The following is a 48,569-nucleotide window of genomic DNA, read 5'->3' as shown; positions in this document are numbered from 1 at the left end:
GCACTCGACACGAGTGTCTCGATACACCGCCTGTGGCGGCACTCGACACGAGTGTCTCGATACACCGCCTGTGGCGGCACTCGACACGAGTGTCTCGATACACCGCCTGTGGCGGCACTCGACACGAGTGTCTGGAGACACCGCCCGCGGCGCCACCCGAAAACCGGTTTCGAGGGGACCGCTCAGCCTGTGAAACCGCGCCAGCCGAGGTCACGGCGCAGCGGGGTGCGGAGGCCGCGCTGGGTGAGAGACCACGCACTCCGGGTCGTGTCGTCCGCGGCGACCGCCTCGGCGGCTTCACCGCTGTACGCCTCGGTGACGACGGCGATCAGCGCCGCGAGCTCGTCCTCGGTCGGCGCGCCGCGACGGACGTCGATCCTGACGCCCTCGGCCTCGTCTCCGGCGGTGCTCACAGCGGGATGTTCCCGTGCTTCTTCGGCGGGAGGCTCGCGCGCTTGCCGCGCAATGCGCGCAGCGCCTTCGCGATCGACACGCGGGTCTGCGCGGGCTCGATGATGCCGTCGAGCTCGCCGCGCTCGGCGGCCAGGAACGGCGACGCGACGTTGTAGGTGTACTCGTTCGCCAGTCGTGTGCGCACCGCCGCCACGTCCTCGCCGGCCTCCTCGGCGCGCTTGATCTCGCCGCGGTACAGGATGTTGACGGCGCCCTGCCCGCCCATGACCGCGATCTCGGCCGTCGGCCAGGCCAGGTTGATGTCCGCGCCCAGCTGCTTGGAGCCCATCACGATGTAGGCCCCGCCGTAGGCCTTGCGAAGGATGACCGTCACCAGCGGGACCGTCGCCTCGGCGTAGGCGTACAGCAGCTTCGCGCCGCGCCGGATGACTCCCGTCCACTCCTGGTCGGTGCCGGGGAGGTAGCCGGGCACGTCGACGAGCGTCACGATGGGGATCGAGAACGCGTCGCAGAATCGCACGAACCGGCTCGCCTTCTCACCCGCCTCGATGTTGAGGGTGCCCGCCATCTGCGAGGGCTGGTTGGCGATGATCCCCACCGATCGGCCCTCGATCCGGCCGAAGCCGATGACGATGTTGGGCGCGAAGAGCGGCTGCACCTCGAGGAAGTCCTCGGCGTCGACGATCCCGCGGATCACCTGATGGATGTCGTACGGCTGGTTCGGAGAGTCGGGCACGATCGTGTTGAGCGTGCGGTCGGCGTCGGTCGTCTCGAACTCGAATCCGCTCTCGTACACGGGGAGCTCGGCGAGGTTGTTGTCGGGCAGGAAGCCCAGCATCGTGCGCACGTAGTCGATCGCGTCCTCCTCGTCTTCGGCGAGGTAGTGCGCGACGCCCGAGCGCGTGTTGTGCGTGTGCGCGCCGCCGAGCTCTTCCATGCCGACGTCCTCGCCGGTGACCGTCTTGATGACGTCCGGACCGGTGACGAACATCTGGCTGGTCTTGTCGACCATCACGACGAAATCGGTGAGGGCGGGGGAGTAGACGGCGCCGCCCGCGGCCGGGCCCATGATGATCGAGATCTGCGGGATGACGCCCGAGGCCTGCGTGTTGAGGCGGAAGATCTCGCCGTACTTGCCGAGTGCGACCACGCCCTCCTGGATGCGCGCTCCGCCCGAGTCGAGCATCCCGACGATCGGAATGCCGTTGCGCAGCGCGAACTCCATGACCTTGATGATCTTGTCGCCGGCCACTTCGCCGAGGGACCCGCCGAAGGTCGAGAAGTCCTGCGCGTACACGGCGACCGTGCGGCCGTGGATCGTCCCGACCCCCGTGACGACGGAGTCGCCATAGGGTCGCGACTTGTCCATTCCGAAAGCCGTGGTGCGGTGGCGGACGTATTCGTCGAGCTCGACGAAACTGCCGGGGTCGACGAGCATCTCGATGCGCTCCCGCGCGGTGCCCTTGCCCTTCGCGTGCTGCTTCTGCTGTGCGACGGCCTCGGCATCGAGGACCGCCTCCTGGTAGCGCGCACGGAGGTCGGCGATCTTTCCGGCGGTCGTGAAGAGGTCGGGCTGGTCGGTCACGCGTTCCACCCTATCGGCGGGCCCTCCGCAGCGGTTGGAGGGTTGGCACAAGGGCTCGCGGCATCCGCTGTCGCCCGTGCCGCCCTCGCTCGTCGCGGACTCCGGCCCTCGTGAACTTCTCATGTCAATCTCATGGCTCCTGCTCTCCGCCGATATACAGTCAGGGGACTGTGACGCGTGGTAAAGAAGTTCGATTCGGTTCGATGTCGGTGAAGGCTGCGGGACTCCTCGTTTCGCTGGCCCTGATGGTCCCCTTCGCGTTCGCCGATCCGGCTGTCGCGTCGTCGACGGCGCAGGCCGAGACGGATGCCGCGCCCGAAGCCGCGCCCACCCCCTCGGTCACGCAGCCGCCGGTCTCCGAAGGCACTCCCGAACCGACCCCGTCGCCGTCGGAATCCGTCGTACCCGTTCCGACGCCGACGCCGACGGCGACGCCGACGAGTCCCAAGGGCGGCGACGAGGCTCCGGACGAGCAGACCGACGAGTCCGCCGATGCGGTGGCTCCCCTCGCGGCGACCACCGCGACCGTGCCCTCGGTCGGGCGCGCGGGCGGATCGAGCCAGTACGAGGTGTCGGTGAACGCGTCGCGCGCCGCCTTCCCGGGTGGCGCATCGACGGTCATCGTCGCGTCGGCCCTCGCCCCGGCGAGCGGCGTCGTCGGCGCGTGGTCGGCGGGCCACGTCGGCGCGCCGCTCCTTTACGTGCAGCAGTCCGCGGTCCCGTCGGCCGTCTCGGCCGAGATCCGCCGACTCGCGCCGGAGACGATCCTCGTGTACGGCGGCGACTCCGTGAGCGAGAGCGTCGTGTCGCAGCTGCGGACGCTGGCCGGTGACGTCCGGCGTGTCGGCGGCGCGAGCCGGTTCGCGCTCTCGCAGACAGTGCTGCAGTCAGCGGGTTCGTTCGACACCGTCTACCTCGCCGAAGGCGTCGACCTGGTCGCCGCGCCGCTCGCCGCGGTCGCCGCGGCCGCCAACGATCGCGGCTTCCTGCTGGTCCAGAAGGGGAAGTCCGCACCGGATGCCGCGACCCTCGCGGCACTGCGAGCAGTGGGTGCCGGCACTGTCGTCATCGTCGGCGGCACGAGTGGCATTCCGGCGGCGTACGAGAGCGCGCTGCGCGGCGCCGGCTTCTCGGTCGAGCGTCGCGTCGCGAAGGACCGGTATCTCTCGTCGGTCCAGATGGCGCAGGATCGCACCCGAGCGGTCCAGCGGGCTATCGTGTCGAACCCGGCGAGCCCCGCCGGCAGCGCTCTCGCGGCGTCGCTCGCCGCGGCGTCGGGCCAGCCGCTCGTGTACACGGTGCAGCTGTGCATGATCGACGGCGTCGCGAGCTATGTGCGCTCCAAGAACGTCGGCGTGACCGCGGTCGGTGGACTGGTGTGGCTGAGTACCCCCGTGGTCCACAACAGCTCCTGCACGGCGGAGCGGGAGCGCAGCCAGTCGGCTCTCAACGCGGCCATCCGCTCCACTCTCTCGGGCTACGCCGGGACGTACTCGGTGACGGTCCGCCAGGACGGCGGCCTGAACGCGGTGACCAGCGTGAACGGCGCCACACTCCGCGAGCCGGCGAGCATGATGAAGATCTACGCCGCGTGGGCGGCGCTGACGCGCATCCAGGCGGGGCGGGCGTCGTTCGGCACCGTGCTCCCGTCGGGCGTCGACCTGGGGTCGTGCATCCACGTGATGATCCACGCGTCCGACAACTACTGCCACACCGACATCGTGCACTGGATCGGCATCGCCGAGATCAACCGGATGATCCGCGCGGCGGGCTTCTCGAACACCGCCTACGGCTCCGTCCCGCCGGGAACGAGCGTTCTCTACGCCGGCAACCGCACCACCACGAACGATCTGGTCGAGATGATGGACGGGCTCGACGCCGGCCGCGTCCTCTCCCGGCGCTACGCCGACCACCTGATCGGAGAGATGCGGTCCCAGATCTGGCGTTCGCGGATCGCGTCGGGCATCCCGCCCGGCGTCGCGCAGGCGAGCAAGCCGGGGGCGCTGTGGATCGCGTCCGGCCTGCTCCAGGCCGACACGGCGATCGTGTACGGCAAGAACACCAAGTACTACCTGTCGATCGTCGGCGACAACGGGCCGCCGCAGGCCGCCCTGCGCGCCGTGTCGCGCACGGTCTACCAGCACTTCCACGGCGCGTTCGGCACCGCCGCGTCGTACCCGGTGCAGCAGATGGCGACGGTGCGTGCGACGGCTCTGCGCACCTCCCCCGGGGGCAGCATGGCGGTCGTAGTGGGCGCGGGAACGCCGCTTCAGGTGCACGACGCGAACCGCGTCTGGTACCAGGTGCAGTACGGCTCTCGGAAGCTGTGGGCGCTCGTGGGCGACCTGCGCAATCGGTGACCTCCTCGCTAGCGTGAGCACATGCCGATTCCCGCCGACGGATACCCGCTGACCGCTGCCGTCTCGCCTCGCGTGCAGGTGATCGAGACCACCGACTCCACGAACGCCGATGTCGTCGCCCACGTGACCGCCGCGCCCGACGAGTGGCCGCACCTCTCGCTGCTGCTGACGACCGACCAGCGGGCGGGGCGCGGGCGGCTGGACCGGTCGTGGACGACCCCGCCCGGCACCGCGCTGGCCGTGTCGGTGGTGGTGCGCGTCGGCGGCATCCCGATGGCATCGCGCGGATGGATCCCGCTCGTGGCGGGGGCCGCCATGGTGCGTGCGATCGCCGCACAGGTGCGGGGGACCGGACACAGCGCGACCCTCAAGTGGCCCAACGACGTGCTCCTGGACGGCGGAAAGGTGTGCGGGATCCTCGCCGAGGCCGTGCCGGGGCATCCGGATGCCGTCGTCATCGGCTCGGGCGTCAACACCCGCATGTCTCGCAGCGACCTCCCGGTCGAGACCGCCACGTCGTTCGAAGCGCTCGGCCTCGTCGCGGAGGAGGACAGACTGCTCGCCGACTACCTCTCGGCCCTCGCGGAGCACCTCGACGCGCTGACCGCCGCCCGCGGGAGCGCTGCCGCCGCGGGCGTGCTCGCGGAGGTCGAGGCGCTGTGCTCGACGCTCGGCAGCGACGTGGCCGTCAGCCTTCCCGACGGAGAGGTGCTGCGGGGGCGCGCGCAGCGGATCGACGACGACGGCCGGCTCGTCGTGCTGCAGGACTCCGAGTACGAGAGCGTGGTCTCGGCCGGCGACGTGGTGCACGTGCGCTGAAGTGTCGGGATCGCGCCGCGCAGATGACGCCGCGCGGCGATCCGCGCCCGCGACGTCGGCGCCCCCGGTCAGAATGAGAGCATGACGCAGCCGACCAGCTACGGTGGGCGCCCGTACACGCCGGCCCCGGGCGCGCCCACGCCCGAGCTGCGCGTGGCCCGCTTCCGCGGGCACGCCCGGCGCCTGACCTGGTCGGCGGCCGTGCTCATCGCCACCGCCGGAGCGTGCGGCTACTTCTACGGCAACCTTCCCGCCCCGCTCGAGAACTGGATGCTGCTCGCCGCCGCGGGTCTCGTCGTGCTGCTGCTGGTCGTCCTCCCGTTCGCGTCGTGGTGGGCGCACGTGTACACGATCACGACGCGACGGGTCATCGAGCGGTCCGGGGTGCTCGTGTCACGGCATCGTGAGCTCGCCCACGTGCGCGGCTACACGATCCAGGTGCGCCGCGGCATCCTCCAGCGGTTGTGGGGCGCGGGCACCCTGACGCTGTCGAACGGCGTCGATCCGCCGCTGCGCCTGGCGAACATTCCGAGCATCGCGCTCGTGCACGAGGCCCTGGCCGATCAGGTGGAGGTCAACCAGATCCTCGCTCATCGAGACGCCCAGCCCCCGTTTCCGCCCCCACCACCGCTGCCGTCGCCGGCCTGACCTCGAGCGCCGTCGCCGGTGCGCGAAGATGGTATCGGCAGAAAGGTGGCGGGATGACGCTGAGAGTCGGAGTCGTGGGCGGCGGACAGCTGGCCCGAATGATGATCGCCCCTGCGGTCGAGCTCGGCGTGGAGATCCGCGTCCTGGCGGAGGACGACGGTATGGCGGCGGCGCTCGCCGCCACCTCCGTCGGCGACTACCGCGACGCGCAGACCGTGCTCGTGTTCGCACGCGAGGTCGACGTGATCACCTTCGACCACGAGCACGTTCCGCAGGACGTCCTCGCCGCGCTGATCGACGAAGGGGTCGCGGTGCACCCGGGTCCCGCTCCGCTCCGCTTCGCGCAAGACAAGCTCTCGATGCGCGCGCGACTGGACGAGCTCGGCATGCCCCAGCCCGACTGGGCGGCGGTGACGGGTCCCGAGCAGCTGCAGGCGTTCCTCGACGCGCACGGCGGTCGAGCGGTGGTGAAGACGCCGCGCGGCGGCTATGACGGCAAGGGCGTGCGGGTCGTGGGCGCCGCCGCCGAGGCCGAGGACTGGTTCGCGGCGCTCGCCGAGGATGCACGCGGCGGCGCGCTCCTCGTGGAAGAGCTGGTCGACTTCTCGCGCGAGCTGGCGCAGCAGGTCGCCCGCCGGCCGTCGGGAGAGATCGCGGTCTTCCCGGTCGTCGAGACCGTGCAGCGGGGCGGCGTCTGCGCCGAGGTGCTCGCCCCCGCGCCGCGCGCCGGCGAGCGGCTCACCGAGGTCGCCGCGCAGATCGGCGTGGGCATCGCGGATGGCCTGGGGGTGACGGGGATGCTGGCGGTCGAGCTGTTCGAGACGACCGATGAGCGACTCCTGGTCAACGAACTCGCGATGCGTCCGCACAACAGCGGTCACTGGACCCAGGACGGCGCCGTCACCAGCCAGTTCGAACAGCACCTGCGGGCGGTGCTCGATCTGCCGCTGGGGGAGACGTCGCCGACGGCGGACTGGACGGTCATGGTCAACATCCTCGGCGGGCCGTCCGAGGGGGGCCTCGCCGACCGCTTCGCGGCGGCGATGGCGGAGTACCCCGACGCGAAGATCCACACCTACGGCAAGGCGCCCCGTCCGGGGCGCAAGGTCGGGCACGTGAACGTGGCGGGCGACGACCTGGACGACGTCGCCTACCGGGCGCGGGCCGCGGCATCCGTCTTCCTCGACTGATCCGCGCCAAGCCGGCGTGTCAGATCGTGCCGCGCCGTTGCGGGGTTCTTCCAGCCTCGCGCCCTAGCCTTGACGGGTGACCCGCCCGCTTCACTCCTCTGACGCGCCGCTGGTCGGCGTCGTCATGGGCTCCGACTCGGATTGGCGCGTCATGAGCGACGCCTCGCAGGTGCTCACCGACTTCGGGGTGCCGCACGAGGTCGAGGTGGTGTCGGCCCACCGCACGCCCGACAAGCTGATGCGGTACGGGCGCGAGGCCCGCGCCCGCGGGCTCAGCGCCGTGATCGCGGGTGCCGGCGGGGCGGCTCATCTGCCCGGCATGCTGGCGTCCGTCACAGCCGTGCCCGTCATCGGCGTACCCGTGCAGCTGTCCACGCTCGACGGGCTCGACTCGCTCCTCAGCATCGTGCAGATGCCCGCGGGCATCCCCGTCGCGACCGTGTCGATCAACGGTGCGAAGAACGCCGGCCTGCTCGCGGTGCGCATCCTCGGCGCATCGGACGCCGCGCTCGCGGACCGCCTCGAGCAGTACTCGCGAGAGCTGGAGGCGCAGGTGGAGGAGAAGAACCGGCGGCTCAAGGAGTCGCTGTGAGCGTCCTCAGCCCGCCGCGTGCGGGCGCGTCGTCGTCGCGGCCGCGTGTCGTCGAAGACCGGCCGCTGCGGCGTCCCGACACCTCATCGCCGGCGGTCATGAGCCGCCGGGGGTGGTGGCTCGTCGTCCTCAACTTCCTGCTGCCCGGGTCGGCGCAGGCCGTCGCGGGCAACCGCCGCCTCGGACGGGTGGGTCTGGCCTCGACGCTCGTCCTCTGGACGCTGCTGGTCGTCGCGCTCCTCTTCGCCCTGCTGGCGCCGCTCGCGGGCTTCAGCATCGTCACCGGTGCGTGGCTGCCGTCGTGGCTGGCGCTCCTGCGGCCCGTCCCGCTGCTCCTCATCCAGGGGCTGCTCCTCGCCTACGCCGTGCTGTGGATCGTCCTGACCATCGACACCCTCCGCCTCGTGCGCCTGGTGAAGACGGGGCCGGCGGCGCGCTTCGGCATCGCCGCGCTCGCGGTCGCCCTCCTCGTCGTCGCGAGCGGCTCGGCCGTGTTCGCGTCGAACGCCGTGGGAACGGTTCGCGAGACCCTGGGCGACATCTTCCAGGCGACCGGCCCGGCGGTCCCGCCGTCCGACGGGTACTACAACATCCTCCTGCTGGGCGCCGACAGCGGGGCGGGCCGCGACTCCATGCGCTTCGACAGCATCTCGGTGGTGTCGGTGAACGCCGAGACGGGCGCGACGACGATCACCGGCATCCCGCGCGACATGCCTCACTTCCCGTTCGCCGAGGGCCCCATGCAGGAGCGCTACCCGAACGGTCACGAGGGTCATGCCGATCCGACGTGCGGGTGGGGCAGCGGCATCAATCAGCTGCGCACCGAAGTCGAGGTGTGCCAGGACGGCAGCGCCCTCTACCCGGATGCGGCGGCGAACGCGTCGGCGCCCGGGATCGAGGCGACCAAGGATGCCGCGGAGGGCATCCTCGGCATCGAGATCCCGTACTACGTCTTCATCGACATGCACGGATTCGCGTCGCTGGTCGACGCACTGGGCGGAGTCGACATCACCGTCGAGGAGCGCCTGCCCAAGGGCGGCGGCCCGTCCTACGACGGGCAGCCCGCGGAGGAGTGGGCCATCGGCTGGATCGAGGCGGGTCCCCAGCACATGGACGGCGACACCGCGCAGTGGTACGCCCGCTCGCGGTACACCACGAGCGACTTCGACCGGATGGAGCGTCAGCGGATGCTGCAGCAGGCGATCCTCGCGCAGTTCACCCCGCAGACCGTGCTCACGCGATTCCAGGACGTCGCCGCCGCGGGCGCCGACATCGTGCAGACCGACCTGCCGCAGTCGCTCCTGCCGTTCCTGGCCGACCTGGCGCTGAAAGCCAAGGAGCAGCCGGTGACGACCATCGAGCTGACGCCCGAGGGCGGGATCGACGAGTACGAGCCCGACTACGCCTACATCCAGGAGCTGGTCCGCACCACGCTGCACCCGCCGACCCCGACTCCGACTCCGGAGGGCTGAGCCATGGTGGCGACCCTTCGCGTCGTGCTGGACCAGCTCGTCGCCCCGACCGATCCCGCTCTCGCGGAGGCATCCCGCGATCTCACCCGCGCCCTGATCGCCGGTGCGCCCGCGGGATGCGAAGTCGAGGGGATCGCGCCCGCCGGGGGAACGGGCGACCCCGGCGTGATCGGACTCGCTGGCGTGCGTCGCACGGCGCTCGCCCGCCGGGAGCTCGCCACAGCGCTGCAGCTGGGCGTGGGCACCGGCATCGCCGGCGGGATGATCCACTCCCCGACGCTGCTGGCCCCCCTCATCAAGCACGACCGGGTGCACGATCACGACCAGACCGTCGTGACGCTGTGGGATCTGCGCCCGTGGGACTCGCCCGGCGAGCTGCCGCGCTCGGTCGTCGCCTGGCATCGCGCGATGCTCAAGCGCGCCGTCAAGCACGCCGATGCCGTGGTCGTGCCCTCGCACTCCATCGCCCGGCAGCTCGGGGAGATATCGCGCATCGGCGACCGGGTGCGGGTCATCTCGGGGGCCGCCCCCCTCGATCTCGCGGTGCCGAACGACGAGGTGGGGCGCCGCCGGGCGCTCGACCTTCCGGAGGGCTTCGTGCTGCTCGCCGGCGGTCCGCTTCCGTCCGACGGCCTCGGGACCGGTTTCCAGGCGATCGCGGCCTCGGGCGCCGACCTCCCGGTGGTGGTGATCGATGTCGAGGACGGCGCCGAGCCCGCCGTCGCCGATCTCGCGCAGGCGGCGGGCATCCCCGAGCGGCGCCTCCACGTCCGTGGCCCGCTCGACGTGGCCGACCGAGCCTCGGTGTTCGGCGCCGCGGTGGCCTTCCTCGCGCCCAGCCTCCGCACCGGATTCCCGTGGCGGGTGGTCGACGCCCTCACCCTCGGGGTGCCCGTGATCGCGGCATCCTCCGACGTGCACCGCGAGGTCATCGTCGACGGCGGCGAGCTCATCGCGGAGACGGATGCCTCGGCCCTCGCCGAGGGGATGGGATCGGCTTTGAGCGGCGGATTGGCGACGACCGCAGCCGCCGAGAGACTGGCGGTGCTCGCGGGCGACCGAGGCCGCGCCTTCTCATGGCGCGAAGCAGCCGACAAGGTGTGGATGCTGCATGCCGAGCTCTGACCCGGCGTGCGCGGGGAAGAGACCGAGAACGGCGTGTCGCTGGCGAGGTTCGGCAAACTATTTGTCATCATGCGCCACTTGCGTCACACTGTTCACATGGCGGGGGCAGGGTTGACGAACGTGCGCGCAAAGACGCGGTGGTCGGGTGCGGCAGTGGTCGCCGTGATGGCGCTGATCGGCAGCCTGCTCCTCGCGCCCGCGGCCTCGGCGTCGACGACGGCGGTGGAGACGGCAGCGCAGCCGGCGGCGGCGCCGGCCGCGAACGACCCCGCGACGGCCGGCATCGTGCAGACGGCCGACCTCTCGACCTTCCAGCCGGGCAACATCGTGTCGGATGCGGTCTTCTTCAACCGGTCTTCGATGACCGAAGCCCAGATCCAGAGCTTCCTCAACTCGAAGGTCACCACCTGCCGGGCCGGGTACACATGCCTGAAGGACTACTACGACACGTCGCGGTCGACGACCGCCGACGCCATGTGCGGCGCGTACTCGGGCGGCGTGCGCGAACGCGCCTCGCGGATCATCTACAAGGTCGCGCAGGCGTGCGGCATCAACCCCCAGGTCATCCTCGTGATGCTCCAGAAGGAGCAGGGCCTCGTCCAGTCGACCGCGCCGTCGGCGTACGCATATCGCGCCGCCATGGGCCAGGGGTGCCCCGACACGGCCGCGTGCGACACCCGGTACTACGGCTTCTTCAACCAGGTGTACGGCGGCGCCTGGCAGCTCAAGCGCTACGCGAACCCTCCCGGCACCTCGCAGTTCTTCACCTGGTATGCCCCGGGAAAGACGTGGAACGTGCTCTTCCACCCCAACCGCGCGTGCGGCACGTCACCGGTCTACATCCAGAACCAGGCGACCGCCAACCTCTACTACTACACGCCCTATCAGCCGAACGCGGCGGCGCTGCGCGCGGGCTACGGCACGGGCGACGGATGCTCCTCCTACGGCAACCGCAACTTCTTCAACTACTTCACCGACTGGTTCGGATCCACCCAGGTGCCCACCAACGCGTGCGGCGTCCCCGCGGGCACGCGTGTCGCCACCAAGGCGTACGTCGTCAACGCCGCCACGCTGAACGCGCGCTCGGCCCCGAGCACGTCGTGCACCAAGAACGTGCAGCAGCTGTCGCAGGGCACGGTGCTGCGCGCGGTCGCGGTCAACGGCGACTGGCTCAAGGTCTCGCTCGAGACGCGCGAGGCCTGGGTGCACCGCGACTACGTGCGATACGCGACCGAGAGCGAGGCGGCGTGCGCGCTGCCGGGCGGCGTGACGTCGGCGGTGCGCGCCTACGTGGTGGCCGCCGGCTCGACGACGACGCGGATCGTCCCGAACGCCGGGTGTGCGACCTCCACCGGCCAGCTCGCACAGGGCACCATCGTGCGGGCGGTCCAGGTCAACGCCGACCGGACGTGGCTCAGGGTCGGCACGGGCGTCGGCGCCCGGTGGGTTCCGCGCAACGAGCTGCGTTACGCGACCACCGCTGAGTCGGCGTGCGCGATCCCCGGCGCGGTCGCCGCGGCTCACCTGCAATACGTGGTGAAGTCCGCCGGCACGACGGCGCGGATCGTCCCCAATGCCGCGTGCGCGACCGGTCGGGTGTCGATCTCGGGCGACACCGTCGTGCAGGCGCTTGAGGTGAACGCGACCAAGGACTGGATCAAGGTGCAGACCGGTCGCGGCGACCTCTGGGTGCCTCGGGCCGACGTGGTGCGGGCGACCGCCGACCAGGCGTGCTCCCTCACCCCGGCGTCGCGCCCCGCCACCCGCGGGTATGTCGTCCTCGATGCCGGCGCGACGGCGTACGCGAAGCCCTCGACGGCGTGCACGACCGGTTCGGCGGCCGTTCCCGGGGGAACCGTCTTCACGCCACTGAGCGGCACGGCCGCCGGCGATTGGCTGCAGGTGCGCTTCGGCAACGCCGACGTATGGCTGCCGCGCTCCGCGGTGCGCTACGCGACCGACGCGGAGGTGTGCAGCCCGCCGAGCGAGAGCCGGGCCGCGATGTACACGTACCGCGTGGTCGGGGCATCCGTCACTGCCCGGATGGCGCCGCGCACCGGCTGCGTCGCGGGGGCGACGGCCGTCGCGGCCGACACCATCGCGACCGCGACGGAGGTCACCGGCGACGGGGAGTGGCTCAAGCTGACGCTGCCGGTCGGGTCCCGGTGGGTGCCGCGCTCCGACGTGGTGCGCTACATCGCGCCGTGAGGCTCCCGCGCGTTCGGCGATTCACCAGGGTGGAGCCGACTAGGATCTCTACGGGCTGAAATCGTCGCGCTCGCGCCGGCCCGCCTCCCGAAAGCTTTGCTGACGTGACAACTCTCGACATCGCACAGTACGACGTGCCCGGCCGCGGCCGCGGCATCCTGGACGTCTTCCGCTGGCGGTACCTCCTGCGGCTCCTCGTGCGCAAGGGCACGGCGACGCGCTATCGCAACTCGGTGCTCGGCTGGACCTGGTCCTACGTGAAGCCCGCGGCGCAGTTCGCGGTCTACTACTTCGTGATGGGGTTCATCCTCGGCGGTCACGGCATCGACAACTTCGCGATCTATCTCTTCAGCGGCATCGTGATCATCAACCTCTTCAACGAGGCGTTCGGCAACGCGACCACGGCGATCGTCGACAACGGGTCCCTCGTCCGCAAGATCTACCTGCCACGCGAGCTCTTCCCCATCGCGGCGATCATCGTCGCCTTCGTGCACTTCCTGCCGCAGGTGCTCATCCTCTTCGTGGTGTGTCTGCTGGTGGGCTGGACCCCGTCCCTCTTCGGGATCGGCGCCGTCCTGCTCGGCACGTTCATCGTGGTGGCCCTCGCGCTCGGGCTGGGGCTGTTCTTCGCCGGTCTCAACGTGCGGTTCCGCGACGCCCAGAACTTCGTCGAGATCATCCGGATGTTCTCGGTCTGGACCTCTCCGGTGCTGTACCTCTGGGTGCTCGTCGCCGAGAAGCTGCCGTCGTGGGCGTTCTCGATCTACATGGCCAACCCGCTGGCGGTCGCCGTCGAGCTGTACCACACCGGGTTCTGGAGCGCGACGGTGTCCGAGACCCATGGCCTTCCCCCGGGGTTCGGCACGAGCACCGCCGTGGCACTGGCGATCTGCGTCTTCTTCCTGGTTCTGGGGCAGTTCGTCTTCCGCCGGTTCGAACGCACGTTTGCGCAGGACCTGTGATGCAGGCACCGATCATCGCCGAGACCGTCACTCCGCCGTCGATCATCGTCGACCGGGTCTCGAAGGACTTCCTCAAGCGCAACTCGCATTCGTTCAAAGAGGCCTTCATCGGGTGGATCCGTCGCCGCAAGGTGCGCGCCGACGTCTTCCGGGCGCTCGACGAGGTCAGCTTCCAGGTCGGCGAGGGCGAAGCCGTGGCCGTGCTCGGGCTCAACGGCTCCGGCAAGTCCACCACCCTCAAGCTCGTCTCGGGTGTGCTCGAGCCCGACGCGGGCCGGGTGTTCACGCGCGGGCGCGTGGCGGGGCTCATCGAAGTGGGCGCCGGGTTCCACCCCGACCTCTCAGGCCGCGAGAACGTGTACCTCAACGCGGCGATCCTCGGCATGCAGAAGACCGAGATCGACGAGCGCTTCGACGACATCGTGGCGTTCTCCGAGATCGGCGAGTTCATCGACCAGGAGGTCAAGCACTACTCCTCGGGCATGTTCATGCGCCTGGCGTTCTCGGTCGCCATCCACGTCGAGCTCGACGTGCTGCTGGTCGACGAGGTCCTGTCCGTCGGAGACGCCCCGTTCCGGGCCAAGTGCGCCGAGAAGATCAAGGAGCTCACCGCTCGCGGCGTGACCATGCTCGTCGTCAGTCACGACATGAACATGGTCAAGGAGCTCTGCGAGCGCGGCATCGTCATCGCGAAGGGCAAGAAGATCTTCGACGGCCCCGTGGACGAGGCCATCGCGGTGCTCAAGGGCTGACCGCTCGCACCGATCGCCTCAGTGCGCGGACCGGCGCAGCCCCGCGCGCACTCGCCGCGCGGTACGTCGCCACAGCGAACTCGCGAGCACTTCTCCCCGCAGCCCGGACTCGACCTCGAACAGACGCTTGTCGATGAACTTCGTGAGGTAGAGCACGAGCCCCATCCCGTGCGCATCCACGTACTCGCGCAGCGCCGCTTCACGGATCCGCGCATCCCAGAGCTCGTGGGCGCCGCGGGCTTCGATCACGCTGTTGCCGCCGCTCCCCGCCACGCCGACCCGCTGATGCCAGTACGCCAGCGGCTCGTCGCCGAGGAAGTCGAGGGGGCCGCGCGAAAGCACCTTGAGGTTGAACGCCCAGTCCCCGACGACGGGCAGCTGGTCGTCGTAGAGACCGAGCTCCTCGTGGAGCGCCCGCCGGTAGAGGAACCCGATGGGCACGAAGCGGTTGAAGAGGAGCGTGTCGTTCAGGGTCGGCGCCGGCAGGTCCGCTTGGAAGATCTCGCGATCGACCGGCACGAAGCCCTCCGGCGACGACTTCTCCCACACGATCTCGATGCGTGAGACGACGCCGGCGCGGTCGGGATGCGCCTCGAGGTACTCGGTCGCCCGTCGGAGGAAGTCCGGATGCCACGTGTCGTCGTCGTCGTGCAGCACCAGCAGTGGCGCCGTGGTGGCCAGCACGCCGGCGTTGGCGCTCACCCACCGCCCGCGCGCGGCGGGCGAGTGGATCACCGAGAACCGCGCCCTGATCTCGGGCGAGAGGGCGGCGAGCTGGGCGTCGACCGGCGCGGGCGCACCCCCGTCGTTGACGATGACGCACTGCCAGTCGGTGGTCGTCTGGCCGACGATGCTGCGGATGGCCCGGGCGAGGAACTCGGGGCGGTCCTTGGTGCGGACGACGACGGCGACGGCGGCATCGGGCATGGCGTCTCCTAGGGGCGGCCGAGGCCGATGTAGGTCCACCCGGCGGCGCGCCAGGCGACGGGGTCGAGGCAGTTGCGCCCGTCCACCAGGAGCGGCCGGGCGACGGCGCCCGCGACCGCGACGGGGTCCAGGTCGCGGTACTCCCGCCACTCGGTCACGAGCACCACGGCTTCCGCGCCCTCCAGGGCTCGGTCGAGGTCGCGCTCGTAGGTGAGCTGAGGATGCTGCCGCCGCGCGTTGTCGATCGCCTCGGGGTCGGTGCACACGACGTCGGCGCCGAGCCCGTGCAGGCGGACGGCGACGTCGAGGGCGGGGGAGTCGCGGGTGTCGTCGGAGTCGGGCTTGAAGGCGAGCCCGAGGACGGCGACGCGACGGCCGACGACCGAACCGCCGAACGAGTCCACGAGCAGATCGACCACGCGCTGGCGGCGCCGCAGGTTGATCTCGTCGACGTGCTTCAGGAACTGCACCGACTCGCCGCGGCCGATCTCCTCGGCGCGCGCGGCGAACGCGCGGATGTCCTTCGGGAGGCATCCGCCGCCGAAGCCGACGCCGGCGTTGAGGAACCGCCGCCCGATGCGGGCGTCGTGCCCGATCGCGTCGGCGAGCATCGTGACGTCGGCTCCGGTGGCCTCGGCGATCTCGGCCATGGCGTTGATGAACGAGATCTTCGTCGCCAGGAACGCGTTCGCCGACACCTTGACGAGCTCCGCGGTGGCGAAGTCGGTGACCAGCCGCGGCGTGCCCGCGGCGATCGCCGGCGCGTACACCTCGTCGAGCGTCGCCACGTCCTCGCTGTCGGAGCCGCCCGTGACCCCGTAGACCAGGCGGTCGGGGGTGAGCGTGTCGGCGACGGCGAACCCCTCGCGCAGGAACTCCGGGTTCCAGGCGATGCGGGCGCCGGTTCGCTCGACGATCGGCCGCAGGCGCTCAGCGGTTCCGACGGGGACCGTGGACTTGCCGACGACGAGCTCTCCCGCGCCGAGGTGGGGCGCGAGGGCGTCGACGGCGGCGTTCACGAAGGTCAGATCGGCGCCGGCGCCGTCGTGGCGCTGGGGAGTGCCGACCGCGACGAAGTGGACGCGCGAGCCCGCGGCATCCGCCATGTCGGTGCTGAAGGTGAGCCGGCCGGACTCGACGCCCGCGGCCAGGATCTCGTTGAGGCCGGGCTCGAAGAAGGGGGCTTCCCCGGCGGACAGGCGACGCACCTTCTCGGCGTCCACGTCGATGCCCACCACCTCGTGACCGATGGATGCCATCGCCGCGGCATGCACGGCTCCGAGGTAGCCGCATCCGATCACGCTGAGCTTCATCGTCCGTCCTCCTGCGCTGCGCGCGCGATGTATTCGGTGAGGGACGCGTCCGCGTCCCGAGGGCTGAACCCGGTGGCCTCGATCTTGGCCAGATCGAGCACGCTGCGGCGCGGGCGCGGCGCGACCGGAGTCTGCGCGTTCGCGAAGTACTCCTCGGTCGTCACGCGCGAGACCCGTGCCGGGTCGTGCCCCGTGAGCCTGAAGACCCTGGCGGCCACGTCGGCCCAGCTCGACGGCTCTCCCGCCCCGGTCAGGTTGTAGACGCCGTAGGGCGCGCGGGTGTCGAGCAGATGGCGGATGCCTCGCGCCAGCTCGTCGGTGAAGGTGAGGCGCCCGACCTGGTCGGCGACCACGCCGGGATCGACGCCGCGCTCGGCGAGCGAGGCCATCGTCCGCACGAAGTTCTTGCCCTCGCCGATCACCCACGAGGTGCGCACCACGTAGTGGCGCGGCGCGGTCTGGGCGGCGATATCGCCGGCCGCCTTGGACTGGCCGTACACGCCCAGCGGGCTGAGCGCGTCGTCCTCGCGGTAGGGACGCTCGGACGAGCCGTCGAAGACGTAGTCGCTGGAGACGTGGACGAGCGTGAGATCGTTCTCGCGCGCGATCGTGGCGAGCGTGCCGACCGCCGTCGCGTTCGCGGCCCACGCCGCGGCCCGGCCGTCTTCGGTCTCGGCGGCGTCGACGGCGGTGTAGGCCCCGGCGTTGATGATCGCCCCGTAGTCCCGCCAGCGGCGTGCGCCGGGCAGCGCGGGGTCGGTGACGTCGAGCTCGGTGCGCGTGACGTACTCGACGTCGTCTTCGCCCAGGAGCGCCCGGAGGGCCGTGCCGAGCTGACCGCCCGCGCCCACGACGAGCGTCGTGCGGGGCGCCATGGGCTCGACTTCGGAGAGGCGAGGGTGAGCCAGGTCCTTCGGCGAGATCTCGACCTCGTCGAGCGGGATCGGCCACGGGATCCCGGCCGTCTCATCGGCGAGGTTCAGGAACGTGTACGACGCCGACGGCGACCAGTGGTCGTTGACGAGGTAGACGTAGGCGGTGTCGGGCTCGAGCGTCTGGTAGGCGTTCCCCACCCCTCGCGGCACGAAGATGGCCTTCGAGGGATCGATCTCGGTCGTGAACACCTGGCCGAACGAGGGCCCGCGGCGAAGGTCGACCCACGCGCCGAAGATCCGGCCGGTCGCGACCGACACGAACTTGTCCCAGGGCTCGGCGTGGATGCCGCGCGTCGTGCCGACAGCATCGTTGAACGAGATGTTGTTCTGCACCGGACCGAAGTCGGCGAGCCCGGCGGCGACCATCTTCTCGCGCTGCCAGTTCTCCTTGAACCAGCCGCGATTGTCGCCGTGGACGGGCAGGTCCCAGACGACGAGCCCCGGGATGTTCGTCTCGGTCGGTCCGAGGCCCTTGCCGAACGCGGTCACTCACTGACCCTTCGACGCGTAGAAGGCCTCGGTGGCGTCCTTCGCGGGGGCCCACCAGTCCTCGTTCTCCTGGTACCAGCGCACCGTCGCGGCGAGGCCGGCCTCGAAGTCGCTGTAGCGCGGCGACCAGCCCAGCTCGGTGCGCAGCTTCGTGGAGTCGATCGCGTAGCGCAGGTCGTGTCCGGCTCGATCGGTGACGTGGTCGTACGCGTCCTTCGGCTGACCCATGAGCTCGAGGATGAGCTCGACGACGTCCTTGTTGTTCTTCTCGCCGTCCGCCCCGATCAGGTAGGTCTCGCCGATCTCGCCCTTGTCGAGGATCGTCAGCACCGCGGACGAGTGGTCGTCGGCGTGGATCCAGTCGCGCACGTTCTCGCCGGCGCCGTAGAGCTTGGGGCGGATGCCGCGGATCACGTTGGTGATCTGCCGCGGGATGAACTTCTCGACGTGCTGGTACGGGCCGTAGTTGTTCGAGCAGTTCGAGATCGTCGCCCGCACGCCGAACGAGCGCACCCAGGCGCGGACGAGGAGGTCGGAGCCCGCCTTGGTCGACGAGTACGGCGACGACGGGTTGTAGGGCGTCGACTCGGTGAAGCGCGCCGGGTCGTCGAGCTCGAGATCGCCGTACACCTCGTCGGTCGAGATGTGGTGGAACCGGCGGTCGTGGCGGCGCGCCGCCTCGAGGAGCGTGTACGTGCCGATGATGTTGGTGTCGAGGAACGGCCGCGGGTCGTCGAGCGAGTTGTCGTTGTGCGACTCGGCCGCGTAGTGCACGACGGCGTCCACCCTGCCGAACAGCTCGTCCACGAGGGCGGCGTCGGCGATGTCGCCCTGGACGAACTCGAGGCGGCCCTCGGGCAGGCCGGCCAGCGAGGCGCGGTTGCCGGCGTAGGTGAGCTTGTCGAGGACGATCACCTCGTCGTCGGTGTGGTCGAGCACGTGGTGCACGAAGTTGGAGCCGATGAAGCCGGCACCGCCGGTCACAAGCAGTCGAGCCATCAGTGGTGGCCCCTCTCAAGCGTCTCGATCAGGTAGGTGCCGTAGCCGGACTTCACCAGCTTCTCGGCGCGTTCGCGCAGCGCCTCGTCGGAGAGGAAGCCCTGTCGCCAGGCGACCTCCTCCGGCACTCCGATGCTCAGGCCCGTCCGCCGCTGGATGGTGCGGACGTACTCCGCGGCATCCGTCATCTGGTCGAACGTGCCCGTGTCGAGCCACGCCGTGCCGCGGGGGAGCACCTCGACCTGCAGCGCGCCGCGCTCGAGGTAGGCCCGGTTCACGTCGGTGATCTCGTACTCGCCGCGGGCGCTCGGCGCGAGGTTGCGCGCGATCTCGACGACGTCGTTGTCGTAGAAGTAGAGACCCGGGACGGCGTAGTTGCTGCGGGGCGAGACCGGCTTCTCTTCGAGCGAGACGGCGCGGCCGGCGTCGTCGAACTCGACCACTCCGTAGGCGGAGGGCTCGGCGACCCAGTACGCGAACACGGCGCCGCCGTCGACGTCCGCGTAGCGCTTGAGCTGCGTGCCGAGCTTCGGCCCGTAGAGCAGGTTGTCGCCGAGCACCAGCGCGACCTTGTCGTCGCCGATGAAGTCAGCCCCGATCGTGAAGGCCTGCGCCAGTCCGTCGGGCGACGGCTGCACGGCGAACGACAGCGAGATCCCGAACTGCGAGCCATCGCCCAGGAGGCGCTCGAAGAAGGGCGCGTCGTGCGGCGTCGTGATGATCAGGATGTCGCGGATCCCGGCCAGCATGAGCGTCGACAGCGGGTAGTAGACCATCGGCTTGTCGTAGACCGGAATCAGCTGCTTCGACACCCCGAGGGTGATGGGGTGCAGCCTCGTGCCCGAACCACCGGCGAGAATAATCCCTTTCACGAGACTCCATCCTGCCATGTCGGCGTCTTCGGGCCCGCTGAGCGTCGCGGCGATCACTCAGGGAACCTCTCGATATCGTGGAAAGACCGTCTACGGCCCTCGCCGGCCAGGAAGGCCTCCCCCGTGCAGTGGTATGCGCTCGCCTGGGCGACGTTCGTGATCCTCGCGCTCCTCGCCGTCGTCGGCGTCCCGTTGGCGCGCCTCATCGGGCTCCGCGGCTTCTGGTCGCTCGCCGCGGCCCCCGCGTTCGCCGTGACCGTCGTCGGCGGCGCCTCGGTCGTCGCACCATGGGTCGGGCTGTCGTGGTCGATCCTGCCCGTCCTGCTGGTCGGGGTCGTCATCGCCGGGGTGCTGGTGCTCCTCCGCCGGTTGCTGCGGCGCACTCCCGCCATCCCGGTCGTGCGCCGGCGGTTCGACGTCTGGCTGGCCGTGGGCTTCGCCGTGGCGGCCGCGCTGATCGCGGTGCGCTTCGTCGAGATCGTCGGCGAGCCCGACGCCATCTCGCAGACTTTCGACAACATCTTCCATCTCAACGCGGTGCGCTTCGTCCTCGACACCGGGAGCGCGTCGCCCATGACCATCGGCCGGATGACCAATCCGAGCGGGGGACTGGGCTTCTACCCGGCCGCGTGGCACGCGCTCACCGCGCTCGCCGTGCAACTGAGCGGCGCCACGATCCCCGTCGCCATCACCGCGGTGACCCTCGTCACGTCCGCGGTGCTGTGGCCCCTCGGCATCCTCCTTCTCGTGCGCACTCTCTTCGGTCGCTCGAGGCTCCTCTCGATCGCCGTCGGCCTGCTCGCCGCGTCGCTCCCGGTGTTCCCGTTCCTCCTCATGGACTACGGCGTCCTGTACCCGTACCAGCTGGGGGTCGCGCTCGTGGCCCCCGCTCTGGCCGTCACGCTGCGGCTCCTGGGCATCGGCGCGGGCGCGCGCCGCGTCGGACGGGTCTGGTGGGCGGTGGCGCTGCTCGGGATGCTGCCTGCGCTCGTGCTCGTGCACCCGGGCGCGTTCATGGCCTGGCTGGCGCTCTCGGCGCCCTTCGTCGTGGTGTTCGTCGCGCTCGCCTGGCGCGATGCGCCGACGGCCGGCCGTCGGTCGCTGATCGTCGTGTCGTTCTTCGCCTATCTCGCGATCGGTGTGGTGGCGGCGCGCTTCCTCCGGCCACCCGGCGCCGCGCGGCAGTGGCCGCTGCAGCGGTCCGTGCCCGAAGCGGTGATCGAAGTCCTCACCGGCGCCGCGTGGTACCGAACGGCGGCGGTCGTGGCGGCGGTCGCCGTAGCCGCCGGTGTGGTGTGGGTGCTGATCCGCCGTTCGCCCGCCGCTGCGGCCGCGCTGGGGATGTACGTCGTCGCCGCCGCCTTGTACGTGATCGTCGCCTCACTGCCGTTCCTCGGGCTCCGCGATGCCTTCACCGGGCCGTGGTACAACAACCTCCCTCGGCTGGCGGCGCTGCTGCCGCTGGGCATGATTCCCCTCGCAGCGTACGGAGCGGCGTGCACGTGGGTGCACGTCCGCGGGCGTGCCGCCATGCGGCGCGCGGTGGGGCCGCGGCCGCGGTGGGCGCGTTCCGCGGGCGCCGTCGCTGTCGCGGTGGCGGCGGCGATCCTGCTGCAGGTCGGGCCGGGGAGCCCGGTGCCGATCGCCGTCGCGAACGCGCGGGCCGCGTATGTCTCGAACGACGCTTCGCCGCTGCTGACCGCAGACGAGCGAGCGCTGCTGTCGAGGCTCGACGAGCACGTCCCGGAGGGGGTCGCCGTCGCCGGGAGCCCCTGGACCGGCGCCTCCCTGGCGTATGCGCTCGCGGAGCGGCCGGTGCTGATGCCGCACACGCTGATGGAGATCACGCCCGACGTGGCGGCGATCAACGATGGGCTCGCCGAGGCGACCGACGGGAGCGTCGCGTGCGACGCCGTCGATGCCCTCGGGGTGGGCTTCGTCCTGGACTTCGAGGGACGAGAGGTCCACCCCGGCGAGCACGTGTTCCCCGGCCTGGCCGAACTCGCCGAGTCCGACGCCGTCCGCCTCGTCGACAGCGAAGGGTCGGCGCGCCTGTACGAGATCGTCGGGTGCTCACCGTGATCAGGGTCGCCGGAGAGCGCGCGGATAGGATGGCAGCACTATGCCCGAGACTCCAGACCGGGTCCTGATCATCGTTCCGGCGTGGAACGAGGCGCGCAACGTCGGCGCCACGGTGCACGAGATCCGGACGACCAATCCTCGCTACGACGTCGTCGTGATCGACGACGGCTCGACCGACGGCACGGCCGACGCCGCGCGCGCCGCCGGCGCCGTGGTGCTGTCGCTCCCGTTCAATCTCGGCGTCGGGGGAGCGATGCGCACCGGGTTCACCTACGCGCAGCGCCACGGATACCGGCGCGCGATCCAGGTCGACGCCGACGGCCAGCACAACCCCGCCGACATCGATCGCGTGCTCGCCGGGCTCGAGAAGGCAGACATCTCCATCGGAGCCCGTTTCGCGGATGTCGGGACCTACGCGGTGCGCGGCCCGCGACGGTGGGCGATGGTGTTCCTCGCGTCGGTGGTCTCCCGCACCGCGCACACCCGGCTGACCGACGTGACGAGCGGCTTCCGCGCCGCGAACGAGCGCGCCATCGCGCAGTACGTGAAGTACTACCCGGCCGAGTACCTCGGCGACACGCTCGACTCGCTCGTGGCCGCGTGCCACGCCGGCCTCACGGTCACCCAGGTCCCCGTGGCGATGCGCCCGCGGGCGTCGGGGCGGCCGAGCCAGAGCGTCGTCGGCGCCACCGTCTATCTGCTGCGGTCGATGTTCGCCCTGGGGCTCGCGATCATGCGCCGGCCGGCGTACATCCAGCCCGACGAGGCGGGAGCGGCCGCGTGATCGTCCTGGCCGGCATCACCCTCGCGGCGATCATCATCGCCCTGGTCCTGTGGCTGCTGCTGACCCGGCGCCTCCGCGAGAAGTACGCCGCGCTGTGGCTCATCATCGGGCTGGGCGTGCTGGTGCTCGGGGCCGTGCCGCAGCTGCTGCTCACGCTCACGAGCGCCCTGGGCGTGCAGGTGCCCGCGAATCTCCTCTTCTCGATCGCCATCGTGCTGCTGCTGGGCGTCTCGCTGCACCTCTCGTGGGAGCTCTCGCAGGCCGAGGACGAGATCCGGCGGGTCGCCGAGGAAGCGGCCATCTCGCGCGCCGAGATCGAGCGGCTGTCGGCCCGGCTCGACCGTCTCGAAACCGCCTCCGGCGACGAGCCGGGCGATCGGCGCAGCACGTCGTCGGCCGGGACCGACTAGCTTCCGTCGTCAGCGGTGCGCGCGAGCGTGCGACGCAGGATCACGAGCTGGTAGACCGTCACGACGAGCTCGGAGACGGCGACGGACCAGGCGATGAGCTCGAGGCTTCCGGCCAGTGCGGAGGCGACGATGAGGGGCGCCCCGATCGCCGCCGCGAGGATCGACGCGATCGCCACGTGGCGCACCTGCCCGAGCAGGATCAGGCAGGCGTAGCCGGCGATGGCGGAGCCGGCGACGAAGACGAACGCCGTCCCGAGCGCGACGCTCAGGCTGAACGGCACCAGCACTGCGCCGCCGCTCAGCACCTGCGACGCCAGCGGGCTGAGCGTCGCGATGAGTGCGCCGCCCACGACGCCGAAGCCGAGGCCGACGACGACGGCCCGCTCGCTGCGCGCGCGGATCCGGGCAGGCCCGTCCTCGGGAACCCATCCCTGGAGGAACTGCTGCACCGGCGCGAGCGCCAGCGAGCCGAACTTGAACAGCCGATCGGCCATCGCGTAAACCGGTGTCAGCGCGGGAAGCAGCGCCTGCACCGTGACGAGCGGAAGCGACACGTAGAGGCTGCTGACCAGGGAGCTCGTGACGGCATGCCGCTGCGTCGCCAGCAGGCGCAGGATTGTCGCGATGCGGTACGGCTCGGCCGGGCCAGGAGTCGCCGACAGGAGGATGTGACGGCGTTCGAGCACGATCGCCACCACGTATCCAAGCGCCTGCACGAGCAGGAACGCGCCGATCGTCGAGGTCAGCCAGGCGGCCAGCATCCCGAGCACCGTGCCGATCACCGATGGGAGGGTGTTCAGCAGGAACAGGCGGTCGGGCCGCGCCTGGCCGACGAAGTACCACGGCGATGCGACATACGGCAGCAGGTACGCGATCGTCCCGAGCGCAGAGACGGCCACGTCGCCCCGGGTGAGGAGCAGCGCGATGACGATCATCGTCGGCGCCGCGACCGCGTACAGCGTGAGCCGCGCCGAGAACGACTCCCGGAAGATGCCGGGCCGGTCCTCCGGGCGCGCGCCGGCGACCATCGAGGGGCCGGTGGCCCCCCACCCGAAGGCCACGATCACGCCGAAGACCCCCGCGAGCACCTGCACGACGGCGAGCTGCCCCCAGGCATCCTCGCCCGCCGCGCCGATGAGCACGGGGATCGCGAGCACTCCGACCACCGCCACCAGTCCGACGGTGGCGGAGAAGCTCAGGATGCGCGGGAGGAACGGGATGGGGACGCCGATCTGTGTGAGGACGGGAGCCTGGTCACGGGACGGGAGGGAGGCGGTGGCCGAGCGCCGGATGCAGCAGTCGGCCCGCCGTCAGCATCATGGCATTCGATGCGCCGTGGATGCGGCGGTCGCCGAGGTATCGGAGCGCGTGCCGAGTCGCCGACCCCGCCCCGAAGACGCGCTGCAGTTCGGAGAGCGCGGGGGAGGGCGCGACGCGCGTGGACAGCGTACGGGTCATCTGCGCGCGCCAGCCGTAGCCGAGGTCGTAGAGGGCGCGCGCGAGCGCTGCCGGGCTGCGGGAGCCGGCGTACCGGTCGCCGGCGGCGAGCAGGGTTCTGACGGCGGATGCCGGGCGGATGCGGCCGGATGCCTCGGCCACCTCGCCGAGGACGTTGCCGGTGTGCTGGACGTAGTCCTGCAGCACGTCGTCGACGACGAGAGTGGGGCCGAGCGCGGCCGCGCAGACGGCGAGCCAGTGATCATGGACCTCGACGCGCGTCGGCATGGCCGGGAACGGCAGGGCCAGGTCCAGGACCTCGCGGCGGAAGACGCTCATCGCGCCCGAGAACTGATTCGTCGCGGTCACGCCCAGCGCGTCGGCGGTGCGGCGGTGGGTGGTGGGTTCGATGACGCGCCCCGAGGGGAACTCGACCACTCTCGCCTGGCCGGAGACGATCGCGTGGTCGGCGAGGAGCGGTACGAGTCGCTCGAGCTTGTTCGGATGCCAGACGTCGTCCTGGTCGCTCAGGGCGATCCATGCGGCGTCGCCCGGAACCTCGGCGAGGGCGCGCTCGAAATTGCGGTAGAAGCCGACGCGGTCGTCGAAGCCGATCACCCGGAAGCGAGCGTCGCCCGCGGTGGCGTCGTCCACGAGCTCCCGGACGCGGCCCGCGCCGCCGTCCGCCGAGATGACGCAGACGAAGTCCCCGAGCGTCTGATCCTTCAGGGATCGCAGCTGCCGGGCGAACAGGTGGGGGTCGGGCTCGTACGCGGCCAAGGCGATCGCGCCGGTCACAGCGGGAACCGCCAGGTCAGCCGGGCGGCGGCGGAGGCGACGGCATCCGGCATCCGTCCCATCCGCCGCGCGCGCCCCGCGCGGCGACCCGCTCTCAGCAGCGCGAGGAATGTGCGCCGTTCTCGGATCGCGAGCCACACGATGAGGTAGTGGCGCGCCTCGAGGAGAGTGTCCCGCGCCGTCGTCAGCGGTCGTCGCGCGCGGTACTCGCGGTTCAGTGCGACGCGGTTCCGCGCACGGTAGTAGTAGCGGAACGGTGCGCTCACGGTGAACGCGAGCGGATCTCCGGACGGTCCCCGCAGCGCGCCGCGGGGCGACGGCAGGGCCACCTGGCGCCCGAGCGCGTGCGGGAGCCGGGCGCCGTCGGCGACCACGAACACGAACCCCGCCTCCTGCGCGCGCATCGCGAACTCCGTGTCGACGAGATCGATGAAGTAGTCGTCGCGGAACGGCCCGAGGGCCGTCAGCGCGCCGGTCAGGACGAGCAGGCCCGACTGGATCGGCTTCGGCGCGATCGCGCGCCCCCCGCGACGCCCGCGCGCTTGCGAGGTGTCGCCGAAGAACTCGGGGGCCGACCCCGCGACCGGGATGCTGTCGGCCGAGGCCGCGAGGAGTGCTCCGGAGAGCGAGCCCACCAGCCCGGGCCCAGGAGTCGAGTCCTGGTCGAGGAAGAGGACGGCGTCGGGGCGCGGCTGCGAGCGGTCGCCGGTCAGAGCGCCCACCCCGGCGTTCAGGGCGGCGCCGATGCCCGCGTTCTCGGGCAGGCGGATCAAGCGCGCGCCCTCGGACTCCAGGTCGGCGAACCGTGCGTCGTAGTCGGGGCCGCTGCCGTCGTCGACCACCACCACGGCGGCCACCTGGCCGGCCAGGTCGCGCACGTTGGTCGCCAGTTGCGGCCCGGGCCGATAGGCCGTCACGACCGCTCCCACGACCAGCCGATCAGCCGCGGACGGGTCGGCGGGCGGGCGATCGCGGGCGGCGGACATGGCTCTGCCAACTTACCAGCGGCCCCGCGTGCACCCGGGACGGCGCGGACCAGGCAGTCGGACAGCCGCGCCGTAGACTGGACGTCGATGTCCATCGCACACGGAGAGGGGCGGCTCCCATGAGCGACGGAGCCCGCGTGAGCGTGTGCATGGCGACGTACAACGGATCCCGGTACGTGCGCCACCAGCTGCTCTCCATCCTCGCGGAGCTCGAGCCCGACGACGAGGTGGTGGTGGTGGACGACGCCAGCACGGACGACACGGTCGCGGTGGTCGAGGGCGTCGGCGACCCGCGCGTCCGCGTCCACGTCCAGCCGGTCAACGGCGGCTACGTCCGTGCGTTCGAGTCCGCGCTCCAGCGGGCGTCCGGTGACGTGCTCCTGCTCGCCGACCAGGACGACGAATGGGTGCCCGGCCGCCGGGCGGCGCTGGTCGCCGCGGTCCGGCATGCCGGGGTCGCGGCATCCAATCTCGTCGTCCTCGGCACGGGGGAGCCGCTGCGCTCGCCGTGGTCGGGTCGGCCCTGGCGGCTGCACTCGCGGGCATCCGGGCACCGTCTGCGCAACGAGCTGCGGATCCTCGCCGGCGACGCGCCGTACTTCGGATGCGCGATGGCGATCCGCCGCGACGCGCTCGCGCTCGTCCTCCCGTTCCCCGCGTTCCTCGACGAGTCGCACGACCTGTGGATCGCCACGCTCGCCAACCGCGGCCGCCTGCTGCGTCACGTCGACGAGGCCACCGTGCGCCGTCGCCTGCACGACGCGAACGCGTCCTCGGCGCAGCCGCGCGGGATCCGGCCGGCGCTGCGGTCGCGGATCCTGCTGCTGCGGGCGCTCGGCGAAGCCGGGCGACGCCTGCGCGCCTCCCGCTCGCGCGCCACCCGTTAGGCGCGCTGGATGTCTCCCGGCGGTTCCGCCGGGATCGGCCGCAGCCGGTCGCCGTCGCGCGGGCGGACCGCCAGCATCGCGGGTCGCTCGATCGCGATCCAGCTCAGCCACGCCAGGGCGAACGTGACGACGATCGTCACCAGGATGTACACCGGCATCCCGAGTGCCGCGCCGCCCACGAGCACGGTCAGCTGCTGCACCGGCCACGCGTAGATGTAGAAGCCGTATGACACGTCGTTGCGCGCGACCCAGGCCGGCTGGGGCACCCAGGTCGACAGCGACAGCAGACCGTAGGCGAGCAGCGGCGCCGCCGCCTGACCTCCCCACCGGGGCACCAGCGCGATGACCGCGACCGCGACCGCGAGCGCCGCGAGGCCGAGCAGGCGGTTCACGCCGGCCCGTTCGATCACGAAGTACATGAGCGACCCCGCGAGGAAGAACGGCAGCAGGCGCAGCAGAAGGTCGAAGCTCACGTCGAGTCCGGCGCGCTGCGGGACGCTGCCGAACGCCCACAGCGCCACCGACGCCACCCACAGTGTCGCCACGACGACCGGCGATCTCCGGAAGATCGCCGCGAATCCGAGGACCCAGATCACGATGTAGCAGACGAACTCGTAGAACAGCGTCCACAGCGACCCGTTCCAGGCGCCGGGGTACGGCACGGTCTGCAGCGTCGCGCCGATGTCGTAGTGGTCGATGTAGAGGGTGATGTTGCCCCAGACGTACTGGAACGGGGTCACCGGTGTCGTGAGGAAGCCGTCGAGCGAGCCCTGTTCGAGGAAGAGGGCGATCGGCGCGAACACGAACGCCGTGACGACCAGGACGACGACGAACGCCGGGTAGATGCGCGCGACCCGATGGAGCAGGTAGTCGCCGGGCGTCGTCCGCAGCCGGCTGCGGGTGATGAGGAAGCCGCTGAGCACGAAGAAGCCCGCCACGGCCCATCCGCCGAGATTCTCGCCCTGTATGAGCGGCCCCGTGCCCTGACCGGCGATGTACCAGCTGTGCGCGAACAGCACGAGAGCCGCCAGGATCAGGCGGAAGAGGTTCAGGCTGTTGCGACGGTACGGGTAGGGCGTCCCCCGCAGCGCGGGCGGGAGCGTCACTTCAGCAGGTTCCGCGCTGCCATCTCGTCCAGCGAGCGCTGGTAGGAGTCGCCTTCGACCGGCTCGCTGAGCACCCATTCGACGAACCGGGTCACGCCCTCCTGGAAGCCGATCGCCGGTGAGTAGCCCAGCACCTCGCGCAGGCGGGACGTGTCGGCGATGTTGTGACGGATGTCTCCCAGACGGTAGTTGCCGGAGATACGCGTCGGGACGCGGGTGCCGAAGGCCTCGAAGAGCGCGGCCACGACCTGGTTCACGGTGGTCGGGACCCCGGAGCCGACGTTGAACACGCCCCCGGCCGCCGACGGAGCGGTGGCGCCCAGGAAGGTCGCCTCCACGACGTCGTCGATGTAGACGAAGTCGCGGCTCTCCTCGCCGTCCTCGAAGATGTTGATCTCCTTGCCCTGGCGGATGAGCGTCGAGAAGATCGACAGGATCCCGGTGTAGGGGTTCTTCAGCGACTGGCCGGGCCCGTAGACGTTCTGGTAGCGCAGCGAGACCGGCTCGATCCCGAGCGTGGGCGCCACCGTCATGATCAGCGACTCCTGCATCTGCTTGGTGATGCCGTAGACGCTGGACGGATGCAGCTTCGCCTGCTCGTCGGTGGGGACCACCGTGACATCGCCCTCGCCGGGCATGTGGACGTCGAAGTCGCCGGCGGCCATGTCGGCGTCGCTGCGATGAGGCGGGTAGACGGTGCGCCCGTCCGCCGTGCGGTACGCGCCCTCGCCGTAGATGGACCGCGAGGAGGCGACGACGATCCGCTCGACCCCGTGCGGCTCGTTCGCCAGCAGATCGAGCAGCTTCGCGGTGCCGCCGACGTTGGTCTCGACGTAGCGGTCGATCTCGTACATGGACTGGCCCGTGCCGGTCTCGGCGGCGAGGTGCACGACGAGTCCGACACCGCGGAGCGCCTCGCGGAGGTCTGCCGTCGAGGTCACCGACCCGCGGACGACCTCGGCGACGCCGTCGAGGGAGGCGAGGAGGGGAGACGTCGTGGCCGGGTCTGGGCCGTGCACCTGGGGGAGGAGCGAGTCGAGCACCCGGACCCGGTGACCGGCGTCCGCGAACCGGCGCGCGAGACGCGTCCCGATGAACCCGGCGCCCCCCGTGATGAGAACGTGCTGTGGCATGGGTCGCTCCTGGGGGTGCGAGATCGAGGGCGAGGTCGCGCTCACAGCGCGAGGATATGGGCCACGGCCGATTGTAGCCCGGGCACGGCGCGGTGCCGGAGAAGCCCCGGGAGCTCGGCGATCGCGTGAAGGCGCGACATGACGCGCGCTCGCGCCGCCCACGCGGTGCGGCCCCAGCCGCGCGTCTCCGCGAGCCCGCGGGCCATTGCGTAGTACGACCGCTCGTCGCGGAACCGGCGACCGTCCAGCAGCGTCTTCTGCGATGCGCTCCCCGCGTGACGACGGTAGAGGAAGGCGTGCTCGGGGTTGTAGGCGAGGGTTCCGCCGTCGAAGGCGATGTCCATCAGGAGGGCGAGGTCCTGGATGATCGGCAGACCGTCGCGGAAGTCGATGCGGCGCATGGTCTCGGTGCGGAACGTCAGCGACGGCCAGTAGAGCCAGTCGCCGCGGATGAGGCTCGTCGCCATCCGCTCGCCCGACAGCACGGCGATCCCCGAGCCGCCGCGGGGCGCGAGGAGACCCTGCTTCACGCGGTCCACCAGCGGGCGGACGGCGCGCCCGTGCTCGTCGATCACGCGGACACCGGGCTGGATCACGTCCGCGAAGGGCACGGCGGCGATGGTCCGCTTGACGACCGCGACGTAGTTCGGCAGGAGCAGATCGTCACAGCCGAGGATGGTGACGTAGTCGCCCTCCGTGCGGCGGACCGCCTCGCGGTAGTTCTCGGTGATGCCGAGATTCACCTCGTTGCGCACGTACGTCACGCGCGGGTCGCCCAGCGTCTCGAAGAAGGCCGGCACCGAGGCATCCGGATAGCAGTCGTCGATCACGACGAGCCGCCAATCGGCATCGTTCTGCGCCTGCACGGATCGGACGGTGTCGTAGAGAAGGGAGGGATCGCCCCAGAAGGGGATGACGATGTCGAGGGTCATAGCCCTCCGAGACTAGAAGACCAGCCTGGGAACCGCGTGCCCGGGCGGGCCTCAGCCGAAGCGGTTGTACACGTTCCAGCCGGTTGCGATGACCGACCCCGAGCCGCGTCCGCCGCGGCCGTTGCCTCGCACCAGCGCGACCGATCCGTCGGGGCGCACCGCGATGATGTCGGCGGTGCCGGACCCGTCGAAGTCGCCCGGGCCGAACACCGCCGTCATGCCCTGCCACCCGGTGGCGAGCAGGATCCTCCCCTTGAATCCTCCCGAGCCGTTGGTCGGGTGCAGGTACACATCGCCGTTGGAGCGTCGCGCCACCAGATCGCCGAACGAGTCACCGGTGAAATCGCCGGCGTAGAACAGCGCGGTCGCGGAAGCGAACGCCGTCGACAGGGTGGATGCTGTGCCGCTCCAGCCGCCCTTGCCGTTCCCGCGATGGAGCATGAGCCTGCCCGCGGAGTCGATGCCGACGACGTCGGTGTACCGGTCGCCGTTCACGTCGATGCCGCCCGCGAGGAGCCGGTAGCGGTCCCACCCCGTCCCGATCGCGCTCGGGGCGCCGTAGGAGCCGTTGCCGGTCCCGCGGAGGAGCTCGAACGTGCCGTTGCGGATACGTCCGATGTCGCTGATGCCGTCGCCGGTGAAGTCGCCCAGCGTGACCAGCTTGTCGTAGGCGGTCCAGCCGGTGCCGACGACGGAGCTTCCCTTCCAGCCGCCCGCCGCGTTGCCCCGGTGGAGGGTCAGCCGGCCCGCGCCATCGGTCGTGAGGACGTCCGCCAGCAGGTCGCCGCTCCCGTCGCCGGTGCCGGCAGGGCCCGCCGTCTTGCTCCAGCCGAAGATCTGCACCCAGTACGTGGAGTAGCACGGACCCGAGGCGAAACCGACCCCCACACCGGTGTAGCGGGAATCGAGGATGTTGGCGCGGTGACCCGGCGATCCCATCCAGGCCGTCACGACGGCGCTCGCGCTGTACCCCGCGGCGATGTTCTCGCCCGTCGCGGACCAGCCGGCCTTGGCGACCCGATCGGCGCGCCACGTCGACGTGCTGTGGGTGAAGGTGCAGGACGAGGCGAGGTGCTTCGCCCACGCCCGCGCAGCGCGGTCGAGGGACGGGTCCGAGATCAGCGGCTTGATGCCGGCCTTGACGCGCTCGGCGTTGGTCTGGGCGAAGACGCCGGCGGTCCCGTCGGTCGCCGCCTGCGCCGGCGCGGATGTCGCGAGTCCGGCACCGACGACGAGGACGGTCGAGACCAAGAGGGAGAGGATCCGGGCGCGCATGGGCGGGCCCTCCTTTGCACGCTGGGGTCGTACAAACGGTGTGGGCTGGGGGAACGCCCGAGCGCCCGGGTGAAGCGCTTCCGATCACGGTAGCCGAGGGGCTGGTGTGAAAGAAGTGCACATCTGTCCCCTTTTCGGGGGACAAGGCGTCCGGGCGTTCGCTCAGGAGCCGTGCCGGGGCCACCGGTAAGCTGATCCGGTGCGGCGGCGCGCTCTGCCCGCCGCGTCGCCGTGTCTGCGGCGCCGGTCTCACGAAAGCATGGACGTATGGATCTTCTCGTCGTCGGCTCCGGCTTCTTCGGTCTCACCATCGCGGAGCGGGCCGCGGCATCCGGTCGCAAGGTCGTCGTCATCGACCGTCGTCCTCACATCGGCGGCAACGCGTACAGCGAGGACGAGCCGACGACCGGCATCGAGGTCCACCGCTACGGCGCGCACCTCTTCCACACCTCCAACCCCGGCGTGTGGGAGTACGTCAACCGCTTCACGACGTTCACCGACTACGTCCACCGCGTCTACACGAACCACAAGGGCGTCGTGTTCCCGCTCCCCATCAACCTCGGCACGATCAACCAGTTCTTCCAGGCGGCCTACACGCCCGACCAGGCGAAGGCGCTCGTGCACGACCTCGCGGGCGAGTTCGATGTCAAGGACGCGGTCAACCTCGAAGAGAAGGCGATCGCGCTGATCGGGCGGCCGCTCTACGAGGCGTTCATCCGCGACTACACCGCCAAGCAGTGGCAGACCGACCCGAAGGAGCTGCCCGCCGAGGTCATCAGCCGGCTCCCGGTGCGCTACACCTACGACAACCGCTACTTCAACGACACGTGGGAGGGCCTGCCCACCGACGGCTACACCGCGTGGCTGGAGCGCATGGCCGACCACGCCAACATCGAGGTGAAGCTCGACACCGACTTCTTCGACGAGTCGCAGCCGCTGCACAAAGCGGCGACCGTCGGGCAGCTTCCCATCGTCTACACCGGACCGGTCGACCGCTACTTCGACTACGCCGAGGGCGCGCTGTCGTGGCGCACGCTCGACTTCGAGCAGGAGGTGCTCGAGGTGGCGGACTTCCAGGGCACGCCGGTCATGAACTATGCCGACGCGGATGTCCCGTACACCCGCATCCACGAGTTCAAGCACTTCCACCCCGAGCGCTCCGAGCGCTACCCCTCCGACAAGACGGTGATCATGCGGGAGTTCTCGCGCTTCGCCTCCCGCGAGGACGAGCCGTACTATCCCGTCAACACGCCCGAGGACCGTGCCGGCCTGCTCGCCTACCGTGAGCTCGCGAAGGGCGAGAAGGACGTGCTGTTCGGCGGCCGGCTGGGCACCTATCAGTACCTCGACATGCACATGGCGATCGGTGCGGCGCTGTCGATGTGGAACAACCAGCTCGCGTGAATCGCCACCCTAGACTCGCATCGTGACCACCGCGACAGTCGGCGCGCCCGGATCGCCGAGGCGGTACCTGCATTCGCTCTGGCTGCTGTCGGCCCGCGACCTGCGCGTCCGCTACGCGACCAGCGCTCTCGGGTATCTGTGGTCGGTGCTCGACCCGCTCGTGATGAGCGGCATCTACTGGTTCGTCTTCACCCAGATCTTCCAGCGCACGGTCGGCCACGAGCCGTACATCGTCTTCCTCATCACGGCGCTGCTGCCCTGGGTGTGGTTCAACGCGGCGGTCTCGGACTTCACCCGCGCCTTCAACAAGGACGCGCGCCTGGTGCGCTCGACCGCCATCCCGCGCTCCATCTGGGTCAACCGGATCGTGCTCTCCAAAGGCATCGAGTTCCTCTTCTCGCTGCCCGTGCTGGTGCTGTTCGTGGTGCTGGCCCCCGTGCCGGTCGAGCTGAACTGGGGACTGCTGCTCTTCCCGGTGGGCGTGCTGCTGCAGACCGTCCTGCTCGTCGGCCTCGGTCTGCTCGTCGCGCCCCTGTGCGTGATCTGGGGAGACCTGGAGCGCACGACGAAGCTGATCCTGCGGGCGCTCTTCTACGCGTCCCCCGTGATCTACGGCGTCTCCGACCTTCCCGGTGCGTTCGAGACTCTCGCCGCCTTCAACCCGCTGGCAGGCATCTTCACCCTCTACCGCGTGGGGTTCTTCCCGCAGGAATGGGACCCCTGGGTCGTGGGCGTGGGCGCCGTGATCTCGTTCCTCTTCCTGGCGCTCGGCGTGCTGGTCTTCCGCCGGCTGGAGCGTCCCGTGCTGAAGGAGCTGTGATGACGGCATCCGACCACGCCATCGAGGTACGAGACCTCGGCGTGCGCTTCCGGCGCAACCGCCGGGGACGACGCAGCATCAAGGATCTCTTCGCCGACTCGTCGCGACGCAGCAAGCCGGGGGAGTTCTGGGCTCTGCGGGACGTCTCGTTCGACGTGCGACCCGGCGAGTCGATCGGAGTGGTCGGGCGCAACGGGCAGGGCAAGAGCACGCTGCTCAAGATCGTCGCGGGGGTCCTGCTCCAGGACGAGGGCACGGTCACCGTCAACGGCGGCGTCGCCCCGCTCATCGAGATCACCGGCGGCTTCGTAGGCGATCTGTCCGTGCGCGAGAACGTGCGCCTGACGGCGGGTCTGCACGGGATGCCGAAGGCCGAGGTGGCGCGCCGGTTCGACGGCATCATCGACTTCGCCGAGCTCGCCGACTTCGTCGACACGCCCTACAAGCACCTGTCGAACGGCATGAAGGTGCGCCTCGCCTTCTCGGTGGTGTCGCAGCTGGAGGAGCCGATCCTGCTCGTCGACGAGGTGCTTGCCGTGGGCGACAAGGCGTTCCGTCAGAAGTGCTATCAGCGCATCGACGAGCTCCTCTCGGAGGGGCGGACTCTCTTCTTCGTCAGTCACAGCGAACGCGACCTGCGTCGCTTCTGCACCCGCGGCCTCTACCTCGACAAGGGCCGGCTGCAGCTCGACGGGCCGATCGGCGAGGTGCTCGACGCCTACAACGCCGACTACGCCTCCTGACAGGCAACCTCCAGCACCGCCTCGGATAAGATGATCTGGGCTCCGGCCCCGATGGGTGGCCTGTCGCCCCCGCCGCCCTCGCGTCGCCCACCGCCGGCTCTGCGGAAAGACTCACACCCCCATGCGCCTCTTCATCCAGATCCCCTGCCTCAACGAGGAGGCGACCCTGCCGCTGGTCCTCTCCGGCATCCCGAAGCAGATCGAGGGGATCGACGAGATCCACGTGCTCGTGGTCGACGACGGCTCGACTGACCGCACCGTGCAGGTCGCCCGCGAGCTCGGGGTCGAGCACTTCGTCTTCCACACGCGCAACATGGGACTCGCCCGGTCGTTCCGCGACGGCGTCGACTACGCGATGCAGCACGGCGCCGACATCGTGGTCAACACCGACGGAGACAACCAGTACCCGCAGGAGCGGATCGCCGACCTCGTCCAGCCGATCCTGCGCGGCCAGGCCGACATCGTCATCGGCGACCGCCAGACGAAGACCATCGAGCACTTCTCGCCGTTCAAGAAGCTGATGCAGGGTGTCGGCAGCAGTGTCGTGAACTTCGCCGCCGAGACCGACCTCCCCGACGCCGCGAGCGGTTTCCGCGCCTACTCGCGCGAGTCGCTCATCCGGCTCAACGTCGTCACGCAGTTCAGCTACTGCATGGAGACGATCATCCAGGCCGGCAACAAGCGGCTGCGCATCGCGAGCGTCCCCATCACGACGAATCCCAAGACCCGCGAATCGCGCCTGTTCAAGAACATCTTCCAGCACATGGGCCGCTCCGCCCAGGCGATCATGCGCAGCTACGTGATGTTCAAGCCGCACGCCGTGTTCCTCACGCTCGCCGCGCTGTTCCTCATCGGCGCCGCGATCCCGTTCGGCCGATTCCTCGTGCTCACGGCGCTGGGCGTCGCCGGAGACCACATCCAGTCGCTCATCCTGGGGTCGGCGATGCTCGTCGGAGCCCTGCTGAGCATCGCCCTGCTGGTCATCTCCGACATGCTCCGCACCAACCGCACACTCGTGGAGGACGCACTGGAGCGGATCAAGCAGCTCCAGTACGCGCCGGAGCGCACGCTCGACCCCCGCCAGGTGTCGGCTGCCGACGCCGCCCAGCACCCGTCGCTGATCGTGAGCCCGGCCGCGGTCGAGGCGCGCACGCCCGTGCAGCATCGAGAGTCGCGAGGGTGACGTGACATCCGCTGCGACGATGGTCCGAGAAGCGGCGTCGTCGGGCGAACGGGTGATGACGGGATTCCGTCCCGAGATCCAGGCCCTGCGCACGGTCGCCGTGCTGGGCGTGATCATCTTCCACCTGTGGCCCCGTGCGCTCCCCGGGGGCTTCGTCGGCGTGGACGTCTTCTTCGTCATCTCGGGCTACCTCATCACCCTGCACCTCGTCCGCGAACACGAGCGGACGGGGAGGATCGCACTCAGCCGCTTCTACGCGCGCCGCATCCGTCGCCTGCTGCCGGCGGCGATGCTCGTGCTGCTGACGACCGCTGTCGCCGTCATCGCCCTCGTCCCGATCGATCGCATGATCGGGTTCCTCCGACAGATCGCCGCGAGCGCGCTGTACATCGAGAACTGGGTCCTCGCCGCCGAGTCGGTCGACTACTTCGCCACCGACGGCCCCGAGTCTCCCGTCCAGCATTACTGGTCGCTGTCGGTCGAGGAGCAGTTCTACCTGGCGTGGCCGCTCCTGATCCTCTTCGCCCTCGCCCTCGCCGCCCGCCGCGCGCGAGGCGACCGATCCCGCATGCTGCTCGGGGTTCTCGGCACGGTCGCGGTCGCCGGCTTCGCCTTCGCGGCCGCGGTCACGGCGATTGCTCCCCAGCCCGCGTACTTCTCGACTTTCGCGCACGTCTGGGAGTTCGCGGCCGGGGCGGTCCTGGCTGTGATGCACGCTCGGGGCTCTGACCCCGGGCGGATGCCTCCGGGCTGGGCGGCAGGGCTGCTGTGGGCCGCCTTCGGAGCGATCGCGGTCTCGATGCTGCTCTTCTCCTCGGCCACGGCGGTTCCCGGGCCGTGGACCGCTATCCCCGTGGCCGCCGTGATCGTCATCATCGCGGTCGGGCGGTCGTCCGCGAAATGGTCGCCGACGCCGCTGGTCGACTCCCGCCCGGTGCAGTTCCTCGGTGACACGTCGTACTCGGCGTACCTGTGGCACTGGCCGCTCATCGTGCTGATCCCGTATGCCCTCGGGCGTGAGCTCGACCTCCTCGACAATCTTCTGATCTTCGCCGTCACGATCCTGCTGGCCTGGGCGACGAGAGTGCTCATCGAGAGGCCCCCCGTTCGCAGCCCCTTTTGGTCGAAGCGGTGGGTCAGTTACGGATTCGCGGCAGCATCCGCCGCGATCGTCGTCGCCCTATGCGTCGTACCCACGATCGCCATCTCGCGGCAGTCCTCGGATGCGCTGGACCGGGTCATCGCGGGCGTGGAGGATCCCGCCTCCTGCGTGGGCGCGGGCAGCCTGTCCTCGAGGGACCAGTGCGACGTCGAGGCCGGCGAGACGGCGGATCCCGCGCTCGCCCTCGGAGAGATCGAGTACGAGGACGTCGCCATCGACGTCGCGGCCCGGACGGGCTCGAGAGGCGACTGCGCAGAGGGACCGTTCGACTCGCGCCGCTGCACTTTCGTCCCCGATGTCGCGTCGGGGGAGCGGATCGCCGTCGTAGGGGACTCGCATGTCGAGCACCTGCTTCCGGCCCTCGGCTGGATCCCCTCCGGCACGGGCTGGAGTGTCGACGTCTACGAGAAGCGTTCGTGTCCCTTCATCGACCCCGCGTGGCGCGCCGAGGGGGCGGCGGAGTACAAGCAGAACGATCCGGACTGCGTCCGCTGGCGCGAGGAGACCCTCGCCGCACTGGCTGCTGACCCCGAGATCGACACGGTGGTGACGACGACCTACGCCCATCGGGTCGGGGTCGACGGCGACGTGAGCGACCAGGAGTCGATGACCGCGGCGCTTCGCGCGACGTGGGATGTTCTCGAGGCCGCCGGGAAGCGGGTCGTCGTCATCGCCGACACGCCGCTGGCGCGCGAGAACGACATGACCCGATGCCTCGAGGAGGCGTCCGCTTCACGCGAGTGCGCGCTCGAGCGGGACGCCGCCCTCCCTGCGGATCCGCTGGCGGCGTCGGTCGATCCATCGTCGGATGGCCGGACTCTGATAGACCTCACCGAGGAGTTCTGTCTGCCCGATACCTGTCTCGCGCTTGCGGGAGGGATGCCCGTGTACGCGGACCGACACCACATCCTGCCCGGCTATGCACTGACGCTCGCGCCCGCGCTGCGCGACGGGATCAGGAGCGCGCTCGACCCGTGATCCTGGTCAGGGCGCGCGCGTCGGCGGTGTACAGTCGCACGGGTGGAAAGCACGGCCGTAACCCCAGAACTCGTGATCCGCGCCGCACTGGAATGCCTCTTCGTGGTCGCGGTGCTGGCCGGACTCCTCCTGTTCACCGACCTGAGGAAGCGGCTGTTCTCCCTCGGCGCGGGTGCGCTGGCCGTGGTCTACATCGTGGTCGGGGCGTGGTTCGTCGTGCAGATGGTCGACCGCTGGCAGTACGACTACCCCCAGAAGGTCTCCTACATCCCGCTCACGCGATTCGCGATGTACCAGGCGCAGCTCGCCGAGTCGGTCGAGCAGAGCTACTCCTGGCAGGCGACACTCGCGGACGGCAGCCAGCGGGAGGTGAACATCGCCGAGGAGTTCTCGGCGATCGGCCTGCCGCCGCTGTCCACGCGCATGCGGGTGCTCCTCGAGTGGATGCAAGAGCCCGACGGCTCCGAGCATCACACGCAGGCGGAGCACGAGCTCTCGCTGTACGCGATCGCTCTCGCCCGTGCGCTCGAGGAGGACGGCGTGGAACCCGCCGAGATCGGCTTCTACCGCGTCACCGGCACGCCGGGTGACGTCACCTCAGAACTCATGACCTCCTGGCCCGTCGAGGAGCTGGTCGAACGATGATTCGTATACGGCTGCACGAGAGCGCCACCGCCGAATCGCTGGCGCTGGCGAGGATCCTGATCTTCGCGACCTGGATCGTCTACGTCCTCGTAGACCCGATCCAGCGCCTCGCCCTCCTGCCCACCGAGCTGTTCCACCCGTTCGGCGTGTTCCGCTGGCTGCCGTCGGACTTCTGGGCGGCTCTCCTCACACCCGCCGGCCTGCTCGGGCTGACGCTCGTATGCCTCGCGCTGTTCGTCTGGGCGGGGATCGGCCTCCCGGCGGCGCGATGGGCTGCGGGTGCGGCGGTCGTGATCGCCCTGGTGTACTTGCAGGCGAAGAAGGGATTCGGCGGCCACTTCGACCACCGCGAACTGACACTCGTCTATGTCACGGCAGCGCTCCTGCTCACGCCCGCCTGGGACGCCTTCGCCGTGCGACGGGCGCCGGCCCGTCCGCGACGCCACGATGTCTACCGCGCGTCGCTGATCCTGCTGAGCCTGGTGGTCATCCTCCAGTACGTGTTCATCGGCGCGGCGCGCATGTTCATCGGTGGTCCGGGCGTCTTCATGGGCGGCACGCTCCAGAACTGGATCGAGAATCGCAACTTGCGGCCCAATCCGTTCGGCTTCGACATCGGCACCGCGTTTCTGGACCCGATCTGGGCGGTGCCGCTGGATCTGCTCTTCCTCGGTGGGACGCTGCTGGAGATCGCGGCGATCATCGTCCTGTTCCTGCCGGCGGGCTGGTTCAAGGTGGTCTTCGTCATCGGGTTCGCCGTGTTCCACATGTCGATCTTCCTGCTGATGAACGTGGCCTTCCCCGAGAACATCGTCCTGCTGCTGCTGTTCTTCGACCTGGCCTGGCCGCTGCGACGGATGCGGCGGGGCCACGAGGACGAGGGCCTGGCCTTCGTCGATCCCGCCAACGCGCGCGCGAGCGCGTTCCGGGAGCGAGTGGGCGAAGTGTCGCGGGTGCCGTTCGCCGACCGCTCGGGCGCCTCGGGTGGACTGGAGTTCCGCGCGGAGTCCGGAGCGACCGCCGAGGGCGAAGCCGCTCGCACCGAGATCCTCTATCGGACGCCGGGCCGCCTCGTGACGGCATGGGTGCGCGACCGCGTGCTGCGCCGCTCGGGCCCGGTCCGACCGGAGCGGTCTGGCCTGGGGCGCTGGCTCTTCGGTCCGCTGACCTCGTGAGGGGTCAGTCCTCGACGCCGAGCTGCGGCGCCTCGAGGCCGAAGCGGTCGCGCAGCGCGTACAGGGCGGCCTGATAGCCCGACATGCCGTGCACTCCCGTGGCCGGCGGCGTGGAGGACGATCCGAGGTAGACGCCCGGGATCGGCGTGCGCCACGGCACCGGAGACAGCACCGGACGACGCAGCAGCTGGGCGAGCGTGACGGCGCCGGCGGAGATGTCGCCGCCGACGTAGTTGGGGTTGTACTCGGCGAACTGCGCGGCGCTGCGCGACGCGCTCGCGAGGATCGTGTCGCGGAACCCGGGCGCGTGTCGCTCGATCTCCGCTGTGACGATCTGGGTCGGGTCGAGCGTCGATCCGCGAGGCACGTGCGTGTACGCCCAGACGACATGACGCCCGGCGGGAGCGCGGCTGGAATCGACGATCGTCGGCTGCGAACCCAGCACGTACGGGCGGGACGGATGCCGTCCAGCGGCCACTTCCCGCTCGGAACGTGCGATCTGCGCGCGGGTCCCGCCGATGTGGAACGTCGGCGCGGCGTGGAGGTCGGGATCGGTCCAGGGGACGGGCTCGGACAGCGCGTAGTCGACCTTCGCGACGGCGTCGCCGAAGCGGAATCGCGACAGTGCGCGCCGGTACCCGGGAGGCAGCGAGTGGCCGCCGAGCTCGAGAAGCGCCCGCGCGCTCACGTCGAGCACCGTCGCCTTCGCGGCGGGCAGGTCGCGGAGGTCGGCGATCCGGGTGCCCGTGGTGATGCTGCCGCCGTGGGCGAGGAGGTCGTCCGCCATCGCATCAGCGATCGCCTGGCTTCCGCCGATCGGGATGGGCCACCCGTGCGCGTGAGCGTGTCCGGCCAGCGTCATGGCCACCCCGGCGGGCGCGATGCCCGGCAGTCGGCCGATCGAGTGGGCCGCGACGCCCGTGAGCATCGCGGGCGCCGTGTCGTCGCGGAAGCGGAGGGACCAGGCGGGAGAGGCCTGCTCGAGCACCCGCATGCCGAAGCGGGCGACCGTCACGGGGTTCGCGGGAATCCGCAGCAGGGGGGCCGCGGTGAAGCGCCCGATGCGATCGGGATGGGCCGCCACCGGCGCGAAGAGATTCCGCCACGCCGCACCGTCTCGCCCCAGCCGCTCGGCCGTGCGATCGAGATCGCGATAGGCGATGCCCGCAGGTCTGCCCTCCAGCGGATGGGCGTAGGAGATCTCGGGCGTGACCAGCTCCACGCGACGCTCGAGCTCGAACGCCCGGAAGAACGGCGACGGCGGAGCCATCGGGTGCACGGCGGAACAGACGTCGTGGCGGAACCCGGGCAACGTCAGCTCGGCGGTCCGCGTGCCGCCACCGACGGTGTCCGCCGCCTCGAAGAGCTCGACGCGCAGGCCGGCGCGTGCCAGCGTGACCGCCGCCGCGAGCCCGTTCGGCCCGGCCCCGACGACCACGGCATCCACTGAGCTCACGGGAGTCCACCCTAGTCGGCGCCGGTGCGGACCGGGCTCAGCGGGCGTCCGGGACGATTGCTGTAGGCTGTCCCGGTCCCGCGCCGCCCTTCGCGGCCGCCATCCTCCCGCCACCTTCTGGAGCGCTCCTCCGTGTCCGAACCGAGTCTCGGCGATGCCGGAGCTGTCGATCCCGCCGTGTCCCGCCGCCGGCGCCGACGTCGGCTGCTCCGCTGGTTCCTCACCGTCGCGGTGCTGGCGGTCGTGGGATGGTTCTTCGCCAACTCCTTGGTGGAGAACTGGTCCGAGGTGGCCGCGCAGGACCTCGACTTCCATCCGCTGTGGATCGTCACGACGCTGCTCTTCATCCTCGCCGTGCCCGTGTCGGGCGTCCTGTGGGGCGGCATCGTGCGCACCCTGGACCCGACCGCGCGGGTCAGTCTCCGGGAGGCTGTGGCCGTCCAGTGCGCGTCCTGGGTGCTGAAGTACGTTCCCGGCCAGGTCGGCTCGGTGGTCAACAAGACGGTGTGGGCCGGGAAGAAGAGCATCAGCCGGACGCTGGTGATCATCAGCTTCATCTACGAGAACGTCTTCCTGCAGCTCGCGTCCCTCGTACCGGGAACGATCATCATCCTGATCAGCCTCGGTCCCGACGTCTTCGGCGACAACGTCACGCTGCTCCTGCTGCCCGTCCTCGCCATCGTTCCGCTCGCGATCGTGAGCTGGAAGCCCGTCTTCCACCGGATCCTGGACTTCCCGGCACGCCGCGTGCTCAAGCGCAGCATTCCGCGCGAGTACTTCCTCTCGACCCCGCGGACGATGCTGTTCGCGGCCGGCTTCGGCGTGCCGCGAGCCATCAACGGTGCCGGCTTCGTCGTCCTCGCGGCGACGGTGGTGCCCCTCTCGCCCTCGGACTGGCTGCCCTTCGCCGCGGCGTACGTCCTCGCGGGGGCGATCGGCGTCCTCGCCGTGTTCGTGCCCAGCGGCCTCGGCGTGCGCGAGGCCGTCATCGTCGCCATCCTGAGCGCCTACATCCCGGTTCCCCAGGCCATCGTGCTGAGTCTGCTCGCGCGACTGCTCGCCACCGTCGGCGACGCGGGCGTCGCCGGGATCTACGCCCTCGTCCGTGTCACCATCCCGAAGGAGCACCGCCCATGACCGGCCAGCGCATCACGATCATCGGGTCCGCCCTCTCCGGCAACAAGGGTGCCTCGGCGATGCTCGAGGCCGCCATCCAGACGCTGCGTGAGCGCCTCGACTCGCCGCGCTTCACGCTGCTCAGCATGTACCCGGCCGAGGATGCCGCGCAGAACATCTACCCCGATCTGGAGATCGTGGCCGCCGCACCCCGTCAGCTCGGCGTCACCATCAACTCGCTCGCCCTCGCCTACCGGCTCCTGCCCTTCCTGCGCCGGACGCTGCGCTCGCGCTCGGCGGCGATCCGGGCGCTCGCGGAATCGTCCGTGCTGCTCGACCAGGGCGGCATCACCTTCACGGACGGCCGCGAGAAGTTCCTGCTCTACAACATCGCATCGATCCTCCCGGCCCTGAACGTCAAGACGCCGGTGTTCAAGTGCGCCCAAGCCGTGGGGCCGTTCCGCAATCCGGTCAACAGGTGGGCCTCGCGCACCTTCCTGCCCAAGGCGCGCACGATCGTCACCCGCGGCCGCATCACGCACGAGTACGCCCAGGGACTCGGGCTCACGAACCTCGTCGCCGGCGCCGACTACGCCTTCTCCCTCGAGCTCGACGGCACCGAGGCGGCGGATGTCGGTGCGCACGTGAACCTGGCGTTCTTCGACGGCGACGTCGTCGGGGTGTGCCCGAGCGTCGTGCTCCAGAAGAAGGTGGACGCGCGCGGCGGGGACTACATCGGCCAGATCGTCTCGTTCGTCGAATCGGTCCGTGCCCAGGGCAAGCGCGTGCTGCTGATCCCGCACAGCGTTCGCACCGGCACCGAGAAGACCCACAACAACGATCTGCCGCTGTGCCGCGACATCCATGCCCGTCTGCGCCCCGGAGACGATCTGCTCTTCGTCGACCGTGAACTGACGTCGCAGCAGCTGCGCTATCTCATCGGCCGTTGCGACCTGTTCGTCGCGAGCCGCTTCCACGCCATGGTCTCTTCGCTGGCCATGGCCGTGCCGACGCTCGTCATCGGCTGGAGCCACAAATACCGGGAAGTGCTGGAGATGTTCGAGCTGGAAGAGTGGGCGTTCGGTCACGATCAGCTGAACCCCGAGCATCTTGCAGATCGGTTCGCCGACCTGTCCGCCCGCCGCGCAGAGGTCAAGGCCAAGCTCGACGAGCACCTCCCCGAGGTGAAGCGCCGGTCCCTCCTGCAGGCCGACCTCATCGCCGACCTCGTCCGAAGCGGGTCGTGACCGGCCCCGCGCCGACCTCCGCCGCCGCGGAGGAGGAGGGGGTCACGCGGTCGAGGCGCGCTGCGTACCCGGTCGCCGTGGTCGGCCTGGTGCTGCTGGTCCTCGGTCTCGCGGGCTCCTGGGCGCTGACGATCCCTCCGTTCCAAGGCCCGGACGAGGTCGCCCACTACAACTCCGTCGCGCGCCTGGTCGCGGGAGGCGGCTGGCCCCGGCCGTACGACGCGAAGATCACGGACGCGACGGTGACGGCGGTGGCCGAGTCGGGCTCCGCCTACCAGGATCAGTCGCTGGCGACCCTGCCCCGGCCGGAGGACCGATCGACTCTCCTCGAGGGCCAGGACTGGCCGCGCAACGGCACGGACCAGATGGTCCAGCACCCGCCCCTCGCCTACGCGGTCACGGCCCTGGTCGTGGCCGGGCTCGGAGGGGCGGACCTCCGCTGGGACCACGCCCAGCTGATCATGCGCGGGGTGTCGGCGCTGGCACTGTGCGCGTCGCTGCCTTTTCTCGTGGGCGTCACGCGACGGGTGACGGGGAGCAGGATCGCCGGGGTCGCCGGGGGTGCGGGCGTGCTGCTCGTGCCCTTCTTCTCCAACGTCGGCGGCTTCGTCACCAACGATGCGCTCCTCATCGCCCTCTGTTCCGCGGCGCTCTACTTCGGCGTGCGGGCCACGACCGGCGGCCGTCCGCTTCTCTGGCTGGCCGCCGCGGGCGCCGCGACCGGACTGGCGCTCTTCACCAAGGGGCTGGCGCTCTTCCTCCTCCCCGTCGTCGGCGTCTTCGCTGTCATGGCCGCGCTTCGGATGACGGGGTGGGTGCGTCGGATCGCCGTCGTGGCGATCCCGTTCGCGGTCGCGTTCTGCCTGGGCGGCTGGTGGTGGCTGCGCAACCTCCTGATTCTCGGACGGATCCAGCCCAACCAGCTGGGCGACCGGGAATCCCGCATCACGCCTGCCGACGGCTACGATGTGTGGCTGTTCATCGGCAACTTCATCACCCGCCTCGATCGCACGTTCTGGGGTCGCGGGGGCCGTGAGGAGCTGGCCTTCCCGACCTGGATCGTCGACGTGGCCGGGGTGCTCCTCCTGCTCGCCGTCGTGGCATCGTTCTTCTTCGCGCGGCGGCGGGTCGTGCTCGCCGCGCTGTGGGCGTTCCCGGTCCTGATCCTCGCGACCATCGCCGCGAACGCCCACTCGATCTACTGGGACCTCGGCGACCCCTACCGCGGGGTCCAAGGCCGGTACCTCTTCCCGGGCATCGCGGCGATGACCGCGAGCCTCGGCATCCTTTTCCTCGCGCTCGCGACCAGGCTGCGCGTCCGGCCCGGCGTCATCGGCGCGATCGCGGTCGCCATCGGCGCCGCGGTCTCGTCGGTGGGGCTGCTGTGGGTGTTCGACCGGGTGTGGGGCGCGGGCGGTGTGGCCGCTGCCGCGCAGGCGCATGGCGTGGCCCCCACTGTGTTCGTGGGCGGTGCGGTCCTCGTCGTCGCCGGGCTGGCTGCCACGGTCGTCGCGCTGCTGCGCGCGCAGGAGGCTCAGGGGCGTCTCGACTAGACTCTCTCCGGTCAACGGTCGCCTTCCGTGCGCGGGCGATGCGGGAAGGAAGCGATGCGCGCTGGCGTCAAGACTCGGCTGCTGAACAGGGCGAAGGCTCTGGCCCTCTCCCGGCGGCTGGACGGTGTCCTCGGGCTTCTCGCTCTCCCGGTCCGGCAGCGGCGCGGGGGCGTGAACCCCGTCGTGGGCGACTACTACGGCATGCTCGTCGGCCGGAGTTTCGACAGCGACGACGCCGCGGCCGAGCACTACTTCCGCGACGGCTGGAAGCTCGGCGTCATCCCCACGCCCTTCCTGCACGTGCCGGCGGCTCGCGTCTCCACCGCCATGTCGTTTCTCCTGCGTCACGAGCTGGCGCGTGTCGCGCGCGGAGCCGAGCCGCGTGGCAGGATCATCGGCGATCCCGCCAAGATGCTGCAGCTCGTCGACATCGGCCAACTCGTCGGTTCGCGTGGCGGATGGCTGGCCGAGCTGACCCGGCGGCTGCGGGCGGATCCCTCGTCGCAGACCGTCGTCCTGGGAGTGCGGACGGTGGTCTGGCGCGACTACCTCGCCAGCTGCCGCGCGCTCGTCGATGCCTCGCGCACCGTCGTGTCGAGCGGCATCATCGACCGGCCGCTGTATCAGTCGCAGGTCGGGGGATACGTCTTCCTCTCCGACGAGGCCGCGCTCGACGACTACATCGACCGCGGCGAGCTGGACGGTCGCCTGCTGACCCCGTTCTTCGAGGGCGAGTGGTACGAGGCGAGCGAGAGGTCCCAGGTGCGTCGGGGCAGGCCGGCGAACCAGCTCCTCGATTTCGTCGCCCGGGGAGAGGTCGGCCAGGCCGGACCGCATTTCTGGGGCAAGGTCCACCTCGACCGTCTCGGCGACGGCGCACGCCCCGCCAGCCTCCTCGCGCACTTCACGGCGACGGCCCGAGCCGACGAGCTCACGCCGGCGTCCGAGGGCGTCGCGCCCGTGACGCGGGCGACGGCGGAGCGCGTGGCCCGCGAGAGCGTCGAGAACTACCACCGCGACCTCGGCCGGCTGACGTCCTCGGGTCCGCTCGCCCGCCGTCACCGCGAGGTTCCGGTCACGCCCGCGCCGGAGGGGACGTGCCTCGTCGTCGTGGACGAGCGTCACATCCGCTCCAGCGCCGCCGTCGCCGAGCTGCGGCGGGCGGCAGACCAGGCTTTCCGCGGCTCCCGTTTCGTGATCGTCGAGTCGGACGGGGTCGCGCGCCGTTCCGATCTCCAGGAGCTCGTCGACACGACCCTGTCGCTCGATCTCCTCCCTCGTGCCGCCGGCGAGACCTTCGGTGCGGCCGCCGCCCGCGCCCTCGCGGACTCGCCCGCGGAGGCGTGGGCCCAGTGGACACCGCGCCAGCGGTGGCATCGCGGCTTCCTCGCCGCAGCGGTCGGGACGCTCCGCGCGAGCAAGGATGCCGCCGCTGTCGCCTTCGTGAACGGCGGGCTCCCGCAGGCCTGGCTCACCACCGACGACCCCACCTGGCTCGAGGACCTCGACGCCGGGGGCGTGGTCTTCCGCGCCCCCCGCGTGGGAGGTCCCGACCCCGACGCGAAACTCGATCTGGGACTCGTCTTCGACCTCGTGCTGCGCATCGGTCTGGCGGGGCGCGCCGTGTCGGTGCGGTCGAACGACGTCGTGCGCCTCTCGTCGGCGGATGTCTCGGCGCACGAGGATCGGGCGGCAGCCAACGCCGCGCGCTCCAAGGTGATCACCGACTGGTCGGTCGAGGCCCGCGACGCCGTGGGCGTCGTGATCCCGACCTATGAGGACTGGCACATGACCGCTGTCGCGGTGCGTCGGGTGCTCGACACCTCGGGTGAGGCCGAGATCGTCGTGGTCGACAACGGATCGCGCCGCTCGGTGACCACCATCCTCGCGTCGGCCTTCGCCGCGGAGCCCCGCGTGCGGGTCGTGCGGCTTCCTCGCAACACCGACTTCGCGACGGGGTCGAACTACGGCGCGTCCCTCGCGCGCGCCCGGACAACCGTCTTCCTCAACAACGACACGGCCGTCCTCGCCGGCTGGCTCGATCCGCTCGCCGCCGCGCTGCAGGACGAGTCGATCGCCGCAGCCCAGCCGCTTCTCCTCTTCGGCGATCGGACGGTGCAGACCGCGGGGACGATCTTCCTCGGCGGGATGACCATGCCGCGCCACCTCTATGTCGACGTGCATCCGTCCGACGTGGACGGCTCCCTCGACGAGTACGAGTTCTCCGCCCTGACGGCGGCCTGCCTCGCCGTGCGCTTCGACGATCTGGCGGCCGTCGGCGGCTTCGACGCCGGCTACATCAACGGCATGGAGGACGTCGATCTGTGCCTGCGGCTCAAGCGGCACACGGGCGCGTCCCTCCGGGTGCGGACGACCTCCCGGGTCGTGCACTTCGAGAGCCGCACCGCGGGGCGCCACACGCACCAGATGACGAATCGCGATCGCTTCGCGGAGCGGTGGCGCCGCGAGCTGGTCGAGGAACTCGATGACCGCGCGGTCTTCGACACCGGTCGGATCTCGCTCGACGACATCGTGTGGTCGCGCGAGGCGGCGAGCCCGCTGTGGACGCCCCAGCTCGTCCTCGGGCTCCGCCGGCCCGCCGTCAGCGTGAAGGAGGCGACCCCGCGGCTCCGGTGGGCGATCAAGTCGTCCGCCACGGGGGACCTCGCCGGCGACAGCTGGGGCGACACCTTCTTCGCCGCCGACCTCGCGAAGGCGCTCGAGCGGCTGGGGCAGGACGTGGTCGTCGACCGGTCGTCGTCCCACGCCCGCGACACCGGATCCTGGGACGATGTGACGCTCGCGCTGCGCGGCTTGGCCCGCTACATCCCCCAGCCCGGTCTGGTGAACCTGCTCTGGGTGATCAGCCACCCCGACCTGGTGACGAAGTACGAGCTCGAGTCGGGCTTCGATCGCGTCTACGCCGCGGGCCGGGGCTGGGCGGACTTCGCCCGCGACCGCTGGGGCGCCGACGTGTCGGTGCTGCTGCAGGCGACGGATGCCACGAAGTTCAACCCTTCGGCCCGCACGGCCGCGGAGCGCGCGGGAACCATCTTCGTCGGGCGCACGCGCGGCGTCGCCCGTCCGATCGTGACGGACGTCATCGCCGCCGGCGGCCGGCCCGAGGTCTACGGCGACGACGGCTGGGAGCAGTTCATCGATCCCGCCTTCCTCGCCGGCTCGGGGATGGACAACGACGATGTGCCCACGGCGTACGCCAACGCCGGCATCGTCTTGAACGACCACTGGCGCGACATGGCCGAGTTCGGGTTCTTCTCGAACCGCCTGTTCGATGCCGCCGCCGTCGGCGCCCGCGTCGTGAGCGACCAGGTGCCGGGCATGGCCGAGGTCTTCGGTCGGCAGGTGCAGTCCTACGCCTCCCTCGATGAGCTGCGGCTCCTGCTGGACCCGCACTCCGAGGCGTGGCCGCGGGAGGACGCCCTCACGGAGTCCGCCCACCGAGTGGTCGCCGAGCATTCCTTCGACCGGCGTGCCCGTACGCTGCTCGACGACGCACTCGCCATCCGGAAGGAGCGCCGCGCGTGAAGGATCCGAAGATCGTCATGACGCTCATGGTCCGCGACGAGGCCGACAT

Annotated in this window: 41 protein-coding genes (1 of these 41 cut by a window edge); 26 read left to right on the top strand and 15 right to left on the bottom strand. The window is 70.6% G+C overall.

What is annotated here, in order from left to right:
• Positions 1–182: 182 nt before the first annotated feature.
• Both ACFUTX_RS13000 and ACFUTX_RS12995 read right to left on the bottom strand, forming a co-directional pair.
• On the bottom strand, positions 183–413 hold the full coding sequence (locus ACFUTX_RS13000; RefSeq protein WP_378865221.1) for an acyl-CoA carboxylase subunit epsilon: 231 nt from the start codon (positions 411–413) through the stop codon (positions 183–185).
• The gene (locus ACFUTX_RS12995; RefSeq protein ID WP_378865218.1) at positions 410–1,999 is read right to left on the bottom strand and encodes an acyl-CoA carboxylase subunit beta; all 1,590 of its coding nucleotides are present in this window, start codon (positions 1,997–1,999) and stop codon (positions 410–412) included. The genes ACFUTX_RS13000 and ACFUTX_RS12995 overlap by 4 nt, the downstream gene beginning before the upstream one ends.
• 203 nt (positions 2,000–2,202) lie before the next feature.
• Between ACFUTX_RS12995 and ACFUTX_RS12990 the strand changes: the two genes are divergently transcribed.
• From ACFUTX_RS12990 to ACFUTX_RS12945, 10 genes are all read left to right on the top strand, one after another.
• The gene (locus ACFUTX_RS12990) at positions 2,203–4,359 is read left to right on the top strand and encodes a serine hydrolase (RefSeq protein ID WP_378865215.1); all 2,157 of its coding nucleotides are present in this window, start codon (positions 2,203–2,205) and stop codon (positions 4,357–4,359) included.
• Positions 4,360–4,380: 21 nt separating this feature from the next.
• Positions 4,381–5,178 (top strand): biotin--[acetyl-CoA-carboxylase] ligase, encoded by a 798-nt coding sequence (locus tag ACFUTX_RS12985; protein WP_378865212.1) that lies wholly within the window; start codon positions 4,381–4,383, stop codon positions 5,176–5,178.
• An 81-nt stretch (positions 5,179–5,259) separates the two neighbouring features.
• Positions 5,260–5,826 carry a PH domain-containing protein gene (locus ACFUTX_RS12980; protein ID WP_378865209.1) on the top strand — a complete coding sequence of 189 codons (567 nt, stop codon included), beginning with the start codon at positions 5,260–5,262 and terminating at the stop codon, positions 5,824–5,826.
• Positions 5,827–5,879: 53 nt separating this feature from the next.
• The gene (locus tag ACFUTX_RS12975; protein WP_378865207.1) at positions 5,880–7,016 is read left to right on the top strand and encodes a 5-(carboxyamino)imidazole ribonucleotide synthase; all 1,137 of its coding nucleotides are present in this window, start codon (positions 5,880–5,882) and stop codon (positions 7,014–7,016) included.
• 124 nt (positions 7,017–7,140) lie between these two features.
• Positions 7,141–7,608, top strand: a complete 468-nt coding sequence (gene purE, locus ACFUTX_RS12970) for a 5-(carboxyamino)imidazole ribonucleotide mutase (RefSeq protein ID WP_378865345.1) — start codon at positions 7,141–7,143, stop codon at positions 7,606–7,608.
• Positions 7,605–9,080 carry an LCP family protein gene (locus ACFUTX_RS12965; RefSeq protein ID WP_378865205.1) on the top strand — a complete coding sequence of 492 codons (1,476 nt, stop codon included), beginning with the start codon at positions 7,605–7,607 and terminating at the stop codon, positions 9,078–9,080. Before purE ends, ACFUTX_RS12965 begins: the two co-directional genes overlap by 4 nt.
• A gap of 3 nt (positions 9,081–9,083) precedes the next feature.
• Complete coding sequence (locus tag ACFUTX_RS12960; RefSeq protein WP_378865203.1) at positions 9,084–10,205, top strand: glycosyltransferase; 1,122 nt, start codon at positions 9,084–9,086, stop codon at positions 10,203–10,205.
• 96 nt (positions 10,206–10,301) lie between these two features.
• Positions 10,302–12,413: an SH3 domain-containing protein gene (locus tag ACFUTX_RS12955; RefSeq protein ID WP_378865201.1), complete on the top strand. Its 2,112-nt coding sequence runs from the start codon at positions 10,302–10,304 to the stop codon at positions 12,411–12,413.
• 104 nt (positions 12,414–12,517) lie between these two features.
• The gene (locus ACFUTX_RS12950) at positions 12,518–13,375 is read left to right on the top strand and encodes an ABC transporter permease (protein WP_378865200.1); all 858 of its coding nucleotides are present in this window, start codon (positions 12,518–12,520) and stop codon (positions 13,373–13,375) included.
• On the top strand, positions 13,375–14,127 hold the full coding sequence (locus ACFUTX_RS12945; RefSeq protein ID WP_378865198.1) for an ABC transporter ATP-binding protein: 753 nt from the start codon (positions 13,375–13,377) through the stop codon (positions 14,125–14,127). The genes ACFUTX_RS12950 and ACFUTX_RS12945 overlap by 1 nt, the downstream gene beginning before the upstream one ends.
• A gap of 18 nt (positions 14,128–14,145) precedes the next feature.
• On the opposite strand, the gene ACFUTX_RS12940 is transcribed toward ACFUTX_RS12945, so the two are convergent.
• The 5 genes from ACFUTX_RS12940 to rfbA are packed head-to-tail and all read right to left on the bottom strand — an operon-like array spanning position 14,146 to position 19,662.
• Positions 14,146–15,054 (bottom strand): glycosyltransferase family 2 protein, encoded by a 909-nt coding sequence (locus ACFUTX_RS12940; protein WP_378865196.1) that lies wholly within the window; start codon positions 15,052–15,054, stop codon positions 14,146–14,148.
• Positions 15,055–15,062: 8 nt separating this feature from the next.
• On the bottom strand, positions 15,063–16,367 hold the full coding sequence (locus ACFUTX_RS12935) for a UDP-glucose dehydrogenase family protein (protein ID WP_378865193.1): 1,305 nt from the start codon (positions 16,365–16,367) through the stop codon (positions 15,063–15,065).
• Complete coding sequence (locus tag ACFUTX_RS12930; RefSeq protein WP_378865190.1) at positions 16,364–17,791, bottom strand: sugar nucleotide-binding protein; 1,428 nt, start codon at positions 17,789–17,791, stop codon at positions 16,364–16,366. Before ACFUTX_RS12930 ends, ACFUTX_RS12935 begins: the two co-directional genes overlap by 4 nt.
• Positions 17,792–18,790 carry a dTDP-glucose 4,6-dehydratase gene (gene rfbB, locus ACFUTX_RS12925; RefSeq protein ID WP_378865187.1) on the bottom strand — a complete coding sequence of 333 codons (999 nt, stop codon included), beginning with the start codon at positions 18,788–18,790 and terminating at the stop codon, positions 17,792–17,794. It abuts the gene before it with no gap.
• On the bottom strand, positions 18,790–19,662 hold the full coding sequence (gene rfbA / locus ACFUTX_RS12920) for a glucose-1-phosphate thymidylyltransferase RfbA (RefSeq protein ID WP_378865342.1): 873 nt from the start codon (positions 19,660–19,662) through the stop codon (positions 18,790–18,792). The genes rfbB and rfbA overlap by 1 nt, the downstream gene beginning before the upstream one ends.
• Before the next feature lie 123 nt (positions 19,663–19,785).
• On the opposite strand from rfbA, the gene ACFUTX_RS12915 reads away from it, so the two are divergent.
• From ACFUTX_RS12915 to ACFUTX_RS12905, 3 genes are read left to right on the top strand one after another with little or no spacing between them, the layout of a single operon-like run.
• The gene (locus ACFUTX_RS12915) at positions 19,786–21,744 is read left to right on the top strand and encodes a DUF6541 family protein (RefSeq protein WP_378865184.1); all 1,959 of its coding nucleotides are present in this window, start codon (positions 19,786–19,788) and stop codon (positions 21,742–21,744) included.
• Between the two features lie 40 nt (positions 21,745–21,784).
• The gene (locus tag ACFUTX_RS12910) at positions 21,785–22,528 is read left to right on the top strand and encodes a glycosyltransferase family 2 protein (RefSeq protein WP_378865181.1); all 744 of its coding nucleotides are present in this window, start codon (positions 21,785–21,787) and stop codon (positions 22,526–22,528) included.
• Positions 22,525–22,938 (top strand): DUF2304 domain-containing protein, encoded by a 414-nt coding sequence (locus ACFUTX_RS12905; RefSeq protein ID WP_378865178.1) that lies wholly within the window; start codon positions 22,525–22,527, stop codon positions 22,936–22,938. The genes ACFUTX_RS12910 and ACFUTX_RS12905 overlap by 4 nt, the downstream gene beginning before the upstream one ends.
• Here the strand turns inward: ACFUTX_RS12905 and ACFUTX_RS12900 are convergent.
• The 3 genes from ACFUTX_RS12900 to ACFUTX_RS12890 all read right to left on the bottom strand — a co-directional run bounded on the left by ACFUTX_RS12900 (position 22,935) and on the right by ACFUTX_RS12890 (position 26,159).
• The gene (locus tag ACFUTX_RS12900) at positions 22,935–24,110 is read right to left on the bottom strand and encodes a hypothetical protein (RefSeq protein ID WP_378865175.1); all 1,176 of its coding nucleotides are present in this window, start codon (positions 24,108–24,110) and stop codon (positions 22,935–22,937) included. The two genes, ACFUTX_RS12905 and ACFUTX_RS12900, sit on opposite strands and share 4 nt — an antisense overlap.
• A gap of 82 nt (positions 24,111–24,192) precedes the next feature.
• Positions 24,193–25,173 (bottom strand): glycosyltransferase, encoded by a 981-nt coding sequence (locus ACFUTX_RS12895; protein ID WP_378865173.1) that lies wholly within the window; start codon positions 25,171–25,173, stop codon positions 24,193–24,195.
• The gene (locus ACFUTX_RS12890; protein WP_378865170.1) at positions 25,170–26,159 is read right to left on the bottom strand and encodes a glycosyltransferase; all 990 of its coding nucleotides are present in this window, start codon (positions 26,157–26,159) and stop codon (positions 25,170–25,172) included. Before ACFUTX_RS12890 ends, ACFUTX_RS12895 begins: the two co-directional genes overlap by 4 nt.
• Positions 26,160–26,278: 119 nt before the next feature.
• On the opposite strand from ACFUTX_RS12890, the gene ACFUTX_RS12885 reads away from it, so the two are divergent.
• Positions 26,279–27,046, top strand: coding sequence for a glycosyltransferase (locus ACFUTX_RS12885; protein ID WP_378865167.1), 768 nt, complete (start codon positions 26,279–26,281; stop codon positions 27,044–27,046).
• On the opposite strand, the gene ACFUTX_RS12880 is transcribed toward ACFUTX_RS12885, so the two are convergent.
• From ACFUTX_RS12880 to ACFUTX_RS12865, 4 genes are read right to left on the bottom strand one after another with little or no spacing between them, the layout of a single operon-like run.
• On the bottom strand, positions 27,043–28,152 hold the full coding sequence (locus ACFUTX_RS12880; RefSeq protein WP_378865165.1) for an acyltransferase family protein: 1,110 nt from the start codon (positions 28,150–28,152) through the stop codon (positions 27,043–27,045). The two genes, ACFUTX_RS12885 and ACFUTX_RS12880, sit on opposite strands and share 4 nt — an antisense overlap.
• Entirely contained in the window at positions 28,149–29,285 is a 1,137-nt protein-coding gene (locus ACFUTX_RS12875; RefSeq protein WP_378865162.1) for an NAD-dependent epimerase/dehydratase family protein, read from the bottom strand. Before ACFUTX_RS12875 ends, ACFUTX_RS12880 begins: the two co-directional genes overlap by 4 nt.
• A 41-nt stretch (positions 29,286–29,326) precedes the next feature.
• Positions 29,327–30,217: a glycosyltransferase family 2 protein gene (locus ACFUTX_RS12870; protein ID WP_378865159.1), complete on the bottom strand. Its 891-nt coding sequence runs from the start codon at positions 30,215–30,217 to the stop codon at positions 29,327–29,329.
• A gap of 51 nt (positions 30,218–30,268) precedes the next feature.
• Positions 30,269–31,492: a CAP domain-containing protein gene (locus tag ACFUTX_RS12865; protein WP_378865156.1), complete on the bottom strand. Its 1,224-nt coding sequence runs from the start codon at positions 31,490–31,492 to the stop codon at positions 30,269–30,271.
• Positions 31,493–31,759: 267 nt separating this feature from the next.
• Here ACFUTX_RS12865 and glf point away from each other — a divergent pair, with 267 nt between their 5' ends.
• The 7 genes from glf to ACFUTX_RS12830 all read left to right on the top strand — a co-directional run bounded on the left by glf (position 31,760) and on the right by ACFUTX_RS12830 (position 39,602).
• The gene (gene glf / locus ACFUTX_RS12860) at positions 31,760–32,896 is read left to right on the top strand and encodes a UDP-galactopyranose mutase (protein WP_378865153.1); all 1,137 of its coding nucleotides are present in this window, start codon (positions 31,760–31,762) and stop codon (positions 32,894–32,896) included.
• Between the two features lie 22 nt (positions 32,897–32,918).
• Positions 32,919–33,716 (top strand): ABC transporter permease, encoded by a 798-nt coding sequence (locus tag ACFUTX_RS12855; RefSeq protein ID WP_378865150.1) that lies wholly within the window; start codon positions 32,919–32,921, stop codon positions 33,714–33,716.
• The gene (locus ACFUTX_RS12850; protein ID WP_378865148.1) at positions 33,716–34,459 is read left to right on the top strand and encodes an ABC transporter ATP-binding protein; all 744 of its coding nucleotides are present in this window, start codon (positions 33,716–33,718) and stop codon (positions 34,457–34,459) included. Before ACFUTX_RS12855 ends, ACFUTX_RS12850 begins: the two co-directional genes overlap by 1 nt.
• A gap of 121 nt (positions 34,460–34,580) precedes the next feature.
• Positions 34,581–35,642 (top strand): glycosyltransferase family 2 protein, encoded by a 1,062-nt coding sequence (locus ACFUTX_RS12845; RefSeq protein WP_378865145.1) that lies wholly within the window; start codon positions 34,581–34,583, stop codon positions 35,640–35,642.
• Positions 35,643–35,661: 19 nt separating this feature from the next.
• Positions 35,662–37,782 (top strand): acyltransferase family protein, encoded by a 2,121-nt coding sequence (locus ACFUTX_RS12840; RefSeq protein WP_378865142.1) that lies wholly within the window; start codon positions 35,662–35,664, stop codon positions 37,780–37,782.
• Positions 37,783–37,824: 42 nt separating this feature from the next.
• Positions 37,825–38,427, top strand: a complete 603-nt coding sequence (locus ACFUTX_RS12835; protein WP_378865139.1) for a hypothetical protein — start codon at positions 37,825–37,827, stop codon at positions 38,425–38,427.
• Complete coding sequence (locus ACFUTX_RS12830) at positions 38,424–39,602, top strand: hypothetical protein (protein ID WP_378865137.1); 1,179 nt, start codon at positions 38,424–38,426, stop codon at positions 39,600–39,602. The genes ACFUTX_RS12835 and ACFUTX_RS12830 overlap by 4 nt, the downstream gene beginning before the upstream one ends.
• Before the next feature lie 4 nt (positions 39,603–39,606).
• On the opposite strand, the gene ACFUTX_RS12825 is transcribed toward ACFUTX_RS12830, so the two are convergent.
• On the bottom strand, positions 39,607–41,058 hold the full coding sequence (locus ACFUTX_RS12825) for a phytoene desaturase family protein (RefSeq protein WP_378865134.1): 1,452 nt from the start codon (positions 41,056–41,058) through the stop codon (positions 39,607–39,609).
• Between the two features lie 132 nt (positions 41,059–41,190).
• On the opposite strand from ACFUTX_RS12825, the gene ACFUTX_RS12820 reads away from it, so the two are divergent.
• The 5 genes in view from ACFUTX_RS12820 to ACFUTX_RS12800 are tightly spaced (at most 54 nt apart) and all read left to right on the top strand, a layout consistent with a single transcriptional unit that may run on beyond the window.
• Complete coding sequence (locus tag ACFUTX_RS12820; protein WP_378865132.1) at positions 41,191–42,195, top strand: lysylphosphatidylglycerol synthase domain-containing protein; 1,005 nt, start codon at positions 41,191–41,193, stop codon at positions 42,193–42,195.
• Positions 42,192–43,421 carry a polysaccharide pyruvyl transferase family protein gene (locus tag ACFUTX_RS12815; RefSeq protein WP_378865129.1) on the top strand — a complete coding sequence of 410 codons (1,230 nt, stop codon included), beginning with the start codon at positions 42,192–42,194 and terminating at the stop codon, positions 43,419–43,421. Before ACFUTX_RS12820 ends, ACFUTX_RS12815 begins: the two co-directional genes overlap by 4 nt.
• Positions 43,418–44,974 (top strand): DUF2142 domain-containing protein, encoded by a 1,557-nt coding sequence (locus tag ACFUTX_RS12810; protein ID WP_378865127.1) that lies wholly within the window; start codon positions 43,418–43,420, stop codon positions 44,972–44,974. The genes ACFUTX_RS12815 and ACFUTX_RS12810 overlap by 4 nt, the downstream gene beginning before the upstream one ends.
• A gap of 54 nt (positions 44,975–45,028) precedes the next feature.
• On the top strand, positions 45,029–48,520 hold the full coding sequence (locus ACFUTX_RS12805) for a glycosyltransferase (RefSeq protein ID WP_378865124.1): 3,492 nt from the start codon (positions 45,029–45,031) through the stop codon (positions 48,518–48,520).
• A protein-coding gene (locus ACFUTX_RS12800; RefSeq protein ID WP_378865121.1) for a glycosyltransferase family 2 protein crosses the window boundary here: on the top strand, positions 48,517–48,569 show its 5' end (the start). The gene runs 1,117 nt beyond the window's last position; only the first 53 of its 1,170 coding nucleotides appear in the window; its start codon is at positions 48,517–48,519; its stop codon lies beyond the right edge, outside the window. Before ACFUTX_RS12805 ends, ACFUTX_RS12800 begins: the two co-directional genes overlap by 4 nt.

The organism is Microbacterium sp. NPDC057407 (assembly GCF_042803895.1).
GTDB lineage: Bacteria > Actinomycetota > Actinomycetes > Actinomycetales > Microbacteriaceae > Microbacterium.
This window is presented reverse-complemented; position numbering and strand designations above follow the sequence as displayed.

Coding starts and splice junctions, on each gene's coding strand:
- ACFUTX_RS12940 (WP_378865196.1), bottom strand. CDS start 15,054: ATGCCCGATGCCGCCGTCGCCGTCGTCGTCCGCACCAAGGACCGCCCC.
- ACFUTX_RS12945 (WP_378865198.1), top strand. CDS start 13,375: ATGCAGGCACCGATCATCGCCGAGACCGTCACTCCGCCGTCGATCATC.
- purE (WP_378865345.1), top strand. CDS start 7,141: ATGGGCTCCGACTCGGATTGGCGCGTCATGAGCGACGCCTCGCAGGTG.
- ACFUTX_RS12985 (WP_378865212.1), top strand. CDS start 4,381: ATGCCGATTCCCGCCGACGGATACCCGCTGACCGCTGCCGTCTCGCCT.
- ACFUTX_RS12830 (WP_378865137.1), top strand. CDS start 38,424: ATGATTCGTATACGGCTGCACGAGAGCGCCACCGCCGAATCGCTGGCG.
- ACFUTX_RS12875 (WP_378865162.1), bottom strand. CDS start 29,285: ATGCCACAGCACGTTCTCATCACGGGGGGCGCCGGGTTCATCGGGACG.
- ACFUTX_RS12845 (WP_378865145.1), top strand. CDS start 34,581: ATGCGCCTCTTCATCCAGATCCCCTGCCTCAACGAGGAGGCGACCCTG.
- ACFUTX_RS12865 (WP_378865156.1), bottom strand. CDS start 31,492: ATGCGCGCCCGGATCCTCTCCCTCTTGGTCTCGACCGTCCTCGTCGTC.
- rfbB (WP_378865187.1), bottom strand. CDS start 18,790: ATGGCTCGACTGCTTGTGACCGGCGGTGCCGGCTTCATCGGCTCCAAC.
- ACFUTX_RS12910 (WP_378865181.1), top strand. CDS start 21,785: ATGCCCGAGACTCCAGACCGGGTCCTGATCATCGTTCCGGCGTGGAAC.
- ACFUTX_RS12975 (WP_378865207.1), top strand. CDS start 5,880: ATGACGCTGAGAGTCGGAGTCGTGGGCGGCGGACAGCTGGCCCGAATG.
- ACFUTX_RS12890 (WP_378865170.1), bottom strand. CDS start 26,159: ATGTCCGCCGCCCGCGATCGCCCGCCCGCCGACCCGTCCGCGGCTGAT.
- ACFUTX_RS12885 (WP_378865167.1), top strand. CDS start 26,279: ATGAGCGACGGAGCCCGCGTGAGCGTGTGCATGGCGACGTACAACGGA.
- ACFUTX_RS12955 (WP_378865201.1), top strand. CDS start 10,302: ATGGCGGGGGCAGGGTTGACGAACGTGCGCGCAAAGACGCGGTGGTCG.
- ACFUTX_RS12805 (WP_378865124.1), top strand. CDS start 45,029: ATGCGCGCTGGCGTCAAGACTCGGCTGCTGAACAGGGCGAAGGCTCTG.
- glf (WP_378865153.1), top strand. CDS start 31,760: ATGGATCTTCTCGTCGTCGGCTCCGGCTTCTTCGGTCTCACCATCGCG.
- ACFUTX_RS12850 (WP_378865148.1), top strand. CDS start 33,716: ATGACGGCATCCGACCACGCCATCGAGGTACGAGACCTCGGCGTGCGC.
- ACFUTX_RS12815 (WP_378865129.1), top strand. CDS start 42,192: ATGACCGGCCAGCGCATCACGATCATCGGGTCCGCCCTCTCCGGCAAC.
- ACFUTX_RS12870 (WP_378865159.1), bottom strand. CDS start 30,217: ATGACCCTCGACATCGTCATCCCCTTCTGGGGCGATCCCTCCCTTCTC.
- ACFUTX_RS12960 (WP_378865203.1), top strand. CDS start 9,084: ATGGTGGCGACCCTTCGCGTCGTGCTGGACCAGCTCGTCGCCCCGACC.
- ACFUTX_RS12840 (WP_378865142.1), top strand. CDS start 35,662: ATGGTCCGAGAAGCGGCGTCGTCGGGCGAACGGGTGATGACGGGATTC.
- ACFUTX_RS12935 (WP_378865193.1), bottom strand. CDS start 16,367: ATGAAGCTCAGCGTGATCGGATGCGGCTACCTCGGAGCCGTGCATGCC.
- ACFUTX_RS12990 (WP_378865215.1), top strand. CDS start 2,203: ATGTCGGTGAAGGCTGCGGGACTCCTCGTTTCGCTGGCCCTGATGGTC.
- ACFUTX_RS12980 (WP_378865209.1), top strand. CDS start 5,260: ATGACGCAGCCGACCAGCTACGGTGGGCGCCCGTACACGCCGGCCCCG.